The following is a 57671-nucleotide window of genomic DNA, read 5'->3' on the forward strand; positions in this document are numbered from 1 at the left end:
ACAGTGGCCTGGTAACAGGTGTTACCGCTGGTACGGCCACCATTACATATGAAGTAACAAATGCTAACGGCTGTAAAGCACAGCAAACAGCCCCTGTAACCGTGAATGCACTGCCGGTAGTATCTCCAATTACAGGTACAACCAGTATGTGTATCGGTTCCACTACTACTTTGAGCAGCACTACTGCCAATGGTATATGGAGCAGCAGCAATTCCGGTGTAGCAACAATAGATGCTAACAGCGGCCTGGTAACTGGTGTTTCTGCAGGTACTGTCACCATTACATATGAAGTAACAAATGCGAATGGTTGTAAAGCCAGTCAAACAGCTACTGTAACAGTGAATACACTGCCAGTAGTATCTCCAATTACTGGTACAACCAGTATGTGTATGGGTACTGTTACGACCTTAAGCAGTACAACAACTGGCGGTGTATGGAGCAGCAGCAATACTACTGTAGCCACCATAGACGTAAACGGCCTGGTAACAGGTGTTGCCGCTGGTACAACCACCATTACATATGAAGTAACGAGTGCTAACGGCTGTAAAGCAAAGCAAACAGCCACCGTTGCCGTGAATGCGCTGCCAGTAGTATCTCCAATTACTGGTACAACCAGTATGTGTCTGGGTGCTGCTACTACCTTAAGCAGTACAACAACTGGCGGTGTATGGAGCAGCAGCAACAACGCTGTCGCTACCATAGACGTAAACGGCCTGGTAACAGGTGTTTCCGCTGGTACTACTACAATTACTTATGAAGTAACGAATGCTAATGGCTGTAAAGCAAAGCAAATAGCCACCGTTACCGTGAATGCGCTGCCGGTAGTATCTCCAATTACAGGTACAACCAGTATGTGCATGGGTGCTGCAACTACCTTAAGCAATACAACAACAGGTGGTGTATGGAGCAGTAGCAATACCGCTATAGCAACAGTAGATGCTAACAGCGGCCTGGTAACAGGTGTTTCCGCTGGTACAGCTACAATCACATATGAAGTAACGAATGGTGGCTGTAAAGCACAGCAAACAACAACTATAACTGTAAAGGCACAGCCGGTAGTATCACCAATCACAGGTACAACCAGTATGTGTATGGGTGCTACTACTACCTTAAGCAGTACAACAACTGGCGGTGTATGGAGCAGCAGCAATACCGGTGTAGCAACAATAGATGCTAACACTGGCCTGGTAACAGGTGTTTCCGCTGGTACGGCCACCATTACATATGAAGTAACGAATGCTAATGGCTGTAAAGCAGAGCAAACAGTAACTGTAACTGTGAATGCACTGCCGGTAGTATCTCCAATTACAGGTACAACCAATATGTGTATAGGTGCTGCTACTACCTTAAGCAGTACAACAACTGGTGGTGTATGGAGCAGCAGCAATACCGGTGTAGCAACAATAGATGCTAACACTGGCCTGGTAACAGGTGTTTCCGCTGGCACAACCACAATTACATATGAAGTAACGAATGCTAATGGCTGTAAAGCAGAGCAAACAGCCACCGTTACCGTGAATGCGCTGCCGGTAGTATCACCAATTACAGGTACAACCAATATGTGCATGGGTGCTGCCACTACCTTAAGCAGTACAACAACTGGCGGTGTATGGAGCAGCAGCAACACCGCTGTTGCCACCATAGACGTAAACGGTCTGGTAACAGGTGTTACCGCTGGTACAACCACCATTACATATGAAGTAACGAATGCTAACGGCTGTAAAACCCAACAAACAGCCACTATCACTGTAAATGCGCTGCCGGTAGTATCACCAATTACAGGTACAACCAGTATGTGTATAGGTACTGCTACAACCTTAAGCAGTACAACTCCTGGCGGTGTATGGAGCAGCAGCAACACCGCTGTCGCTACGATAGACGTAAACGGTCTGGTAACAGGTGTTTCCGCTGGTTCAACCACTATTACATATGAAGTAACGAATGCTAATGGCTGTAAAGCACAGCAAATAGCCACTGTAACCGTGAATGCGCTGCCGGTAATATCACCAATTACAGGTACAACCAGCATGTGCATGGGTGGTGCCACTACCTTAACCAATACAACTCCTGGCGGTGTATGGAGCAACAGCAACACCGCTGTTGCCACCATAGACGTAAACGGTCTGGTAACAGGTGTTTCCGCTGGTACAACCACCATTACATATGAAGTAACGAATGCTAATGGCTGTAAAACACAGCAAACAGCCACTGTCACTGTGAATGCACTGCCGGTAGTCTCTCCAATTACAGGTACAACCAGTATGTGTATAGGTGCTGCTACAACCTTAAGCAGTACAACTCCTGGCGGTGTATGGAGCAGCAGCAACACCGCTGTCGCTACGATAGACGTAAACGGTCTGGTAACAGGTGTTTCCGCTGGTACAACCACCATTACATATGAAGTAACGAATGCTAATGGCTGTAAAGCACAGCAAATAGCCACTGTTACCGTGAATGCACTGCCGGTAGTCTCTCCAATTACAGGTACAACCAGTATGTGTATAGGTACTGCTACAACCTTAAGCAGTACAACTCCTGGCGGTGTATGGAGAAGCATCAATACTACTGTAGCCACCATAGACGTAAACGGCCTGGTTACAGGTGTTTCCGCTGGAACTACTACAATTACATATGAAGTAACGAATGCTAATGGCTGTAAAGCACAGCAAACAACAACTATCACCGTAAATGCGCTGCCGGTCGTATCTCCAATTACAGGTACAACCAGTATATGCATGGGTGCTGCCACTACCTTAAGCAATACAACAACAGGTGGGGTATGGAGCAGTAGCAACACCGCTGTAGCCACCATAGACGTAAACGGCCTGGTAACAGGTGTTTCCGCTGGTACAGCCACCATTACATATGAAGTAACGAATGCTAACGGCTGTAAAGCACAGCAAACAGCCACTATTACCGTAAATGCGCTGCCGGTAGTATCACCAATTACAGGTACAACCAATATGTGCGTAGGTGCTGCCACTACCTTAAGCAATACAACTCCTGGCGGTGTATGGAGCAGCAGTAACACCGCTGTTGCCACCATTGACGTAAACGGCCTGGTAACAGGTGTTTCCGCTGGAACTACCACAATCACATATGAAGTAACAAATGCTAATGGTTGTAAAGCACAGCAAATAGTAACTGTAACTGTAAATGCGCTGCCGGTAGTATCACCAATTACAGGTACAACCAATTTGTGCATGGGTGCTGCCACTACCTTAAGCAATACAACTCCTGGCGGTGTATGGAGCAGCAGTAAGACCTCTGTAGCTACCATAGACGTAAACGGTCTGGTAACGGGTGTTTCCGCTGGTACAGCCACCATTACATATGAAGTAACGAATGCTAATGGCTGTAAAGCACAACAAACAGCCACTGTCACCGTGAATGCACTGCCAGTAGTATCACCAATTACTGGTGCAAAAACTGTATGTGTTGGCGGAGCAACAACTTTAAGTAATAATACCCCAGGTGGGACCTGGATCAGTAATAACCCCAATTTGGCAAGCATAGAACAAGGTGGAATAGTAACCGGCCTCGTTGCCGGTACTATTACCATCACTTATCAAATGAACGCGACTGGCTGTTTAAACAGTGCCAGTATTACAATGATTGTCTCAGATTGTAACAACACTACAGCACCGGTTGCACACGACGATGCCGCTGAAACATATGTAGATACACCAATTACCATTAATGTACTGAATAATGATTCCCAACAAAATGGCACCATCGATCCGGCTTCCGTACACATTGTACGCCAGCCAACTCATGGAAGTGTAACAGTGTCCCCGGATGGACGAGTGGTCTACACACCAGCTATTGGATACAATGGCTCAGATAACTTTGTGTATACCGTAAAAAATACAGCCGGACTGGAATCTAATCAGGCTATTGTACAGATTACCATTTTTGAAGAACCTGTAGCTGTAGATGATGAGGCCACCACCAGTTCTGATAAACCGGTAACCATCCCCGTACTGGCAAATGACCGCGGTAAAATAAACCCTCAAACGGTTACTGTAACAATGCCACCCATTCATGGAAGTGTTACAGTGATTACAGATGGAACTATCACGTATACGCCCGCACGTAAATATGCTGGGAAGGATAATTTCCGCTATCAGTTTAAAGACATTAATGGGAAGATATCCAATGAAGGTAATGTCAATATAGATGTGGATGCAGAGGAATTGTATATCCCGAATGCGATCACACCTAACAATGATGGGAAGAATGACCGGTTTGTCATCCCTGGTATTTCAAAATATCCGGGTAGCACGCTCACTATCTTCAATCGCTGGGGTAACGAAGTTTACTATTCTCCCAATTATGATAACCGCTGGGATGGTAATGGCCTGAGTGGCGGAACATATTACTACATTCTTAAACTCAATACCGGACAGGACACCAAAGTTTATAAAGGATGGATTCAATTGTTACGTTAATCAAGCTCTGTACAATCATGCGCAAAACAATTAGCAACATGTATTCGAAAATATTGTTTTTCTCCCTCCTGTTGTGCTGTCTGGGGCAGATAGCTCTGGCACAGCAGGAGGTACAGTTTAGCCAGTATGTGTTTAACGGATTGGCGGTTAACCCGGCATACGCCGGATATCGGGGCGATACTTATCTAGGTGCAAGCTATCGTAAGCAATGGGCCAGCCTGCCCGGTGCACCGCAAACAGGGGCTGTCTCTATTGATGGAGCCCCTTCCTGGGCCAACAATGAATCTGTGGGGTTAGGTGCACAGGTCCTTTGGGACCAACAGGGACCACAGGAATATCTTTCCTTCACTGGTTCCTATGCCTACCGTATACGTCTCGACAAAGAAGGAGTAAGCCGACTTTGCCTGGGTATAGGGGCCAGCTTGTCTCAATATGCGGTAAAGGGAGATATGATATATGTATTGGATGAAAATGATCAAAATGTTCCTGTCGGTAAAGTGAGTGCGTTTCAACCTGATGCCAGCTTTGGTGTTTATTATTATAATCCTCATTTTTATGCCGGCGTTTCTGTAATTCAATTGTTTACCCAGGAACTGAATAATAGAATCATTATTGCAGGAGTAGACAAAGAGTTTCTAACCATCCGCAAAGCCAAACACATGTATTTTACGGCAGGTGGCTTGCTTAATCTCTCTGGCGATGTTAAACTGAAACCATCCATTATGATAAAGGATGATTTCAATGGGCCTACCAGCCTGGATTTTAACATCTTTGCCTTATTGTCAGAAAAACTATGGATAGGTGGTTCTTACCGTACTGCAGTGAATATCTGGGAACACAACAATCTGAAAGCTGGTCTTACCAAAACAAATGCGGTCAGTGCAATGATAGAGTATTTTGCTACCGACAGGCTGAGGATTGGATATGCTTATGACGTGATGACTAACAGGCTGAGTGGCTATCAGGGCGGATCACATGAAATTTCGATTGGCTTCCTGATTCCGAACAGGAAGATGAAAGAAAGAATCATCAGTCCGAGGTATTTCTAAAAATAAGCACCATGACAAAAAATATTTTCGTTGCAGGAAGCTTCCTGTTGTTGATGACAACAGGTATAAAAGCACAGGAACAAAAGTCGGTGCAAACGATGGCCGATGAATATTATACTCGCTATGAATACAAGGCTGCGGCTATTTTGTACAGCAGGGTGGCAACCAAAAAAAATGTTCATCCGGAAGTACTGAAAAAGCTGGCATTGTGTTATTCTAAACTTAATGCTTATCAGGATGCAGCCAACATCTACCAAAGGATCATAAATCTCCCGACAGCAAAAGCGGAAGATTTTCTACACTACGCAGATGCACTGAAAAGTCTGGAAAAATATGAAGAAGCCAAAGAACAATATTTCCATTACGCTAAATTAACACGACAAAATGTCAACCCTCAAATGGCAGGATGTGACTCCGCGCTGCTATGGAAAAACCTTTACACGAATTATACAATAGAGAACAGGTCCGAACTCAATACCGCCTCTTCGGATTGGGGAGCTGTTTGGTATGGCAATAAGTTGGTATTCATCTCCGACAGCCTGCGTTATACCATGCTCGATCCGGCTACCAAACCTGGGCATAAAAAGGCTCCGGCAACAGATCGTTCGTATCAGAAATTATATTTTGTGGATACCATCCAAAATCAGCCACCTGTGACACTGATCCGTGGTATCGAAAATTCAATTAATCAATATCGGTTTCATATCGGACCTGTTACCTTCTCTACAGGTCTGGATACTGCTTACCTGACAATCACCAACCCGAATCATATTACCCATAAGAAGGAAAAATCCAAAGTGTTGTATGGTACCCGCAGACTTCAGTTGCTCATCTGCATAAAAAAAGATGGCAAGTGGGAGGTCCTTGAACCATTTACATACAACAACCCTGAGGAATATTCGTTGGGGCACGCTGCACTGAGCCATGATGGCCGCTATCTGTATTATGCCAGCGATATGCCTGGAGGCATAGGTAAAACAGATATTTGGTACTCTGAAAAACAACAGGACGGTTCCTGGGGAACTCCGGTCAATTGTGGTCCCCTAATCAATACACCGGACGAAGAAGCGTTTCCAGTAGTAAATGGGGATCACGAATTACATTTCTCAAGTAAAGGTCATCCGGGCCTGGGAGGCTTTGATATCTTTTATGCAAAAGGTAATGCCAGCAACTGGACTGTTCCTGTCAACATGCGTCCTCCTGTTAATTCTGCCGGTGATGATTTCCTGCTGGTACAACAGGGTGCACAAGGATTCTTTGCTTCTAACCGGCAAGGAGGGAAAGGAGAGGATGATATTTATTCTTTTAAGCAGATGACAAGTCCAAATTCGCAGCAGTCGTCTGGGAAGCCGGTAAAAATATTACAGACACAGGTGATTGATTTGCAAACCAGACAACCAATTGGAGATGCGGTAGTAACATTGTATAATAAACGAAAAGAAGTGAGCTGGACGCAGTTGCTGGGCCCTGGAGGGAAAAATTATAATGTACTGGAAGATGCAGTCCCCTATTTAGTATTTGCGGCCAAAGACCAGTATGCCCCTTCAGAGATGCATATTTTCTCTTCAGATACTTTGTCAACAGATACACTCAGGATGACGCTTTATCTCACAAAAGCAACACCGGCACATAACGATATCATCACATTACAAAATATTTACTACGACCTTGATAAATACACGATCCGCCCTGAAGCTTACCCTGTGCTGGATTCACTGGTAGCCTTTATGAAGCGTTTTCCTGCTTTAAAAGTAGAAGTAGGAGCACATACTGATAGTCGTGCTACTGCAGCTTACAATCTGGAACTCTCGAACAACAGAGCTGCTGCGATTGTAAATTATCTTGTGAAAAAAGGGATCTCTCCGGAACGAATGGTGGCGAAGGGTTATGGAAAGTCGAAGCTGGTAAACCGCTGTGAGGATGGTGTGGAATGTTCGGAAGAAGAGCATCAGGCCAATAGAAGAACTGAAATCAAAATCTTGCACTAAATCGTAGCCATTTCTGCGGTAATTAGCTAAACAGCATTCCCTCTAACCCGAATGTTGTCTAATTTGGATTACCTTTATATAACGTATTTAAAATCAATACCAATTGGTTCGATAATGATCCACTAAGGGCACTAAAATAGGAAAGGTCGGAGAATTCTCCGACCTTTCCTATTTTAAGTACTTCCAAATCTTTTACTGGTAAGGCTATCAGCTCCAGTATAGGGTTCGGTTCCATGGTAATTCAATTTATCCTGCTAAATAATTACAGGTCAGCCTATGAACCATAGCAGTAGCCTTATATATTTTGCCAGCGCAGAAGATACCGAACATTGCCAAAAATTAATTGTTCTACTACAGAATAGCTTCATATTTATGCCGTACTATAGCATAAGAAATAGCCTTCCAGATGAAGTACCTTGTATTTTACCTGCTTCTACTGCTTCCGACGGTGACTGATGCCCAGGATCGTAACCTGGAGTATTACATCAGGCAAGCCGGGCAAAATAGTCCGCTGCTAAAGGATTATCAACAACAACTACAAGCTGGAAAAATAGATAGCGCTTTACTCCGTGCCACTTATAACCCCCAAGTAAATGGGATAAGCAGTAATAGCTATGCGCCCCTTATAAAAGGATATGGTTACGATAATGCCATTTCAAATGGCGGCCAAATTTCAGCCATTGTACAAGCCAATAAAACCTTTGTTGGTAAAAAGAACCTGGCAAGCCAACTAAGTACCATCCAGTTGCAAAATGCCGGCATAAGCACCACTGCCGCCATTGCCGAACAGGATCTAAAACGGACGATCACCACACAATATATCCTCACTTATGGCGATTTTGTTACACTGGATTTTAATAATGAGATACTTCATCTCTACCAAAACGAAGAAAAGATACTTAAAAAATTAACCGAAGCTAATATATACAAACAAGCGGATTACCTCCTGTTTTATGTATCACTTCAACAACAACAGTTGATTTGCAAACAAGCAGAGGTGCAATATAAGAGTGATTTCGCCACACTCAATTATCTGGCAGGTATAACAGATACGTCTGCATATAATATTCCTGATCCTGCATTACAAATAAGTACGTTGCCAGACATCTTTCAATCACCATTTTACCAACAATATGCCATAGATAGTTTGAAATACCTGAACCAGCGCATGGTGCTCAATTATAATTATAAACCAAAGTTAATTGCTTATGCAGATGCTGGATACCAATCCACATTAGCAATAGACCCTTATAAAAACTTCGGTACCAGCATTGGTATTGGTATTACAGTACCTATTTATGATGGCCATCAAAGAAAGTTAAAGACACAGAAAATTGCTATCAGCGAAAAAGTAAGACAAGGGTACAGGGATTTCTTCCTACTGCAATATAACCAACAGGTCATGCAATTATTACAACAGCTACATGCTACCCAGACCTTAATTCCTCAGATAGAAAACCAGGTGAAATATGCATATACCCTAATTGCTGTAAATGAGAAACTCCTCGGCACCGGCGATATCAGAATCACTGATTATATCCTGGCAATTAATACTTATCTGAACGCCAAACATCTGTTTACACAGAATTATATCAACAGACAGCAGATTACTAATCAACTTAATTACTGGAACAGATAATACAAACCATGAAGGTATGAAGCGACTCAATAACATATTATTCATCGCAGTCATTATGACCTCGGCATGCCATAATAAACAGGAACCCACTGAAACTGCAACAACTGAAGTACATACACCCGTTACCGTTACCACAATAGATACTGTTCCGTTGACAGACTATATAGAACTGAATGCAACTTCTTCCTTTTTGCAAAATAACTATATAAAGGCAAACACTACCGGCTATGTTAAGGACATACACGTACTTCCAGGTCAATATATAAAACAGGGCCAGCTTATGTTTACCTTACAAACCAAAGAATCAAGGGTAATAGGCAATACTGTAAGTGCATTGGACTCCTCGTTTAGGTTTACAGGTATCAATCGTATTGTTGCGAGTGGTCATGGTTACGTTACTCAACTGAACCACCAACCTGGCGACTACGTCCAGGATGGCGAACTGCTGGCAGTGATCAGTGATATGAATAGTTTTGTGTTTATACTCAATTTGCCGTATGAGTTACGCCCCTATGTACTTAACCAGAAAACCGTAAAATTATACCTGCCTGATAATACCACCCTAAATGGTACCATCAGCCAGGTAATGCCAACCGTGGATTCTCTTTCGCAAACTCAGAATATTATAATTAAAGTAAATTCACCTACCCCTATCCCACAGAACCTGGTCGCTAAAGTACATATTACCCGAACCAATATCAGTAATGCAGTTACACTTCCCAAAGCAGCAGTGCTATCTGATGAATCACAAACATCTTTCTGGGTAATGAAACTAATAGACAGCACAACTGCCGTAAGAGTGGATATTAAAAAAGGAGCAGAGATAAAAGGTCATATAGAGATACTAGCCCCCCGGTTTACCAATATAGATAGATTTCTACTTACAGGAAACTACGGCCTACCCGATACGGCTAAAGTGACTATCATGAAAGTGCAATAACATGAAAGAATTTTTTGTTTCACATAAGAATCCGCTGGCGGTAATGATCGCCATCATTATCCTGGGAGGTACTTATGCCTATTCAAAATTGCAAACATCCCTGTTTCCGGAGATCACTTTCCCAAAAATTAAGATCATCGCTGACGCTGGCTTACAGCCGGTGGATAAGATGATGATCACTGTTACCAAACCGTTGGAAAATGCCGTAAAACAGGTACCTGATCTAATCACTATTCGCAACACTACCAGCAGGGGCAGTTGTGAAATAGCTGCCTTCATGGATTGGAACACCAACATAGATTTAGCCCAACAACGTATTGAATCAAAGATTGCGCAGATTCGCAATACGCTGCCTCCCGAAACCAATATTACGGTAGAGAAAATGAATCCCTCCATCTTACCAGTGATGGGATACACGCTAACAGCCAGCAGTGGCCCTGCTACCGCTATTGATATGAAATACTTGGCAACGTACACGATAAAGCCCTTCCTCTCGCAGGTACCAGGCGTATCTGAAGTGCGCATTATTGGCGGCAAACAAAAAGAATATTGGCTTACGCTGGACCCTCAGAAAATGAGCACCCTCTCCGTAACCCCGGATATGCTAGCAACCGCATTTGCCAATACAAATTTCATACGATCCAATGGCTACCTGTCTGATTACCACAAGCTATACCTGACTGTTACGGATGCAACCGTCCACACCATTGATGAAATAAATGATATTATTATCAAAAATACAGGCAAACGAGTTGTTCAGGTGAAGGATATTGCAACAGTCAATATCAGCGAAGGAATAGAATATACGAAGATAAATGCCAACGGCCAGGAAGGCATTCTAGTTGCCATCATTAAACAACCCAATGCCAATCTGATAGACCTTTCCGTGGCAATGGAGAAAAAAGTAAGCGAACTTCAAAAACTGCTACCGCACAATATTTCCCTGAAACCATACTATATACAGGCCGATTTTGTAAACGATGCGGTAAAAAGCGTGACAGACAGTTTATGGATAGGTTTGCTACTAGCCATTATAGTGGCCATCCTATTTCTACGTTCATTTAAAGCCAGCGCCACTATACTGATTACCATTCCAGTTACCATATTATTTACCCTTATTATCATTTATGGTATCGGCTATACATTCAATATTATGACATTAGGCGCTATTGCCGCCTCTATCGGTTTGATCATAGATGATGCAATTGTGGTGATGGAGCAGATCCACCGCACGCATGAAGAAGATCCCATAGAAAGCTCCGATAAACTAGTAGGAAGGGCTATTCATTATCTGTTACCTGCCATGATTGGATCATCCATCAGTACGATCGTGATATTTATTCCGTTTGAACTGATGACTGGCGTAGCCGGTTCCTACTTCAAAGTATTGACCAATACTATGATTATCACCCTGGTTTGTTCCTTTTTTGTTACCTGGATTGCCCTACCTGTTATTTACCTGTTCCTCACAAGCAAACGGCCCCGTAAAAAAGTGGAAAATAAAGCCGGTCATGATGTGAAAAAACAGCGGTGGGTAGGCGTGTTGATCCATAAACCTTATATTAGTATAGCCATTATAGTGATACTGTTGATGGCTATCATTATCATACCTTCCCGGCTCGAAACCGGCTTCCTTCCAGAAATGGACGAAGGAAGTATCGTCCTGGATTATACGTCTCCGCCTGGCACCTCTCTCCAGGAAACAGACCGCATGCTGCAAGAGATAGAAAAGATAATTGTAAAAACGCCGGAAGTAACAGCCTACTCCAGACGGACAGGCACACAAATGGGATTTTTTATCACAGAACCCAATACAGGCGATTATCTCATCCAACTAAAAAAATCCCGCAAAAAAACTACAGATGAGGTAATAGCAGGGATACGCCAACAGATTGAAGCTTCTCAACCCGCACTACGTGTAGATTTCGGCCAAGTAATAGGGGATATGCTCGGTGATCTGATGACTTCGGTACAGCCAGTAGAAATAAAAGTTTTTGGAAATACCCCAGCCACTTTAAATCAATTATCCTCCCAAATAGCAACGGTGATAAAAGAGGTGAAAGGCACAGCCGACGTGTTTAATGGTGTTGTAATTGCCGGACCATCAGTGAGCATACAGCCCAATAATAATCGCATGGCCTTGTTCGGCATAACGCCTGCTAGTCTGCAATTTCAGTTGCAAAATGCATTAGAAGGGAATGTGATCAGCACTATCCTGGAAAAAGAACAACTATCAAATGTACGTATGGTCCTGCCAGGCAACAGACAACGCAGCGTAGCCGAAATATCACAATTACCTATCTTCCTGCCTTCCGGCCAGTTAAAACCACTCGACGCATTGGCTACCGTTTCGGTGAATACTGGCGACGCAGAAATTAAACGAGAGAATCTTCAGGCTATGGGAGTGATCACCTCCCGACTGGATAACCGTGATCTTGGCAGCGTAATGAAAGATATACAGGATAGCGTATCCGCCAGGATTGTATTGCCACAAGGTTATCATATTGAATATGGTGGCGCATATGCCGAACAACAACAATCCTTTCACGAATTGCTTACCATACTTATCGCTTCCAGTTTATTGGTCTTTGGTACAATTTTGTTCTTGTTCAATAATTTCCGTGTGGCCCTTCTAATTATATTCCTGGCTGTACTGGGTATTGGAGGAAGTTATATCGGACTGTATCTCACACATACACCTTTGAATGTAGGTAGCTATACTGGATTGATCATGATCGTTGGTATTATAGGAGAGAATGCCATCTTCACTTTTCTCCAGTTCCGGGAATCGGCCCACCACATGGGGGTGGATAATGCTATCGTATATGCTATCTCCACTCGTTTAAGACCCAAATTAATGACGGCTTTAGGCGCCATTATAGCCTTATCTCCACTGGCTTTAGGTATTGGTACGGGAGCGCAAATGCATCAACCGCTTGCCATTGCAGTAATAAGTGGTTTTGTGGTGGCATTACCCCTTCTATTGATAGTATTACCTTCCATGTTAAGAATCATTTTCTTGAAGAAATAACAGATGTTGACAGTAATATCTGGGTACTTAAAAAAGCCTGGAAGCTTAGCTTCCAGGCTTTTTATTTTCCTAAAATCATGGTGGCATTAAGAAAAACGCTCACTGTTTATTTGGGGACTCATAATTTTTTAAGCCCCTTTTGCAGGTCTTCAGCATTCATAACAGGACAAAAATCTACTTTGGCATTGACGGACTGAAAGAAAGGCTCAGCTATACTTGGTATTTCAGATGGGTCCTTTAGATCAAAGACGAACATCGCCGTTCTACAGCCATCCACCGAAAGGAAATAACTTGCTTCCGGACTCAATTTATCCATTGTTGATTGAATGACTTTTGGAAGTGTTCCATCCGCAACGGCTTTGTTGGATGCTTCTACCTGGAAGGTTGCTTTTAATAATGTACGCATTGTAATTGTTTTTAGGAGATTAATATGTACTTGGAAAATATTACTGGTCTGTCTGCTGACACCAAATACCTTGTACATATCCTTAACAGAAGAATACTGGCTAATGTTTAGTTATTGCCCACCTAGTACTGATATCTACAAAATAAAGAATATGGTTCCGGGTACAATAAAAAGCTTGTAAGCAAAACTTACAGGCTGTTAAATTTTGTGTGAGTGTCAAAAATTATTGAGGAAACCAAAACGGATAGTAAAACCCCAATTTTAGATCGTGTGTTTCCCTTCATCAAAAAATCGCGACCAATAATCATAACGGAGGTATCCAAAATACTCACAAGCGTAGGTATTGAAAACTTCCTTTAGCGCGGCATAATAGGCTGCTTATAGTACTTAGCTAATGCTCATTGTTTAACCTTTTAAATGCTATCTTATGACACTTTCAAAAGATGTCCCCTTCCAGAAAAATATGGACTTGGGAGTTGGATTTGATTACCTAACGGGTGAAACCCGCGGGTGTTTATTTGATCGTTCCTCTATTGTACCTACTCCTGGTTTAGGGGGTATTGGACAAAATGGAATGTTTTTCATGACAAGAGTAGATGATGTTGAATCATTAATGTCATTATTAAACATCTCCGTTGAAGTAAGTGGCCGATATGGGCTGTTTGGCGGGGATGCGCAAATGGATTTTATGGATAAATCCAGTTTCAATTCTCAATCAACTTTTCTTGTTGCAAAAGTGCAAATTCAAAAAAGTGAATCGCAATTCTATGATGCTAAAGTCAAAGATATTGCAAAGGATTTAGTCCGATCTGGTAATGAAAAGCGATTTAAAGAGTTATATGGCGACTTTTATGTGCAGTCGGTAACGGAGGGAGGAGAATTTAGTGCCATTGTGGAAATAATTAGCACGTGTAAGGAAGATGAAAAAACGATAGCTGGTGCTTTAGAAGCATCCTACGGAACGCCAATTGCGGGTGTTGACTTGAAAGTAGATGTAAATAATGAGAAATTAAGTAAGATTAGTAGAAAGGAAATAAATATATACATTAAGCAAGTTGGTGGAACAGGTGTAGACATGATTTTTCACGATGAGATTGATAAGCTAATAGAAAGCGCCAAGAATTTTTCGCTTGCTCTTGCAGGCAATCATGGTGTTAACTGCAGAGCACAACTAAAAAGCTATAAAACGTTGGATGATCTCCCAGAAAGTAACTATATGCTAATACAGGCAAAAGAAGATGCTTTGAATGATTGTGCAAGGAAAAGATTAAAGTATAAAACATTATTAAATGACATTGATTTCTACGATGTAAACCCAACCTTTTTTGAGCCTGATCCTGTTATTTCGGATGATCAATTGACCAATTGGAAAAGTCAGTTAACCCAGTTAGATAATTTAATCAGATCGCATGCAGTAAAGATTGCTGACGACGTGAATTTTAATGATGATTTTTTAGAAGTGATAAATGGGAATCCTGTTAATTTAAGTGAAATGAAACTGCCGAAACGTATTGCTGTTTCAAGCACTCAACAGGAAATAATCATTCCAAATCTGAAAACCTTAACGCTTGATGACGCAATTAAAGAAATTGCTCGTGAGAAACTGCCACTCAATGTTTCCTATGTTCAACATGATTCTCCAGACGCTAAACAAACTATGGTAACTAACACAGATCCCGCCCCCGGCCAGAAGGTGGAACCAGGCGCAAAACTAACTATTTACTATGATGGCCCACCATCACCACGATTTAGAGATAGTATGTTAACCGCCACGACGCCACTTTATGGAAGCCTATTGCATTGAAATTTTTTTCACCATATAAAATTCAAAATTATGAGCATAACATTGCCCGAGATCACTATCGTGGGGAGAGCAAATAGCACCCCCGAAACGCCCAGCGATTGGTTTTGCGATGGTTTTATGGCTGGATGGAATAATCCACAGCTTGTACCGGAGGCTCCTGCTCCACTAAATGAGGAATATCTTTCTGCCTACTTTTCTGGGGTGCAAGCCGGAAAGAACTGTAGAAATGGGGTAGAATGTATTTGCGACGACCCACAATATGATGGTCCTTCAGTCGTGAATGATTTAGGTGGTCAGCCTTATGAAGAACTAGAGAAGGCTTGGAAAGAATCCTGGTCGGAATTCTTAAATCATAGGGAAGATCCTCATATAGAAGCTCCTGAAATAGAGTTTTTGGCAGACTAATGCCCGATCTTAAGAAAAAAGAGAAAGACCTGATGATTATTGATTCTCTTTGAATCAGTCCGCGGATATATAAAAAATGATGATAAAACCCGCCTGCATAGCGGGTTTTATCATCATTTTATCATCCTTTTCGCCCCCGTTTTCTTCAGCCACATCCCAAACGTCATCAGGTCAGGAAGAATTCTCCGCAAGCTTTCCTGATCTGCTTTAGTGGTGAAGCCTGAGTTGAGCATCTCATAGCCTTTGGCAAATCTTGGATTTAACTGTCGGAGCATTTCCATTGGTAGTTGCTCATACTTTATATTCAGCCCTGTGGCCTTGTTCATGGCGACTACCATTTGCAACGGGGTTAAAGTATCGCCAGCCAGTTCAATGATGTTATGATTAAATGATTCGGGTTGTTTGAAAGCCATTGCAGCCAGTTTGCCGATATCTTCCAGTGCAATCAACTGTAGTTGCGTACTGGGGAATGCCGCTGAGGTACCATCTAGTTGAACGAAGTACGCAATATATGGTGATAATAGCGAGTGATGCGGTTTTGCAAACTGATAATGTAACATGATCGACTTTTTTTTATGAGGGCGATCTATCTATATTAAAGATAATAAAAGTATATATGGAAGCCTTGTCGAAAAATAGGAACATACCTCTAAACTGCTAGGAGTGGGGCTGTAGGGACTATTGAGGATTTTATATATGTTAAAAAAAGAGACTAAGAACTTCTTAAATATTCATAATCATTTGGACAGTAACTGTTTTGGCCGTACCTTTGCGCCCTCATTACCAACTTTAGAACAGAAATGTGGGATAGATTTTATCTTAGAGTCATCGGCCTTTTCATTTTATTGAATGGCGCATTATTTTTATTTAAGGACTGGTTGTTAGACAATGGTTTTCACCATAATGTCCTGCTTTTCGGAAACTTAGCATTAGCTTCACTTTCAGCGTTTACTTACAATATGAGTCGCAAAGGCGTGCAAGCCGAAAGCAATAGCGTATTTATGCTGCGGGTATATGGCGCTATGATCAGCAGAATGTTCTTTTGTCTGGCAGGTATTACCATCTATGCTGTAGTTAACAGAGGTAATACTAGCAGATATACCATATTCACGCTGATGTTCTTCTACGCAGTGTATGCCATTTGCGAGAATGTGAGTATACAGAAGTTTACCAGACAGCAAAAGACAGAACAATAGTTTTATAACTGATATTTTGAGTTATATCTAAAGTAGCTGTACTCGCGGCTATATTAGGTATTACTTTTCTATCTTCCGATATATTATTGGAGGTGGCCTTAATAGTATTGAGGCCACCTCGTTGTGTTGTTAGTATTAACCAACAGTATTTAATGCATCGGCAGGTATCAACTGTTGAATGGATGCGTCAGGAGATATGATGATATTGTTCAATAAAACAAAATACTTCCTGAATAATTGTTCGATCGTTTCCTGTCTGAAAATTTCAGTGTTGTACTCCACTGAAAATAGTAACCCATCTGGCTTTTCTCTTACAGATACATTCAGCTCGTACTGACTGGTTTCATGTACTTTTTTCACTTCTTTTAGTGATATATTATCCAGCCGCAATGGAGGTAATTCAGGTGTATTCTGCAATATGAGAATTGCCTGATAGAGATATTTATCGGAAATACCCGATTCTTCTTCCAGCGCTTCCATAATTTTTTCCAATGGCACTTCCTGCGCCTCATAAGCCTCAATGGAGGTTTGTCTTACCTGTTGCAGTAATTCAATAAAGGATGGATGACCACCGAGGTTACTGCGTAATGGTAACAGGTTGTTGGAGAAGAAGCCCATGAGACATTCCATTTCCTGCTTAGTACGACCAGCAACGGCGGTAGCCACACAGATATCATCTTTTCCACTGAAATCGTGCAGTAGGATTTTAAAGGCAGTAAGTAATGTCATGAAGAGGGTACTCTCATTGCGCTGCGATAACGCGCGCAGGGCTGCTGCCAGGTTATGATCGGCATGGAAGTGCAACATCCGTCCTTTATTACTTTCGTGTAAAGTACGCTCGTAATCTGAAGGGAGTAGCCAAGGTGTATATCCTTCCAGCTTGGTGGTCCAGTACCGCAGCTTTGCATCCAGGATTCCGGATGCTACCTGTCTACGCTGCCAACATGCATAGTCTGCAAACTGGTAGGGGAGTGGAGACAAGGCTAAAGCTTCACCGCTGCAATATGCATTGTAAAGCTGTGTAAATTCCTTCATGAAAATTGCCAGTGACCAGCCGTCAGCAGCTATATGGTGTAGCAGCATTACCAATAGGTGTTCATCGGTCCCTATCTTTATCAAATGGGCTTTCAGCATATAGTCTGCCGATAAATCAAATGTGGTAACCAACAATGAATGTATATAAGCCGAAACATTTAATTCCGTTTCTTGGAGTGAGCAATCGGTAAAATTCAATTGCCAGTTGTCCGCAGAAAGAAAATACTGATAGGCTTTTGCATCTACTGGGTGCCAGCGAATGACCGTTCGCAGCGACTCATGCCTATCCACCAGTGCCCTGAAAGCCGCTGTCAGGGCTGAGCGGTTAATGTCTCCCTTTAAATTAAAAACAAAAGGCATGTGATAATTGGCTGTTCCTCTCCGCTTATCCATCATCCACAATTCTTCCTGACCAAAAGATAAGGGGATACGGTCTGAGTGGCTACGATCGAACGGTATTATAACATCATCGTCGGAACTATGCTGCATTCCCTCAATATACGCTGAGAGCTTGGCCAATGTTCTGTACTGAAAAAGGCTACCAACGGGAATATTGACATGTAAGGCCATCTTAATATGTGCCCTTACTCTGATAACCAGTAGTGAATGCCCTCCCAACTGAAAGAAATCGTCATATTTACCAACAGCTTTTACATGCAATAGTTCCTGCCAGATGGTTGCTACCACCTTTTCGGTGGCTGTATCTGGTGCGGTAAATGTTGTATCTGAAATAGTATCGAGATCAGGAGCAGGTAAGGACTGTTTGTCTACTTTGCCGTTGGGTGTAAGCGGTAAGACATCCATTGGATGTATGACCGCAGGCACCATATAATCCGGTAGCTGCTCCACGAGGAATTGCTGTAATGCTTTTTTATCGAAAGTACCCATGGGGACTACATATGCCATCAGTTGCTTGTTGCCCGTCGTATCTTTTTTTACAACAATGATAGCTCTTTCCACCAACCCACTTTTCAGGATCATATTTTCAATTTCTCCTGGTTCTATGCGGTAGCCACGCACTTTTACTTGGTCATCTACTCTTCCCCAAAACTCAACCAAACCATCTTCACCGAAACGTGCCAGGTCGCCGGTTTTGTATAATCTTTCTCCTGCTACAAAAGGATGCGCAATAAAGCGCTCACTAGTGAGCTGGGGGTTATTGTAATATCCACGTGCGAGCCCAGCTCCGCCTACATATAACTCCCCAATTACACCAACTGGCAACAACTGTTGGTGTATATCCAGTACATATGCAGTTCGGTATATTAATGGAACTCCGATAGGAATATCGCCTGTAATCGTTTGTCCTATACGATAACTCAAGGATCCGGTGGTATTCTCCGTAGGGCCGTAACCGTTAATGATTTCTAGGTCTGGATAGGCTGCACGTAATTTCTTAATATGTGTGGGAGATAGCTTCTCACCGCCGGTAATGACGGTACGCAACTGTTTGAATATGCTGATATCTGTATCTACCAATTGATTTAACCACCCAGCAGTAAACCATATTTTATTTACATGATGTTGCTCGATTTCTTTTTTCAGGAGATCATTATCCAAGAGTTGTTCATCGCTGCAAAGCAGTAATTGTCCGCCATTGAGCAGCATGCCCCAGAAATCCACTGTAGTACCATCGAAGGAGAGGGAGCTAGTGGTCAGTAAAATATCATCCGCTGTGAGGGATGCAAACTCGCATTTTAAAGCAATACTCACCACATTGCTATGCGTGACCATCACGCCTTTGGGACGGCCGGTAGAGCCAGATGTAAACATCACATATGCCAGATTTTCCGGATGAATTGCATGCGCCAGATTGTCTGAAGGAAGCAGAGACAGCTTGTCCTTAAGTGTATCCAGACATATCACTTTTGCCGGGCTATCGAATAGGGAGGTATTACCGCTTGTAGTGATAGCTACTTCATAGGTTACGCCTTCCAGCATACTTGCAATGCGCTCTTTTGGATAGGCGGGGTCTAGTGGAAGATAGGCACCACCAGCCTTCAGGATACCTAAAATTGCGACTATTAGGTCTGTGGATCTATTTATGCAAACAGGTACAGGTGTATCCTTTGCTACGCCCAGTTCCCTTAAGTAATACGCCAGTTGATTGGCCTGTGCATTTAGTTCGGCATATGTCATCGTGGTACTGCCGATAAGCGCCTTGGCGCTGGGTGTTAGTGCTACCTGTTTTTCAAAGGTGGCAGGAATGGTCTGGAATGTAGGCTGTTCAACTGTCACTTTATTCATCGGGGTGAAACAAATATCCAATTCTTGCTGGGAGAGTATAGCCGTTCTATCTATCTGTTCATCATAATGATGTAGTATCTGTTGCAGAATTTGTTCCAGGTAACCTGAGAATATTTCCAACGTCTTGCCAGACTTCAGTTTGTAGGATTGGCAAAGGAGAATGGTGAGCACATCGCCGGTAGTGCTAATGGTGCAGTCGAAATGCGTATTAGCTACCGCAAAACTACCGAAGGTCATGGTGGTTGGGTCATTGACGGTGCCCTGCAAGAGACGTTCGTTCAGTTGATCGTACACATGGAAATTGATGTAGTTAAAGAGGACATCAAAAAACGGATTTTCATCCACACTATGATGCCTGTGTAACTTTGCTATTTCTGCAAGAGGCAGGCGATCGTAAGCTTTGATGGATAATTGTTTTTGCTCCAAGCCGACCATCAGATCGCGCCAGGTCGACTTGCTGGCAGCGCTGTATCTTATTGGAAGGGAGTTGAGGAAACAGCCCAGCATCTGGTCGCCATCTTCAATCATAGGCCTGTTGTTGGTAACCAGCCCCAATGTCAGTTCATCTTCATAAGTTAGCATACTGATTGCATAATAAAATGCGCCGAGGAAGAGGGTACTGACAGCGATGCCTTCTTTTTTTGCCTTTTGCTTTATCGCATCTAACAGACCGGGTTCATATTTTTTGAGGAAGCGTTGTTGATCTTTTTCCGTGGTGAAAATATCGAGACGTCGATAACCATTCATCTCCCGTGTCCAAAAATCCTTTGATTGGACATTGCTTTTTTGGATAATATTTTCAATAACATAATCTTTATAACTAGCTTTCAATATTGGCGGTACATCCAACGAAGCGGAGGTGTAGAGATTGTTTATTTCTGTATTGAGACTCGCAACACTCCATCCGTCAAGGATCGCATGATGCATCTGAAGAATGAACACATAGTGCGTTTTCAATTTTATGACAGCCGCACGCCAGAGTGGAGCTTGCGCGTAATCGAATGGGGTGCTCCGTTCTTTTCGTAGGTAATCATTCACCAGTTCCATACTTTCTTCCTGGTCACTCATATCCACAACGGCTAATGGCGTTTGTACGGATTTGTATACCACCTGCATGTTCTCTGCGTTGCCATCGAGGAGGAAGGCTGTTCTGAGTATACCGTGTCTGGCACTAATCAACGAAAGTACTTTTTCGAGTCTGCTGATATCTGTATCCAACGACATGCGGCTGGAAAACTGATCGTGATAAATAGCATCTTCAGGATGGCGAAGGGAAGCATAAATCATCCCAGATTGTATGTCGCTCATCGGGAAGATATCTTCAATAGCATCCGCATTCGGCAGCGTAGAGAGCAAGGCATTTTTTTGTTGCGTTATCGCTGCCAGGATATCTTTTCTGGCAGTATCATCAGCATCTATATGCAGTTCCCCGATTAGTTGTGATAAATCAGCGATGGTTGCGGCTCTGTATACATCGGCAGCCTGGAGTTCTTTAGCGAAGATCTTTTTGACGCGACTGACTACTTTGATTAGTCGGATGGAATCGCCTCCCAATTCGAAGAAATTATCATTTCTGCTGATGTCATTTATGCCTAGGACTTCCTCCCATATCGCGGCCAGTTGCCGTTCCTGATCGTTTTGCGGCGCTTCTCTTAACTTATTGTGCTGGATAACAGTATGTAATTCCGTTAAGGCAGGTTTATCAATTTTTCCGTTTTTTGTCAACGGCATTTCATCGATCGGAGTGAGCAGCAAGGGAATCATGTAATCAGGGAGCCATTCGCGCATATGGTTGATGATAGCCTCCCTGTTAAATTCGCCATTGGATACGATGTACGCTGCTAATTGTTTTTCTTCCGATGTATTGATGTGATCTGATTTCACCACTACTACCGCCTGCTTTACAATAGGGCAGCGGTGTAGCACGTTTTCAATCTCCCCTAATTCTATACGAAATCCACGTATTTTTACCTGATTGTCTATACGACCAAGATATTCCATGGTGCCGTCAGGGAGCCATCGGGCGAGGTCACCGGTTCTGTATAAACGTGGACTCACAGCGGAATGGAAAGGATTGGCAATAAATCGTTCTGCCGTCAGTTCAGCACGATTCAGGTATCCCCTTGCTAGGCCCGCACCGGATATATACAATTCTCCTGGTACGCCTACCGGCTGCAGTTGTTGGTTCGCATCAAGTATATAAGCCCCCAGCGAAGGAATAGGCCGGCCTATAATACTGCCGGTGCTGCTCAGGTGTTCATCGGTTATTTCCTGAAAGGTAACATGGACGGTGGTTTCAGTAATCCCATACATGTTAATTAGCTTACAATCAGGAAATGTCGTCTTCCAAGATTTCAGCTTGGCAGGATTCAGTGCTTCTCCGCCGAAAGTGACGTAGCGTATGGCAAGCGAGTGATAGGCATCATTTGCTGTTACTGCCTCCTGCAATACATAAAATGCAGCAGGGGTTTGATTCAACACGGTCACTTGTTCCTGTTGCAGTAACCCTGCAAAAGCAGCGGTATCCCTGGCGAAATGCTTTGGTACAATTACCAGTCGGCCGCCATAGAACAGGGCGCCATACATTTCCCATACAGAGAAATCAAAGCAATAGGAATGGAACATCGTCCATACGTCATTTTCATTGAAGTCGTAATACCCTACCACGGCTTCAAACAGACTGACCACATTACGATGTTCTATGATCACGCCTTTAGGTTTTCCTGTGGAGCCAGATGTATAAATTACATAGGCCGCATCATGGGGGTGCGCTGCAGGGAGAGGGGACGTGTCTGCGGTAGCTGAAAAATCAGCCGTATCGCTTAATACGACCGTTTCATTGTTGTATATCGCGGCTAATATGGGCAGGCATCCTGAAGAGGTCACTACGATATTGGCAGCGGTATCTTCCAAAATGAAACGAATACGCTCCTCCGGATATTCCGGATCAATCGGTACATAAGCTCCACCTGCGCTTAGAATGCCCAGGAGTGCCACGATCATCTCAGGAGATCGTTCGATACAAACGGGTACTAAAGTATCTTTTCCTACGCCTTTACTACGCAAATACTGCCCCAGTTGTTGGGCACGTGTGTAAAGCGTTTTGTAGGAAAGTGTACGATCATCGCAGGTGATGGCTATATTATCAGGTGTGCGGATAGCCTGCTGCTCAAAGATGGAATAGATCGTTTTGTTGGTATGGGAAGTATCGAGTGGATGGGCAGATTCCAAGAGTATTGCTTTCTCAGCAGGAGGTATGATGTCAATATCGCTGATAGGATGATGTAGTTTTTCTGCAAACTGAGAAATGATATGCAGGATACGCTTGGATAATAATACCGCTTCCTCTTTTTTGATATGCGCCAACTGGTGGATGATATTCAATTGTAATGGCTGATGTTTTCCATAATCCTGCCAGTATATACGGAGTGGTCGCTTTTCATATTCTGTCCATGTTTGGTGGAAGGAGGTGGAAATGTTTTCATCAAAATCAAGTTGGAGATCTAGCAGCACGTAATTGACCAGCACTTCAAATAGGGAGCTATCTGCATGATTGTCTTTCAGCATGCTACTCAATTCGTTGAGGGATGCTTGTTGATGAGGAAAATCTTCTTTTTGTGCGGTATCTATTTTATGCAGTAGATCTATCAATTGATCATCAGCATTGTATTGGCCAATAAATGGTACAATTCCGGAATAGACGCCTATGATACTACGTTGCAGTTGCGTCATACGTCTGTGGCGTACTATACCCAACAGTAGTTCGGTATGTCCTGTTATGCGTGCAAAGTAGATGATGGTAGCAGCTACCGTGAGTTTTTGCAAACTATATCCGCAGGTACGCGCCGTTTGTTCGAGTACTGCTCTTTGCATATCGGTAAGCTGTAAGGTAAAGAGTGCACTGGTTTTACCTTGCTCATCATTGTACGGATATTTATAATTGAAAAGTTTGGGCGGTTTATTTTCGAGTTTTCCTTGCCAGTAATTTAGCTGCTGCTGGTAGGATTGACTCTGATAAAAAGGAGCGTAGTCTGCTATTTCTTTCGCATAGGAGGGATAGGTGGTTGTTCCTTGTCCGTGCTTGTATTCCCGTGCAATGGCCTGCAGGAAAAGCTGATATGCGGCGCCATCAAATATGAGGTGATGGCATCTAAACACGTACCAGTATTCCTCTTCCGCAATTTTTATAAGATAATGTTCGAATAGGGGAATACCTTTTTGCAATCGGAGGGGAGTGTTGCATTGTTGCTGTATCCATTCCAGCGTATATGCTTCCGGATCATCTTGTTGACTGTAATCGATTTCCTGTAAAGGGATTTCAGGGGTGGCATCGCTTACATATCCGATGGGTTGCGGACTTTCAAGATCAAAGCTCATACGAAAGATATCATTCCCAGAGATCACTACCTTGACAGCTTTTGCGAATTTCGTTTTGTTTAGGTGTCCTTTTAATGTAAGATATCCTGTTAAGGTGTAATGAGGGCTTTCAGGATTCATCAATTGGTCTACATAAATATCCTTCTGTGTAGGATGTAGCGGGAAAACATTTGTTAACATACCTTATGGTTATAATAAAGAAAAAATATCCCAGGGGATTAGACAGATAGACTCGGGTTAATCACCGGATTAATTGAGGGTTTGCATTAAAGCTCAGCGGCACAGGTGCTCGGGTTATTTTGTTGTAACAAGTTATACAAACGAAGTAAATGCTTTTCAGGTGGTTGGATATAACACCTTAGTAGTATTTCCTGTTTGTGGATTTTTCTAAGTGGAAAATAGATTTTATTGTGGTTACGTCAACGCATAAACGGATTAATTTATTATTAAACTAACTCCTGTGGGTATACGCTAAGGGTATGCATAAATATGTAATATTATTTACATTTGTCATAGAGTGCATTGCTGAAAGAATGGAATAGCTGGTACCTAGCTTTTTAGCGGAGGGTATTTTTTCTTGCCTATATAAATATATTAGTTTAGCTTTATAGGATACGAAAATAACCTATATGTAAAGCGCCCCTCAAGCCTCAAATAATAAGTATGTATTCAAATATTGACTTGTCATGAGAACGTTATTCATCCTTATACGCTGGGTATTGGGCTGTTTCCTTTGTTTTGCTTCGATTGGTGGATTCCTATCAGGGGAAGGAGGAAGTGCCTTTTTTGTCCTTTTACTAGGACTTATATTAATTCCGCCTATTGCGAAACTAATTTTTCCCTCTAAGAAGCAATCTAAAATGAACGCTGTGGCAACAAAGCCAGGACAAGATAAGGTACAGGATGCACCCATTTCCTTACCCTCCCATACATTTGATCAAATGGCTCATGATAACTTTATTTTAGATGTTACAGGCGAAGAATCAATTATTCCTGCTTACGAACCCTCTACTGGAAAAGGGACAGCAGTTGTTCCCTGGAATCATTTATATATCAGTAGCATTGATGATCTGAATAAAGCGACAAAAGCCCAGCAAGACTACTATCACACTTTTAAAAAGAATTTCCTCGAAGGAGTATACTTAGATCTTCAGGGTTATTTCAATTACGCATTAATTCTACTCTATGATTTGTTAGCTCAATTTGATCAGACAAAAGATATAGAATGGCTGGAAAAACAGGTAGATAATTTAGGTCTCCATTATCCAAGGACTTATTCATATACAAGAACCTTGTTGCTAGCTAAAATGGGTAGCATCAATGATATTAATGGCATACGGCGTGTGAAGATGCAGATGGCGGAAGGTAATCCACATAACTCATATGAATATGAATGGGCCCTAGGTAAAGTGTTTAAAGACAAGCTCAAACTGGATAAGGACTCGGAGTTATTACTTAATAAAATTTGGTACCAAGGGAACAATTTCTATGGAATACCATTTTGCCAAGAACAAATACTTAAACTATTTGTCTGCGTTATCACAAACCTGAAATCGGATTTTACTCGAGAGGGAACATCTATTGAGCAGCAGTTCGATATCATTGGGGATATGGTGGCAAGGAAGCATTTTAAATATAGACTAAATAGTAATAACTATATCTATTCTTTGCAAGAGCTTCGTAAAGAGCTTTATATATTAATTCTTAAATATTGTGAGAATAAAGTTCGAGACCAATATGGACATAAAAGAAAACTATCAGTAGATAGTTACTCCGTCGCAAAGACCGAAATAGAGGTAGGGGTATTGCAGAAAGTAGAAGGTATCATTGCTGCTAACATAGGAATAATAGAGGAGCCTGACCAAGAAACCGAATTGGAACTAAATGTCCAGAATACTACACGCTGGAAATTAGCCCTAGAGAAGCTAGAGCAGATGATCCCAGTTAAGCCAGTGGATTGGTTCTTACAAGAAGTACTATTGTTGGGTGCGAGGAATAAAAAGAATCCTTCAGTTGAAAGTATCTTTTATGAAGCTAGTAAGATGATAGCAAAAAAGGATAAAGTAACTGCACTAATTCTATATCTACACTATATTGATCATGACCTCAAGTCCAAAGAATTTGATAACAAACCGATAGCTAAAACAATTCAAAAAAGTCTCTTTAATAATCTTGAACAAGTACATGATTTTGAAATAATCATTCAAAATTTAATTGAGACAAAAGACCTGGATAATGCCATTGTAAACGTACGTAAGTTCTATGAAACGAAACGAAGGAAAATCCAATTGGACCAGGAATTAATTGATGCGGCAGCATCTAAATACCAGGATACTGTTGAACTATTGAATAATTTATTAGATGAAGAGTCTGAAGAGAATGGTAATATGGCTCTTACAGAGAAGGGACAGGAAAAAGAGAGTCAAATTGTATTGAATATAAATAGTGTTGCAGATGTTGTTAATACTTCGAGCGCTAGTCGATATCGCTTCGGTTTGACACCAACACAAGCATCCTTGCTCCAATTATTTGCAAAAAATAATTTTGTATTACCTATTATCGATGCACAACAATTTGCAAAGTCCAATGGTTTATTCATCGGATCTTTAATCGAAAGTATAAATGAATTGCATTTTGAATATTTAGATGATGTGCTGATAGAAGAAGAGGAGGATGTATATATTATAAACGAAAACTACTATAAAAAAATTCTGACTGATGAGCATGATAATTAAACCTAAGGAGGCTACAGCCATCATTAATTCATTACTTGCAGGTGTAGTTCCTAAAATAGGTGTTCAACATATAAATGTTGGTAGATCCGATGAAACCAATGCTTTTGTGCAGGCGCTGGAGGATGTCAAGAATGGCCATAGTATGGTGAAATTCTGGATTGGAGATTTTGGATCTGGTAAATCTTTCATGCTGCACCTGATGAATACGGTCGCCTTGCGCCAGAAGTTTGTAGTGGCAACAGCAGACTTTACACCAGATAATCGTTTATATGCAAATGATGGAAAGGCGGTAGCCCTGTATACAGCACTTATTAATAATATATCGATCCAGACAAAACCAGAAGGAGGGGCCTTACCTACTTTGATGGAAAAATGGATTGAACAAACCATTACTAGGACGGCGGAATCCAACAATATTCCCTTGACAGATATCAGACAAGATCAGTATTTGCCGTTAATACAATCTAATATACTGAAAATAATTAGTGAACTTTCTGATGTTGGCGGTTATGATTTCGGTACTGTTGTAATGAAGTATTATGAAGGCTATGTGAAGAGTGATGATCTCCAAATGAAGAATGCCTTAAAGTGGCTTAAAGGGGAATACAAAACTAAAACAGAAGCTAGGCAGGATCTAGGAGTCAGAGAAATTATAAATGATCTGAATTATTATGATATGCTCAAAAACTTCTGTAAGTTCTTTGTGAGTATGGGGTATAGTGGATTTGTGGTTAATTTAGACGAGGTGATTAACCTGTATAAAATTTCCACCAGTGTCATGCGAGAAAAGAACTATGAGAAGATCCTGACTATCTATAATGATTGTTTTCAAGGTAAGGTGACGAACCTCTTTTTTAATTTTGCTGGAACGAAGGAGACATTAGAGAATGAAAGACGTGGACTTTTTAGCTACAGCGCTTTGAAGAGCCGCCTTGAATCTAATAAATTTGAGACGAATGAAATCCGAGATTTCTCCCAGCCAGTTATTAGATTATTGCCATTAAATCATAACGAGGTTTTTGTCCTGCTAAAAAAGCTTAAAGAAATTTTTGATCAGAATTATGGCATCACCGTCGATTTTAGTGATGAGGAAATCCAGACTTTCATGGAAGCAATGTTTAATAAACCTGGAGCCAGTGAGTTCCTTACCCCTCGTGAGATTATTAGAGACTTTTTGAATATTCTGAATATTTTAAGACAGAACCCTACACTAAATAAACAGCAACTATTTATTGATATAGAAGTAGTGGATGAAAGACCAGATATTCTAACACTTGATCAAATTGAAGAATTGTGAGTCCATTTGATTTACTATCTGAGCCAATTAAGCGATTTGTTCGGGATAAACGATGGGATAAATTTCGCCCCATTCAGAAAGCTGCCATTGAGAAAATTTTATCAACAGATGCGAATTATATTTTAGCTTCCAGAACAGCATCTGGAAAAACGGAAGCCGCTTTTTTACCCATTTTATCGAAGGTGAATTTTAGTGAAAATGGGGTCCAAGTGCTTTATGTGTCGCCACTGATCGCGTTAATAAATGATCAGTTTTTAAGGGTGGAAGAGTTATGTAAATACTTGGATGTTACGGTTGTTAAATGGCATGGAGAGGCAAACGTAAGTGCTAAAAATAACATTTTGAAGAACCCCAATGGCATAGTGCTGATTACTCCAGAGTCGCTAGAAGCCATGTTTGTCAATAGACCGTCTAATCTAAAGCACCTTTTCCAAAACTTAAAGTATTTAGTCATTGATGAAGTCCATGCATTTGTTGGTAGCGCTAGAGGGGTACAATTAAAGTCGCTTTTGTATAGATTGAAATTGGTTACTGGTAATCATTTCAGAATAGTAGGACTTTCAGCCACCATTGGCGATTTTGTGGAGGCAAAAAAGATTACTGGAGAAGAGGAGAATACGGTTGTTTTAATAGATCGTGCAAAGAAGGAAACCGAAATCCATTTTAAATACTTTTATACTCCAGGAGAAGACCTTACCGTTGATCTATTAAAGGATCTCTATCAGGAATGTTGTAATACGAAATCATTAATCTTTCCGAATAGTCGAGGTAGAGTAGAGGAGGTGGCGGTGAAGTTGTTGAAAATTGCCAAAATAGTTGGAGGCCATAATAATTATTTCTCCCACCATTCATCAGTGGATAAGGAGGTGAGAGAATATGTGGAGGAATTTGCCAATAATAGTAGAGGACAAAATTATTCCATTATTTGCACATCTACACTTGAATTGGGCATCGATATTGGCAGTATTGATCAGGTAATTCAGATAGACGCAGCGCATAGTATAGCCTCCTTAATACAAAGAGTAGGTAGAAGTGGGCGAGGAGAAGGTCGATCAGGGAGCTTGTACCTTTATGCTACCAATGAATGGAGTTTAATCCAGTCCATTGCATGTTGGGAGCTCTATAATGAAGGGTTTATTGAGCCTCCTGTGGCTATTGAATATGCATATGATACCTTTGTTCACCAAATCCTTTCTGTGCTGAAATCTTCATCAGGGAAGCCTTTGAATGACTTAGTATCGGAATTTAAAAATAATCCTGCATTTAGAAATGTAACGGAGGATGAGCTGAATACCATTGTACATCACCTCCTCAGCCAAAATATTATTGAAAGCATTGGTGGTGAACTAATAATTGGAGTTGATGGTGAAAAGCTTGTCAACAATAGAGAATTTTACAGCACTTTCATTACAGATATCTCTTTTAAAGTGGTGTATGAAGGTAAAAGAATTGGGGAAATTCCCTTATTGCCGCAAGTGACAGTTGATGAGAACATATTGCTAGCTGCAAAGGTTTGGAAAATAAAGTATGTAGATCTGGCGGCAAAAAGGATTGAAGTAGTCATGGCCAATGATGGACGAAAGCCAATTTTTATCGGAAAATCGCCCAATGTCCATCACATGATAAGACAGAAGATGTTCGAAATAATTTGTACCCATACTGAATATACTTATTTGAATGCGGAATGCAAGGTCGAAGTTGCTAATCTAAGAAGAGAGTTTAGTATTTTTAAAATCCAGGATTGCCATACCGAAAGACCTCTTTTAATCTCCGACAAATACATTTTGCTGTATGCATTTACTGGTAGTCGCATTACTAACAGTCTGGCCTTTCTACTGCAAATGGTAGGTCTCGATGTTCGGATAGATGGTAAAAATGGTGCAATTCAGATAGAGGCCGCTATCGATGCGTTCTACGAAGCATGGGGTAGATTATCACAGACGAAAAATTCGGTAGATACAAGTTTGGAGGCGTATATTGATTCGAACCCGGGAAGTCTTGATTTTTCGAAGTGGGCTAAGTATTTGCCCTTGAAATATCAGGTGATGGTATTAAAGAACCAGATGCACGATTTTGAAGGGGCATTCGATTTTATTGCTAAAATGACACTCACTTTATCTAATTAAAAGATTAAACGAGCATAGTCTCATTGGTCCAACTTTTATTCCGTAAAATCCAAGCCTCTGGCTACCGGATTCACCCGTGATTTTTTCTGCAGCACCATATAATTTCCTATTTTGTCCTCTCAATAAAAAAATACCCTTGAAGCGATTCCTAAAAATCATTGGTTATACCCTATTAACACTATTCCTACTAATAGGGAGTTACCTCCTCGCAGCGTTTATCCTTTCCCGTATGAGCACTCCAAAAGAACAGGTGGCTGATGCGGATATCGCTATTTACATCCTCACCAATGGTGTACATACAGATATAGTGGTACCTGTGCATACACCAGAGATCGACTGGAGCACCCGCATTCCTTATCGTAATACCATCGGCAATGATACGAGTGCACAGTTGCTGGCTTTCGGCTGGGGGGATAAAGGCTTCTACCTGGAAACGCCTACCTGGGCTGATCTCAAGGCTAGTACTGCTTTTAAAGCAGCTTTCAACTTAAGTACTGCGGCTATTCATGCTACCTATTACCGAGGATTACAGGAAAATGAAAGTTGCAAGCGTATCATGATAAGCAAATCGCAGTATGCGCGACTCATAAAATATATCAATGATAGCTTCAAAACAGGCCCGGATGGCTTGCCTATCTGGATCAAGACAAACGCCAATTATGATAGCAACGACGCTTTCTATGAAGCCAAAGGAAGCTATAATGTCTTCCATACCTGCAATACCTGGGCAAACAATGGGTTGAAGAGCTGCGGACAAAAAGCTTGCCGCTGGACGATATTTGACACGGGTATATTTTATCAATATAGAAAGTAGCCGTTTGGCCATAGTGAATCCTTCCTAAAGAAAAGTGTTAAATTTGCGCAGACAATTCGCCCTTGTTGTTTCATAAATTTATCGTGAGATGTTACGCCATATAGGAAGGAAAAGGAACTACAAACATAATGTACGCTTGGCAGCCCTCTTGTGCTTTGTGGCGGGTATTGTAAATGCGGCCGGCTTTTTTGGATTCGCGGTACTGACCACCAACGTAACAGGCCATGCGGCACTGTTGGCGCAGAAGCTGGCCGTTGGAGACCTACGGGCGGTAAGAATGGTGAGCCTCTGGTTGTTGCTGTTCCTGGCCGGGGCCTTTTTCTCCAGCTTCTGCACAGGGAAAATAGGTAGAACCCGAAGATTCTCCTATACCATACCCATTGTCCTAGAAATGATGATACTGACGGCAGTGGCTTATTTGGGACCATTATACGATCATTCTGTTGTCAGAACGGAACTATTTGCAGGAAGCCTCCTCTTCGCCATGGGCATGCAAAATGCATTAGTCTCTAATATTTCCGGAAATGTAGTAAGAACCACACACCTCACCGGGATGTTTACAGACCTAGGAATCGACCTATATACTTTAACAGATAAGGAGGCTATTAACAGGGTAGGGGTGAGACGAAGAATCGCACTCCGACTCGTTATCATCTCTTTCTTCCTGGGAGGGGCCATCGCTGGCGGTTACATGTTCATCCATTACCATTACGATACTTTTTACCTACCGGTTGCACTGCTACTTATTGCATTGTTTTATGACGCCTTCCGGATCAGACTAGCCAAGGCTATGCACCGTTTTAAACAGCCGACAACAAACAATGAAACCTTTCACCACTGATACCAGATGTATCATTTAGGGAGACACGTTACTCTATCTTCTTCCACTGGCTCTTCCGTTCCTGGCTCCAATACAGCGATGTCGGTGTGCCATTAGTCATTTCAAATGCTATAGTGGTATGAATACGGGTAACATCAGGTAACACGAAAAATGTGTCGGTCTGCGGTTGCAGGAGCATATTTACGCCCGACTTATTCGACAACGTTGCATATAGGTGATTGTTTTTCTTACTAATGATAATCCTTTCCCCTGTATTGACTTTCGTCTTCCTAATACCATCTTTCTCATACAGACTATCTACCAGGTAGGTCCCGATATACTTATCCATCAATGTTTCACTGAGGGCGATATTGGCTTGCACCGTTTTTCCCAACGCCATGCGGAATATATCATCGAATAATCTGAACCGGGTATCACTGAAGCCTGTCATATCTTCTCCAGATTTGAGATTGGTAAGTAACACTGCATAGATGTCTTCTGCTGGGAAGTATTTCTCTTCTGCAATAAAACCACTTACCTGTCCCTCATGATGAATACATCTGCTACCCTCCAAACTATCAATAAACCAGCCATATCCATAGCTAGAAACACCCTGTTTCAGTGGGTAAGGAGTGAACGCCTGCTGCAAGGTTTCCTTCTTAATTAGTTGATTCGCCAGCAGTGCATTGTTCCATTTATAGAGATCCTCCAGCGTTGACATCAAATCTCCGCAGGCATAACCCATAGAAATAGACTGATAGGGGCTGTTCTCATAATAGCCCTTGTCCCTCGTATAACCTGTCACTCGCTTAGGAATAATATCCCTTTCATGCGTGTAATAAGTGCTGTGTAACCCTGCCGGTTCCAGGATATTTTGCTTCATATACTCGTGGTACCCCTTTCCTGTCAATTGTTCTATCAAGTATCCCAACAGAAAATAATTGGAATTAGAATATGCAAACTTAGTACCTGGCTGAAACTGCAGGGGCTCATTCTTGAAGAAATCGAATATATACTTCGGCGTGAAGTCCCGCCGTTCCACATAGGGATCGGGGTGGTTCATGGAGGAATAGTCAATAATGCCGGATGTATGGGTCAACAGATTTTCTATGGTAATCGTATATCCCTTTGACGGGAAATCCTTCAGATATCGCTGTATGCTGTCTTTTAAACCTATTTTCCCCTGTTCCACCAATTGCAATATAGCGATGGCCGTAAACTGCTTAGTGACGGAACCAATCCTGAAAACCATATCCGGATCTAGCGGCACACCTAGTTCCATATTAGCACTGCCAAAAGCTTTCTTATAGATGATTTTCTTACCTTTGGCAACCAGGATCGCACAGCCAGGTTCCGTCAACTTTATCTGAGAAGATACCAGGCTATCCATAGATGTTGGCAAGAAGTCCTGCGCATAGGTCGTATAAGAAGCAAAGACACTGATCAAAAGAAGGGTTAGTTTCTTAGGCATATTGTAAATATTGGAAGTGTTAGTTCCAATATAATTAATATTTAAATGCCATCACTTTGCGATCCTGAACTTGATAATTTATATCCTCGCTGCGCTAATATAATTTTACCATACTTTCTCGAAAGGCCATAAGCCAATACGGACCTACGTTTACCCCAATTATCCAGATAACTTCGTGTCTCCCTAAAATATATTATTTACTCACTTCCCTATTTCTTGATGGGCGCTACGAGGATCCTTTCGCAAACCAGTTGACTTAATATTTCATGTTTCCGTTTGTTGTATTCAATGGTCATAGTCCCATCAAAGGCTTCTATGGATAGTATTTTTATAGTTGTTCCCAACAAAAGTTCCCTACTATTGAGAAATTTAAGGAAGTCATCTGAAGAGTGCGTAACCGCTTTAAAATTAACAATATCACCCGCTTTGCATTCATTCAGCTTGTGATACTCAACCCATTCCATTTTACCATTTTTGTCTGGAATAGGGGACCCATGCGGGTCTATTTTCGGATAGCCTAACAATTGATCCATTTTAGCGAAGAAATCGGGAGACTGCACATGCTCAATTTGCTCTGCTATGTTGTGAACTTCATCCCAGCCAAAGCCCATTTTCTCTACCAGAAACATTTCTGTCAGACGATGTTTGCGGATGATTAATGCTGCTTCCTTTTCCCCTTTACTGGTTAGTCGTACAGGCTTGTAGCTTTCATGAATAATAAACCCCTTCTCCGCCAGTTTTTTCATCATACTGTTTACAGTCGGCATTTTTATATCCAGTTGCTTGCTTAATTCGTTCACATTAGCCTCGCCCTTTACGCGGGACAGGTTATAAATAGCTTTCAGGTAATTTTCTTCAGTATGCGTATTCATACTACAATATTACAACATTGACTTAGTTTCTCCTTACATGAATAATTAATCTGTAAAATATTTTGTTAGAATGTTCTAACTTTATACTTTTGCGATGTGAAACAAAAAAATTCGTACTGTAGAAAATGAAAAGAACGACCCAATTGAAGAAAACCATTCTAACAATATGTTTAGCCCTTTCCAGCCTGATCGTCCTGGCGCAAAAAGGACAACTTTCCGGTATTGTGCGGGATACTGATGGAGGGGCTGTCAAATCAGCAACGATTTCCATTCCTAAACTGAATATTGGTATCACCACAGACAGCAGCGGACAATATCAAATCAATAATATCCCAGTAGGCACCCATAAAGTAATTGTTTATGCCATTGGATATGATAAACGCGGAGAGTCAATCGTCATTAAAGAAAATGAGAAGATGGTGATGGATTTCAGTTTAACGTCACTCTCCTCCGCTTTGAACGAGGTGGTGGTAACAGGTACCAAAACTTTTAAGCGTAAAACAGAGAGCCCAGTCATAGTAAATATTCTCGACAGTAAAACGCTGGGCAACTTACAGGTATGTAACCTTTCGGAGGGACTGAAGTTCCAGCCTGGTCTACGTGTTGAAACAGATTGCCAAACCTGTAATTACACGCAGTTAAGAATGAATGGATTGCAGGGTGGCTATTCCCAGATTCTAATTAACGGTCGGCCGATATTTAGTCCATTGATGGGACTTTACGGCATGGAGCAGTTGCCGGTAAATATGATTGAAAAGATTGAAGTAGTACGTGGAGGCGGTTCTTCCCTTTATGGTTCTAGCGCCATTGGAGGTACCGTAAATGTGATCACCAAACTGCCGAAGAAAAGTGGCTATGAAATCAATTCATTTTATCAAAACATTGGCGGTAAGACCAACGATTTCAATTTTGGAGGAAATGCAACACTGGTAAATGAAGAAGGAAATGCGGGTACATCTTTTTTTATCAATAAAAGAGACCGTGGTTATTATGACGCCAGTGGAGATAATTTTTCTGAAATACCCAAGATAGAAAATACATCGATGGGGGTTAATTCATTCTATAAATTCACGGATAACCAGAAATTGGAAGTGTCACTGAGTAACCTGAACGAGTACCGTTTTGGTGGTGAAATGGTAAACAAACCAGCCTACCTTACCCAGCAATCAGAAGAAAGGACACATAAAATATGGATGGGAAGCGCTGATTACCAGATCAACTTTAACCAAAACAAATCTTCATTTATAATTTACTCGGCTTTCCAGAATACAAACCGAAAACACTATACGGGCGTGTTTCCAGACGATCCTGAAGATATTCAGCAGCACTTGGAAAATCCACCCTATGGCACTTCCAAAACAACCACCCTGCAAGGAGGCCTTCAACTCAACCATGAGATTAGTAATTTCTTGAACCACAGAAATGTACTCACCATCGGTTCGGAGTATGTATCTGACAAAGTATTTGATAATATCCCAAGCTATAATTACCTGGTAGATCAGCATACTAAGGACTGGGGAACTTTCTTCCAGAGCGATTGGGATTTTGCAGACAAGTTCAATTTACTGTCTGGTCTCAGGATGGATAAGCATAACCTACTGGATAAAGTAATCCTCAGCCCAAGAGTGGCATTGCTCTATAAGTATAATTCCAATGCTCAATTCAGAGTAAGTTATGGGACTGGTTTCAGAGCACCACAAGCTTTTGATACCGACCTACACATTGCATTTGCTGGCGGTGGCGTTTCCAGGGTACAACTTTCACCAGACCTAAAAGAAGAAAGATCTCAAAGCGTTAGCACTTCCTTTAATTATGATAAAGCCGCCGAAAAATGGATAGCAGGTTTTACGCTGGAGGGCTTCTATACGCATTTGAAAAATGCATTTGTACTAGAACGTGTAGGTCAGGACGATTTTGGAGCGGTGTTTGAAAAACGAAATGGTCGTAGCGCAACAGTAAAAGGATTCACCTTGGAACTGAGAGCCAATTATAATAAAAAGATGCAATTAGAAACAGGCTTTACGCTGCAGAATAGTGAGTATGGGAACCCAATAGCATACATAAAGGGAATTGAACCTACGAAGGCTTTCTTAAAAACACCCAACGATTATGGCTTTGCTAACCTGAGCATTACCCCAAATCAAAAATGGGCTATTAACCTGAATTATGTCTATACCGGTAAAATGCATATGACACATTGGGGTGGGGCGGATAATTTTCCTGATGACCAGATGGTGACAACCCCTGCGTTTTCTGAAGTCAACAGTAAAGTTTCCCATACTTTTCACCTACCGAAATTTAAACATGACCTGGAAATCTACACTGGGGTGAAAAATATTTTCAACGCTTATCAAAGTGACTTCGACCAAGGAAAAAACAGAGATAGTAATTACATCTATGGACCTGGTATTCCTCGAACTTTCTTCGTCGGGATTAAAATTAAAACAGATTGAAATAGTAAATCATAGGAGTACCGTCTACAATAAATTTTGAATGTAAATACCTAAACAACTCATTAAACTTTAAATGATGAAGATCGATCTAGCTTTACCAGCATTGCCTTACATAAAAAGTGCCTTAACTCCCATTATTACAGAAGAAACATTTGACTACCACTATGGGAAACACCATGCAGCATATGTTAATAACCTGGCAGCATTGGTAAAGGACTCTCCTTTGGCTACTGCAAGCGTGGAGGATATCATCCAGGTAGGATTTAAGGAAAACAATGCAGCGCTTTTCAACAATGCTGCCCAACACTGGAATCATAGCTTCTTCTGGAACTGCCTGTCACCCAATGGCGGTAAAATGCCTAATGGAAAAATTGCGGAACTCATTCATCGCGATTTTGGCAGTTTCGAAAAATTTAAAGAACAGTTTTCTACAACAGCAGTAAAATTGTTTGGAAGTGGATGGGCCTGGCTAGCACAGACTGATTCCGGTAACCTGGAAATCTTGCCAATGAAGGATGCACACACACCACTGACAGAAGGGAAAACACCTATTCTCACATTAGATGTCTGGGAACATGCTTACTACATTGATTACCGAAATGCCAGACTAAAATTTGTGGAAGGCTTCTGGGAAATAGTAAACTGGGATTTTGCAAACAGAAATTTGAAATAAAATGAGCGATACCTGCATAAGCCACATAGAAAACTATTGGAAAACGTTGACGATGACTGCCAATGATAGCTTCCATAACGGAGATTATGATAAAGCGCTAACAGGTTATCAAGATGCGTTATTCCGGGCAGAACTACTAAACAATTACCAGGAAGATTGCACGAGGTTAACTATACCGTTTATGCAGGTCTACATCATTTCGTGCAATAATCTCGCAAATACATACTCGGAATTGGGACAATGTGAGATGGAAGAAAAAATGCGGACACGTGTAGTATACTACCTCTTACATCTCTCTAGGCATGGGCATTTTGATTTGAATGAATTGCAACAGGAGTTTAGAAGAGCAAGTATTTCCCTCCTGGATTTTGTAGGCAAAAAAGGCGGGAGGAAAGGACAGGAAGAACTGCTGCAAAACCTAAAAGATCAGTTGGCCGAAAATCATCTAATTCATATCAGTGAGTGAAAAATAGCTTCAGTATCTATTCAAGAAAAAAGAAAAAGAATGGATTAAGTGTGTCCGAACAGGAGTACCTTAAACAGATATTGTTGGCGGGGGATCCTCAATGCCACACTTTACGGCATAACCTAGATATTTCCAAGCGTTTGGATAAGCGTCCTGCCACTGTTACAGAAATGATTCGAAAGCTAGCACTGAAACAAATGGTGTCCTATACAAAAGGAAAGGGCTTTTCGTTGACGGAAATGGGTAAAAAAGAAGCATTATCTATCCTGAGAAGATGCCAACTATGGGAATTATTTCTTGTAAAGGAATTGCACATGGGTAGGGAGGAAGTAAGAGGATCATTAGAAAGACTACAAGCCATTGTTTGTGATAAACTGATGGACCGATTATTCGAATACCTGAACTACCCAGTTTTTGACCTGTATGGAGAAAAAATTCCCGATAATACTTATTAACTGCCAGCTTTATCAGAAAAATTTATACGGTTAATGAAGAATATAGTGAACAAGCAGGGCCATTCATTAGGATGGCGCAGAAATAAAACAACAGATTCATTGCCAGAGGCTTTTGCTTCGGTGAAAGTCCCTGCAAATGCTGGTTTTTGGAAAAACATGCTTGCCTTTGCAGGTCCAGGACTAATGGTGGCAGTTGGCTATATGGATCCAGGTAACTGGGCAACTGATCTTGCCGGTGGAGCCCAGTTTGGTTATACCCTCTTATCCGTCATTTTTATCTCGAATATCTTTGCGATGGTATTACAATACCTAGCACTTAAATTAGGGATTGTGGCGGAACGAGACCTGGCGCAGGCTTGCCGGGACCACTACCATCCTGCTGTAAACTACGGACTTTGGATTTTATGCGAAATTGCTATTGCTGCCTGCGATCTGGCCGAAGTGATAGGTTCCGCACTTGCCCTCAACCTGCTCTTTGGACTCCCATTAACATGGGGTGTTGTAGTGACAGTGGTAGATGTTTTGTTGATACTTTTTTTTCAATATAAAGGATTTCGCCTAATTGAAAGTATCGTTGCGGCTTTAATCTTAGTAATTTTCGGTTGCTTTCTTTTTGAAATTATCGCATCAAAACCGGAAGTCTTTCCAATGTTGGATGGATTAATCCCTCGTTTGGAAATAGTTACCAATCCGTCTAAGCTATATATCGCCATAGGTATCCTGGGGGCTACCGTTATGCCGCATAATCTTTATCTACATTCAAGTATCGTACAAACACGAGATTATCCAAGAACTCCGGAAGGTAAAAAGAAAGCTATAAAATTTGGAACCATTGATAGTAGTGTTGCACTTTTTTTTGCCTTCTTTATCAATGCGGCAATTCTGATCATGTCTGCTGCTACTTTTCACACCACCGGTCACCAGGATGTAGCAGATATCACAGACGCCTTTAGCTTACTTTCCCCAGTATTGGGTTCTACCATAGCTAGTACTTTATTCGCAGTGGCATTGCTCGCTTCCGGACAAAACTCTACACTCACAGGAACACTTGCCGGACAAATAGTAATGGAAGGGTTCTTACATATTCGGATGAAACCCTGGCTCCGCAGACTCATTACCCGGTTACTTGCCATTGTTCCGGCATTTGTAGTAACACTGATCTATGGTGAAAAAGGTACTGCCCAATTATTGGTATTAAGCCAAGTTATTCTCTCTATGCAATTAGGGTTCGCTATTGTACCATTGGTGCAGTTTACCAATAGCAAAGAAAAAATGGGCGCATTCAGAAACGGAAAATTATTAAGATTTACTGCTATCGGTATTGCAGCTATCATCATTTTGCTCAATGTCTATTTACTCTATACGGAGTTTTTTTAAAATAGGTTCGCACTCAACTGGAAAATGAGACAAAAAGGGTAGAGGTATTAACCTTTACCCTTCCTCATTTTGAAAAAAGCCTAGCCATCTATCTGCTAAATGTTTGGGCCAAAATTCAATACGGAACTGCGTTTACCCCAATTATCCCGACTACTTCGTGTCTCCCTAAAAATAAATTATTTGCCCATATAGTCTATAAGACTTGTAGATTAAAAAAATCCATATTACATTTGTCCTCGATATTGAAAAACAATCGTAGCTATAATTAATTACCAAAATCAACAGGGGACAAATCTGAAAAGCCATGCCACAGCCATCGAGGATTTAGGCCCGCACAAAACAAACACTTAGCATGAAATATCTTAAAAGGCTGCTATGCCTACTGCCAGGGCTACTCTGGTTGCAGCAAAGTATTGCCCAGGAAATCCGGGTAAGTGGGGTAGTGACCTCCCGTACAGATGCACAGCGTATACCCGGCGCCGTTATTCGCGTGAAAGGCGCCGCTACCGGCGCTCAAACCGATGCCGATGGCAGATTTGCTATCAATGTACACGAGAAAGATACACTGCAGGTCTACTTCATGGGTTTTGAACCAGTCTCCGTAATGGTAGGCAGCAATCGCGTTATCAACATTTCCCTGGAAAGCTCCAACAGGAAACTCGATGAGGTGGTCGTAACAGCCTTGGGCATTTCGCGAGAAAAGAAATCATTGGGATATGCGGTCCAAGAACTCAAATCCAAAGACATTTCTGAGGCTAAAGAAACCAACCTGGTCAATGCGCTCTCCGGTAAAATCGCGGGCGTTCAAGTGACCAATAGCCAAGGAAATATGGGCTCTTCCCGTATCGTGATCCGTGGCGAAACTTCTATCGCAGGAAATAACCAACCACTATTTGTACTCGATGGGGTACCGGTAGACAATAGCCAACTGGGCGTCGGCACTGGCCGCGATTTTGCCAACGCTATCTCCGATATCAACCCGGATGATATCGCGGCGATCAGTGTGTTGAAAGGCCCTAACGCGGCTGCACTCTACGGCTCCCGCGCTTCTGGTGGGGTAATCGTCATCAAAACTAAAACAGGCAAAGATACCCAAGGCGGTTTAGGCGTTACCGTTAACTCCGGTGCCACCTTTGAAAAAGTATTGATCCTCCCGGATTTCCAAAACTCCTACGGCCAGGGTACTGGCGGCCAGTTCTCCTATAAGGATGGTAAAGGCGGCGGATTAAACGATGGAGTGGACGAGAGCTGGGGCCCAAAAATGGATGGCCGACTCATCCCACAGTTTTTCTCTAACGGTACGCCTGTCCCTTTTGTGGCGCACCCCAATAATGTGAAGGATTTCTACGTGACCGGCTATACGTTAAATAATGGCTTGTCTGTAGGTGGTAGCTCCGAAAAAATTGATTATCGCTTTTCCTATAATAATACAAAACAAACAGGGATCCTCCCCAATACAGGCATCTCCAGGAATACTTTTGTGGCCAGCAATACTTTCCGACTCACCCCTAAACTGACCCTCAGTACCTATGCGAATTACATTCGCAGTGCTGCGGATAACCTGCCAGGTGTAGACGGTCGCCGCGGCAACAGTGTAACCTTGCAGTTCATTTGGTTCGGCCGACAAGTAGATATCGAAAAGCTGAAGAACTACAAAAATCCAGATGGCACTGATTTCAACTGGAATCATAGTTACTATAGCAACCCTTACTGGATTCAAAATGAAAACACAGTGGGTATGCAAAGAAACCGCTTCTTAGGAAATGCCCGTCTTTCCTATGAGATACAACCCTGGCTGACAGCCGCTTTCCGCATCGGTACGGATTATTACCAAGATCGTCGGAAATATCGGGTGGCTTATTATACCAATGGTACGCCTTTCGGGTCTTATACAGAAGATGCTTATGCAGTGAGCGAAACCAATGGAGAATTTACGTTGAATGCGAAGAAGAAACTCGGCAGCAATTTCGATATCGATGTACTGGCAGGTGGAAACCTTCGTACCAATCAATATGAACAAAACTATCAGCAGGCACCACGACTCGCAGTGAAAGGTGTATATACGCTAAATAACTCTCGCGATCCGCTTGTGTCTACCAATTATCTGAGTCGTCAAAAAGTCTACAGTGCTTTCGCTTCTGCACAAGTAGGCTATCATAACTATGCTTTCGTAAACCTTACCGCTAGAAATGATTGGTCTTCTACACTGCCAGTGGCTTACTTCTATCCATCAATAAACGCTAGCTTGGTGTTGTCGGAAGCTTTCCATATTCAAAGTGATGTACTGTCGCTGTTGAAACTGCGCGGCGGTTGGGCGCAGGTAGGTAAAGATACCGATCCATATTTGCAAGTAAATACTTATCCTTTCAATACGCCTTTCGGATCTCAGCCACTGTTAACGGTTTCAGATAAATACTTGAGCAGAAATATCAAGCCAGAGATCACCACTTCTACAGAATTAGGGGTAGAAGCAGGTTTCTTTAAGAACAGGGCAAAAGTAGATGTGACTTACTATAATACAACCAGTCGTAATCAGATTTTGTTGGCAGACGTGAGTGGCTCCACCGGCTACCTGAAAAAATTGCTGAATAGCGGGGAGCTTAAGAATCATGGGGTAGAAGTGCAGTTAGGCGGTTCGCCAATCATTACCCGTTCTGGTTTTCGTTGGGACGTCAACGTTAACTATGCACGCAATGTGAGCGAGGTAGTTTCCCTCGATAGCGACGGCTTCCTCAATAGCTTCGTACTAGGCAGTTCTGGCAATATCCAGGTGATCGCCACAAAAGGACAACGCTATGGCGCCTTGTTCGGTTCAGGCTTTGCACGTGATGCACAAGGGCATATCCTGGTGAATGCTGACGGTCGCCCGCAGACAGATCCGACGCAAAAAGTACTCGGCTATTTCACACCGAAATGGACAGGAAGCATTAACAATGCGTTTTCATTCAAAGGATTTAATCTCAGTTTCCTCATTGATACGAAACAAGGTGGTTCTATCTGGTCCGGTACCAATGGCACTGGTATGCGCACAGGCGTATTGGCGGCAACAATGCCAGGCAGAGATCAGGAACACGGCGGCCTTCCTTACTATAACGACGGTACGAAAAATGTACAACTACCTAGTCATGATGCCACCGCGCCAAATGGAGAAGTGGTAAAGCATGACGGTATCATTTTCGATGGTTACACTGCAGATGGTAAAAAGAATACAGCGATACTTTCGGCCATGGATTACTACAAGTCTGCATACAGTAGCAGTCTTAGCGAACCTTCTATCTTCGATGCTTCCTTTATCAAGCTCAGAGAGGTGCGCATTGGTTATACCTTACCACAAACCATCGTAAAAAGATGGGGCATGCAGGCGGTGAATATCGCGCTGGTAGGAAGGAATCTTGGCTACCTCAGTAAGAAAGCGCCAAATATTGATCCGGAAACGGCCTTCAATACAGGAAACGGGCAGGGATTGGAAACACTGCAAATCCCTACTACCCGCAGCTTTGGTTTTAACCTGAATGTTTCATTTTAATTCTCCATCAACATGAAAAAGTGGCTGATACCCATCTATATATTAGCGGTTGCACTGATCTTCAGCGGTTGCCGTAAAGAACTGGATCGCATTAATATTAACCCGAACGAACCTACGGTGCCAGATCCAGAGTACTTGTTCGCCAATGGTATCAAATCCAATGTGGATACCTATTGGGGCACCGATGCAACCATGGAAACAACCCTCCTGTATGTGCAATACTGGGCTAAAATCCAATATCCAGACCCGGATAGATATATTCCTGCCAGTACGAGTATTCAAGCGGTTTGGAATAACTTTTATGCGCAAGGAATTACAGATTTTACAACTTTGATTCAATTAGGAGATAGTCTGAAACTCCCTGGATATAAGGCTTCCAGCATTATCATGCGATCCTGGATTTTCCAAGTACTCACAGATCTTTACGGAGATGTGCCATACACACAAGCAGGGCAAATTGATAAATTCCTTACTCCGAAATACGATCGGCAGCAGGATGTTTATAATGGCTTGCTCGCTGAGTTAAAACAGGCCGTAACCATCATCGACGCTAATCCCAATGCGGCCCTGGCAGGAGACTCTCTGCTATTGGGTAAGCTACAAAACTGGAAGAAGTTTGCCAACGGCTTACGTTCCCGCATTGCGCTGCGTATAGCAGACCGTGATCCGGAAGGCGCCCGCAAAGTATTTACAGATCTAGCCACCGAAGGGAACGTATTCTTTGCAGATGGCGATAGAGAAGCGAAGCTGAATTATCTCGCATCTCCGAGCCAGAATCCTGTGGGCAGAAACAGGGAAACCCGCAATGATTATCGTATAAGCAAAACAGTGATTGATCGTTTGCAAGCACTGAATGATCCGAGATTACCAGTATATGCTGCCAAACCCGCTGATGGCGGGCCTTATCTGGGAGTGACCAATGGCCTGCCGGCAGACTCGGCCTCCCGACTCGGCTTTTCCAAAACATCGGATGTGGGAGCGGCTTTCACGGCTTCTCAGGCGCCGGCCTTCCTCTTCACTTATGCGGAACAGTTGTTTATCCTGGCAGAAGCGGCGCAAAGAGGCCTCTATAACGGCAATGCTGCGGATCTGTACCAACAGGCCATCAGGGCTTCTTTCAAGCAATATGGTATTACCGGTGCCCCTGTAGATGCATACCTGGCGCAGCCAGCAGTGCAATACGATGCTACTAACTTTAAAAAATCTATCGGCGATCAGAAATGGCTGGCCCTTTTCAGTGAAAGTTTGGAAGCCTTTGCAGAATGGAGAAGACTGGATTATCCACAACTGAAACCGGCGTATACAGGCATACTCTTAGGCAATATGCCTGTGCGCATGACGTATCCTTCCAGTGAACAAGCATTGAATGGTACCAACTACAAAGCAGCAGTAGCGCGTCAAGGCGCGGATCTGCTGACTACGAAAGTTTGGTTTGATATGTATTAAGTTAAAACGTTCCTGTATGTCGTCCCTACCCAGCAAATGAAGAGGGCGAAAGAATGAAGGTAATCGTTCCTGTATGTCGTCCCTGCCCAGCGGGCAGGGACGACGAAAAAAATAAATAAGCGGAATTGACGTCGCAGACGTCAATTCCGCTTATTTATTTTTTATTGTATAGGGAGACACGTATCGCCATCACAAGACCACCCCTTTTAAAAAAGGGAAATATTTACAACTATTCGGGTAATGTACCAACCATCCACCCCTGGTTTTCATCTCATCTTTGTATTGTTAAAACAATCCAAAACATTAAAATCTACGAAAATGAAAAATCAGGCAAACTCCCCAGTAAAAAACATTGTATTGGTTCATGGTGCATTCGCTGATGGTTCCGGCTACAAAGGTGTTTATGAAAATTTGATCCGTCTAGGTTATAATGTATCCGTAGTGCAGAATCCACTGACTTCTTTGAAAGATGATGTAGCCGCTACCCACCTGGTACTGGATGCCCAGGACGGCCCCACTATCCTCGCTGGTCACTCTTGGGGCGGCGCTGTGATCACACAAGCCGGCAATCACCCCAATGTAGCAGGACTGGTATATATCGCAGCTTTCCAACCTGATAATAATGAAACGGCTCTCCAATGGTTCCTGACAGCTCCTCCTGCAGCAGAAAACGGTGTGCTGCCTGCAGATGAAAAAGGAATTGTGTATTACGATAAAGCAAAATACCATGCAGGCTTCTGTGGAGATCTAACAGCAGAGGAAGCGGGCTTTATGTATGCTTCCCAGGGCGCATTCTATGGAGAATGTTTCGTAACGCCTATCACTGCTGCCGCCTGGAGAAATAAACCTACTTATGGCGTGGTAGCTACAGAAGATAAAAGCATTAACCCCGACATCCAACGTACCATGTATAAACGCTCCGATACGAAAGTCACTGAAATAAAAGGCAGTCATGCGGTCTATATCTCCCAACCAGAAAAGGTGGCTGCTGTTATTGCAACTGCGGCAAACGAAATTTCCGCCATGTAAGCACCTGTTTTTCGATTTCCCACCGGGCCCTGTTTGTAATTGCTGAAAACAGGGCCTGTGGCTAATAGCAGGTACTAACTTAAATTTTGGGCTTCCAATGAACTTTCGTATTTTAAATGATTGCATTTTTTTACACTCATGAGGCTCAAATTAACGGAAAATAATACCGGTGGGGAATTACTCCTTTTCAAAGAGGAAGCGGGTTTCGACAGATTGGTTTTCTCAAAGGACCGATTCAATAAGTATTTTACCATCGCCTGGAATCCAGGTGACAGCCAGATCGTTACTATTGATGGTAGTGAGCACACCTTTCCTGCCAATTCTCTCTTGACACTTTTATTCAACCAGTCTTTCCACTTCGAAAATGCTGAAAGCATCGTTGCCTGGCAATTCAACCGGGAATTTTATTGCATTATTGATCATGACAGTGAGGTAAGCTGTGTGGGATTCCTCTTCAGCAGTACGGATCATATGTTCGTACACCTGGATGAAACTGCCCAACAGAAATTACAATTGCTGGCAGCCGTATTTGTAGAGGAATTCAGAACTTCCGATCATATCCAAAACGAAATGCTATTGGTATTGCTCAAACGGCTGATCATTTATGTTACCTGTCTTGCAAAAGTGGGATATGTACCCATGAAGAAGCTTCAGGATGAAAGGTTTCATGTCATTCGGAAATTCAATCTACTGGTAGAAGCGAATTTTAAATCCGAACATTCCGTTAGTTTTTATGCGGAACAATTGCATAAATCCCCCAAGACTTTATCCAATATGTTCGCTATCTATAACCAGAAGAGCCCTTCCCAGGTGATCCAGGAGCGTATAACGGTGGAGGCTAAACGACTTTTATGTTACACAGATAAATCCATTAAGCAGATTACCTATGAGCTTGGATTTGAAGATGTAGCTTACTTCTCAAACTTCTTTAAAAAGAATACTGGCACTTCTCCTTCGGATTTTAGAGTAGTTGGGGTAGGAGCGAAGGTTGGAAAATGATAGACATAAAAAAATCGGGATACCACATCCCGATTCTTTTATACGATAGAAAAGTTAATCTCTACGACCTCGTCCACCGCCATGTCCGCCCATGCCCATAGAGCGACCTCTCTGGTCGAAACGTTCTCCGCCTGGCATGTTCATACTATGTACTGCGGGCGCGCGATTAGGCGCATGAAACTGACCTCTTTCATTCATGAAATTTTGTTCATGCTGCATTTGTAACTGATGGGGTGGTGTCCGGTCTTGGTGTATCACTTGCCGTTCTCCATCTGTTGGGCGATAGTTTACACCGCCGCGACCGTTATAGCTAACGTGATTGGTGTTAGTGATGTTAACACGGTTGACATAAGTATTATGAATTCCTCCGCCTACACGCCATACAGCGGTGTTGTAATGGAAGTGTCGTCCTTCCCATCTACCGCCATAAAAGCCGGTACCGAAGTAACCAAACCCATAGTTAATGCCGCCATAATAGCCAACAGTTGTTCCCCAATACCCTGGATGCCAACCATAGTAACCACCATAGAAAGCCCAGTAACCAGGAGTCCATAACAAACCAGGAGAGGGTGGCAATACCCATACGCCAGGTACCCAGTAATAACCGTTAGAGGACCAGGCCCAATATCCTGGAATCCAGTAATAGCCGTCGCCTGGACAAGGAGGTTGCACATAGTCCGGAATAGGTGGAGGCGCTGTCTGCGTCTGGATAGTAACGACAGCCTGATCACCTGTATAATACGTATCATCTTGTCCCCTTGTGGTGGTGCAAGAAAGAGCAAATAAGGAAAAGAGTAGCAGTAAAGTTCTTCCTGAAAATAGGTGGTAGCTTACCGACCTGAGGGATTGGGTCTTCCTAAAAAGAAATGATTGTTTATTCATCTGAATTAAGTTTAGTTGTTCGTTGGAATGTATGTGAGCGTTGGCTGGTAGGAGTTACATCTATCTTTTTACAAAACAAATAAAGCGTTGAAAGGGTTTTGAGGTTAATGGGAACTATGATTGTGTTTGCTATGATAATAAGAAAATGTTTTTGTCGGAATGATTAAAATGGATTAATTTAAATCCTCCGTCCGTTTTAAGTAAGGAATGCAAACTATATATTTTTAGATACGCATTTATTTACCTCAAAAACAAAAACTACACATGAAAACCGAATCAGCTACCCTCGAGGCGGTAGAAGTCGTAACGCTCCATTCCATCCATGCGTTACACAATCTGCCGGTATCCCACAAAAACAAAATTGTAAATCCGCATCACCTGTTATGGACAAACAGGAAGTCTGCGCATGGGAAGGCTACTCCAGTTGTTTTTGACATCAACAAAAAGGAGGAAAATGCACTGGAAGTGAAGATCTCCTTCAGTAAAGCAACGTCTGGCAATTACACACTGGAAGCGCTGTCAGACACGCACGAAGTATTATTCTCTGGTAAGGTAACCAGCGAAACTGTTATTTGCAAAGCCACGCAAACACCAGAAGAATTCGCCACCTTACGTAATCACATCCTGCATTGGCAACTGGTAGAAGCTAAGAAGGAAATTATTCCAGTGGGTACTACCTGGATTCCTATTTACTGGACCAACACAAAGGAAATGGCGCCTTCCCTTTATCGTAAAGGGATAAACCTGGAAGCATTGGAAGCGATTGCCACTGCCACTAAAGCAATCAACGTATTTCCATATGATGAAAATACGAAGCTGTTAAGAGCAAACGCACAACCCGTTTCCTACTATGTGGATACCGTGTTTAATTACATTCCACCAAGATATGATGTATGGCATGGAGCTACTTTTTTCACCAATCTGGGATCAGGTGGTAATCCGAATAATATTACACTGTACTACAATTCTTACGTTGCTGCACATAATAACCAGAATTCAATCCTGAATTGTTATGATACTGCCTCTGTTTTGCAATACTATCTGAACAATGCTGGCTATTCTACCCAATGGTTATATATGAACCCCTTTGGTTATCTGAAACTAACCCCACTAATTGGTCGTGGAATGTGTAATAATCCATTCTATGCCTCTTACACTGGCGGTCAGCCTCAGGTGAATGTTTTCGATAAAAACCGTACTGCTTTTGGTAATCACGCATTTGTAAAAGTAGTGAGCTCTAATACAGTAGCAGACGCCTGCGCCGGACCACACAGAGGGAATGAAACTGCTGCACAATATGTTGCTGCTGCAGTAGACACACAATATCCTAACCCTCCACGTGTACCACAGGGCACTGTAAACAACATCACCCCTTACATTGGTGTTACACATGTAAATACCATCAATGCCGTGAAAGATACTACCAGCTTACCTCATTTAGAGGCCATCAAAAAAATCCTGAAGTATAAAGAAGTGAAAACACTGAAGGAAGATAAAAGCGGTATCGCATTCAAATGGCCTGAACCAGCCGATTGCCCTGTACTCCATGGCAAATGGAAAACAGACTATGAAGAAATCGTACCTGGTGCGGAAGAAGTAGTGAAAATATTCATGCTGAACAATGGTGAGCATACCATGAATATCAAACTGCATGTAGTTTCTGCTACTAAGGATCTGGCGCATAACCGATTCCTGACCATTACTTCATTCACTGAACGTGCAGAACCTTCATTTGAAGCAGGTCCGGAAGATCTGGGTGAATATTGTGCAGTGAGCACTAGTAAACATTATCCTATAGTTGTTTTCATCCTGGATAATGTGGTAATGCAATTCTCCTGCAGTGATCCAACCACTGATCTTATCGGTCTGGCTAAATGGTTCCACCAGGCAGCGCAAAAGCATGAAGTAAAAGATCTTCATACGCATTTGCCAGCCGCACATGTACACCATTCTAGCCTGCAACCTAAATTAGGAGATCGCTTCTACCTGTCGCTCTCTACTGGTGAAAATGCCATGCTGGAATTTGATGAGGAAGGTCAACATGGTCTGCAACTCATCTCTGAAGAAGACAGCGTATTGGTATTTGATACTGTCAAAGCCGGTAAACTGCCGCTGAAAGTGCTGGTAGTGGATAAAGACACCCTGCTGGTAAATACACACACTATCCATCTGGATATTCAGAAATAAGTCTTCTCACGTTTAACTACTACTCCTGCAAAGCAATTGCCTTGCAGGAGTTTTTATTGGTATTTTAGAGAGACACGCGCGCTCCAGCCTACTGCTGTAAATACATACCAGGTCTGAATATTTCCATAATACTCCCCGGCACAGCAGGTTCCGTAAACTGAAATTGACGATACAACTCATGCGCATCACGCGTAGTCAGCATCTTTCTTCTCAATCCTTTTGACCATGGCTGTTCCAGTATATGCGACAATATTTTCTTTGCCACCCCATTTCCCTGAAACGCCGGTAATACCAAGAAATCTGCAAGCCATCCAAAAGTGCTATAATCCGTAATAACACGCCCAAACCCAACTTGCTGACCATTTACAAATGCTCCTACACAATAGGAATGGGTCAACGATTGATCTACTAATGCATAGGATATTCCCTTGGCCCAATAAGACTCCCCGCTTAAATATTGATGGACCATTGCAATGTCCATATTTTCTTTGCCCGTTTTAATAATTACGTCCAACATGTTACTAATATTATCCTACAAAACTACCTTTGTAGCATAAATGGATACAGTCTCAGTTTTGTGTATTTTTATGGACACAGTTATTTTATAACATGAAACGCGAATTCCGCTATTTGGAGATATCTGGCAAAATAGCCGCCCTGATTAGAAAAGGGACCCTTAAGGCGGGAGACAAACTCCCTTCTGTAAGAATGCTTTGCCAGGAATACGGCATCGGTATGAATACGGCCAAACGGGTATTCCTGGAACTGGAAGCCCAATCGCTCATCCTATCGAAGCCGCAATCCGGTTACTTTGTAAACCAGTTGTCGTATCAAAGGTTGGCGCTTCCCGAAGTGAGTAAACCTGCTGCTAGCACGCATAATAAAGAACCAGAAGGATTGATTCGAAAAGTCTTCAGCACCATGGGGCGCACGGACCTTACGCTGTTGTCCATGGGTGTCCCTTCCGGAGAAATGCTCCCATTGGCGAAACTCAACAAAGAAATCGTCAACGCTACCCGTCACCTGAAATCAGCCGGTACGGCCTATGAACCATTCCAGGGCAATGAAAACCTACGTCGCATGATTGCAGCCCGCGCATTGACCTGGGGCGGACAGCTCCACGCAGATGACCTAGTGACCACTGCTGGCGGAATGAATGCCTTATCCTTTTGCATGATGGCCATCAGTAAGCCCGGCGATACCATTGCAATGGAAAGCCCATGTTATCCGGGTAGCCTGCAACTGGCCAGGAGCCTAGGTTTAAAAGTCTTGGAATTGCCCACGCATCCAGTAACGGGCGTTGAAATCGATGCATTGAAGAAGGTGATACATAAAATTGACTTATGTCTCCTGGTACCCAATTTCAATACACCATTGGGCAGTTGTATGCCCACTGAAAACAAGAAGGCTATCGTGAAGCTATTGGCCAAGCACAATATCCCACTTATTGAAGATGATATCTACGGCGATTTGTATTTCCAAGGTCAACGACCTGCCTGTTGCAAATCTTTTGATACAACAGGTAATGTACTGTGGTGCAGCGCGGTGTCTAAAACCCTGGCCCCTGGCTATAGAGTAGGGTGGGTGGCCCCAGGGAAATACAAAGATGATATCCTGAAATTGAAATTAGTACACGCTATCTCTGCTACTACTATCACTCAGGAAGCGGTCGCTAATTTCCTGCGAAGTGGTAAATATGAAAGCCATCTTCGGAAACTACGTAGCACCTTGCAGGCTAACTGTGAGCACTATACGTCGGCGGTGGCGGAATATTTCCCGGAAGATACCAGGGTAAGCAGGCCACAAGGAGGACTAGCCCTTTGGGTGCAATTGAATGAAGCCATGAATACCACCGAACTATTTGACATCGCGATGAAACATAAAATCAGTATTGCACCCGGTAGAATGTTTACGCTCCAGCATCAGTTTGAAAATTGTATGCGCATTTCCATTGGATTGTTTTGGTCGGAAGAGGTACGCCAACAGATGAAACGCCTCGGTAGATTGGTACATATGTTAAGTTGAAGAATAGGGTAGGATTGTAGGTCGGAAGACACGTGTCTCCCGATAACTAAAATATACGCTGATATGCGATCTACGTATTACACACTACCGCTGCGTCCGTCCCAAAAAATTAACGTACTTTCGGCCAAATGTTTCGGGTGATGAAAGTGCTGCACACTGCCGACTGGCATATCGGTCAGTTATTCCACGAATACGATCGTACTTATGAGCATCAGCAGTTCCTAGACTGGCTGTTGCAAACACTTATAAACGAAAAAATTGATGTATTGCTGATCAGTGGCGATGTATTCGATGTGTCGAATCCTGCTGCTAGTGCGGTCAGAATGCTATATACCTTCCTGGCCAATGCTGCCAGGAATAATCCTGCGCTGCAAATCATCATGACGGCCGGCAACCACGACTCTGCTGCGCGACTCGAATCGCCAAAACCATTACTGGAATCTTCCAATATCCATATCATCGGGGTGGTAGAAAGAGATGCTTTCGGCAATATCGATTATGATAAACTGACGATCCCCATCAAGGATACAACTGGAAACCCAGTAGCCTGGTGTTTGGCGGTACCTTTCCTGCGCATGGGTGATTATCCGGAAGTAGCCAGCAGCGATAATCCTTATACAGCGGGTGTTGCCGCGATGTATGAGCAGGTATATCAACATGTGCTGCAATACAGAAAAGCAGGTCAACCTATTATCGCTATGGGCCATATGCATACACAACAGGCCGAAATTACAGAACTAGATAAAACAGAAAGACTCATCATGGGTGGCGTGGAATGCGTTTCCACAGATGCATTTCATGAAGATATCAAATATGTAGCCCTTGGGCATATTCATAAATCACAGCGCATTGGCGGCAAGGAACATATCCGTTATAGCGGAAGTCCACTACCGATGTCGTTTTCGGAGTTTAACTATCGTCACCAGGTAATTCTATTTAACCTGGAAGGAGAGGGCATTTCGGCGCCCACTACCTTGGAAGTGCCGGTGTCTGTTGGGTTACAGCGTATCCCAAGTGTGCATAGTAATTTGTCTGAAGTCCTAATGGCATTGGAGAAATTACCCGCAAATGGAGCGGAAACGGACATTCCCGCTCCCTACCTGGAAGTTCGGGTATTATTGGAAGGGCCTGAACCTGCACTGCGACATAAAATCGAATCTACCCTTCAAGGTAAACATATCCGGCTGGCAAAAATTGATGTGAAATATACAAATGGCCATTCCTCAGTGGATGCACCGGAAACCATTGCTGGTAGCAACTTACAAGAGTTGCAACCACAGGATATTTTCGCAAAAGCTTACCAGGTGAAATACAATAACCCCGTTCCTGCGGAACTGTTGCAACTGTTCCATGAAGTAGCACAGGAAGTTAACCATACTGACAACTAGCATGAAGATTCGCGCCATACGCATAAAAAACCTGGCTTCGCTGGAAGGTACTGTGGAAATAGATTTTACGCAGGGGCCTTTGCAGAATGCCGGTATTTTCGCTATTACCGGGCCTACAGGCGCCGGCAAATCCACCATCCTGGATGCGCTTTGCCTCGCATTGTACGCCAAAACGCCCCGCTATAAACAAGCGGAGAGTGGGGTAGAAGTACAAGATGTACAAGGAGCCACCATCAGTCAAAGTGATATCCGTGGCATTCTCCGCGACGGTACTGCCGATGGCTACGCAGAAGTGGATTTCGTAGGCGTGGATACCCAACCTTATCGCGCTACTTGGAGTGTTAGGAGAGCGCGCAATAAGGCAGATGGAGCATTGCAAGCGTATGATGTCTCCCTAAAAAATATCAATACGAATACAACCGTTCCTGGTAAAAAGACAGAGCTGCAAGAGGAAATAGCCCGATTGGTAGGTCTGAACTTTGAACAGTTTACCCGCTCCGTACTCTTGGCGCAGGGCGATTTTACAGCATTTCTCAAAGCAGGAAAAGACGAAAAAGCTTCCCTGCTGGAGAAACTGACAGGAACGACTATTTACTCGGAAATATCTCAACGGATATATCGGAAGTCGGCCGACCAACAACAGGTGGTAAAAGAGCTGAATGCTAAGAAGGAAGGCATTCATACCTTGACCACTGAGGAATTGGCGGCACTGCAGCAAGAGAAGGAAACGCTCGATGCTGCCATCAAAGCCACTGGAAAGCGTATAGACTCACTGGATAAGGAAATTACTTGGCATGAACGCTTAGCTGAATTAATAGAAAGCCAAGAAGCAGCGCAGCAGGCCTACGATGCTACTACGGTTGCTGTAGAACGCGCAGTACCAAGGGAACAGCAACTGGAGCAGGTGGCAAAAGTACAACCACTCCGCTCTACGGTGGATGCCTTGCAAACCATACAATCACAATTAAAAGATAAAACCCTCGAGGCAAAAACGCTGATTACGCAGTTGGATACGCTGTTGCAGCAGAAAGTCAAGCAGCAAACCAATTTGCTGCAACTCCAAGAGAAATTAGGAAAAGTAGAACAGGAGCAGGAAAACGCGCAGCCAATGCTGAATCGCGCCAGAGCCCTGGATGTGCAACTGAATGAAAGACAAGAGCAGATTAGGCAAGCAACGGAACAATTAACGGAAGCTCAAAACCGTCTCCAGGAGCAAGAAAAAGAACTATTACAAAAAAACACGGAAGCGGAAACGCTGGCGGATGCTATAGCAGAGCTGACCAAATGGAAAACCGATAATGCCGCTCGCCAACCCATTGCGGAACAGCAAGAACTGATTATCTCTGTGCTCCATAACGCAGGCATTAAACTCGCAGCGCTGGAGAATTATGCCGTAGAAATAGCCACCATAAAGGATCTAGTCGAGACTAGCAAAACGAAATTGGCAGATCTGAAAATTCAGCAAGCCACTATACAGGCTGCATGGCAACAGGATCAGCAGGCATATCAGCAGGATTTAAAACAACTGCAAACGAGTACTATAGCGAGTTTGGAGGAGGAAAAAAATCAGGCCGACCTGCTGGTAGAAGATATGTTGGCTGCGGAAGTGCATTGGAAATTGTTGTACAATTTCATGGAGGAAGCAACTACCCTGCGCGCTCAATTATTCGCTCATCGATTGGAGCTGAGCAATAAGCAGGAGCAATTGGCTACAACTGCCACGGAGCTGGCGGTTGCAAAAGCCAAACGGGATATGGCTCTTACTGCGATGGAGAAAGCTAGCCTGGCCGCCGCCGCCGACGTGGAAAAGCTACGGCAGCAACTGACGCCTGATGAGCCTTGCCCTGTATGTGGAAGTACCAGTCACCCTTATGCCACCCATGATCCACGTTTGGATAACTTGCTATCAGCGTTGCAGTCCGATTATAATAGCGCGGAAGCAGCGTATACTGCTAGTCTTACTAAGCATAGCAATCTCCAAAAAACAACAGATTTCCTGGGGGCCACTATTACGGACAAGGAAAAAGATTTACAGGGTAAAGAAGCCGCTATAGGCGGACATCTCCCGGCATGGGAAGCGTTTAAGATACAACCCGCCTGCATGCAGGAACCCGCGTCGGAAAGAGCTGCTTGGCTGCGTGCACGCCTGGAAGAAGCGAAAGCAAAACAAGGCGCGTTAAAGGATAAAATACAGGCATATCAAACCAGTAAAGCAAACCTGGATAAAAGGAAAGAGCAATTGGACCGCCAGGAAAAAGAACTCTCAGATAAAACCAATGCTATCAAGGATGAGGAGCGGCAACTGAGTTCCCAGGAAGAAAAGTTGACCCGCCTACAGCAGGATAAATCCGCCGCAGAAGCGGAGTTGGACCAGGTGCAGCAACAGTTGTCTGTCCATTTTGCATCTCCGCAATGGTTCCAGGGATGGAAGAAAAACCCGGCATCTTTTGTTAAACAGATACAGGATTTCGCAGACCGTTGGAAAAGCCAGGTAAAACAGTTGGATGAAAATATCCGTAAGCAGGATATATTACTGGAAACTATTACAGGTATTAAAAAGCAAACGGCTTATTATACGGGAGACACGAGCCAAAAGCAACAGCAGCTTACCAATCTGCAAGCCGAAGCAGCAACGTTGCAATCGCAGCGTAAAGGGATTTTCGAAGGTAAGCCTGTAACCGCTATAGAGGCGGATTTGAAGTCGGCCGTAGAGCGTGCACGTAAAACACAGGAGGAGCAAAAAGCAGCCTTGGATGTAATACTAGACGCGGAAACCCGTGCCACCACAAAGAAAGAGCAATTAGAGAAAGATCAAGAAAACCTACAAAAACAGGAACTTGATCTCCAACATAAAATCACGGGCTGGCTGGAGCAATATCATCAGCAACAACAGGTAAGCCTCTCTGAGCCTGAACTCCACCGATTACTATCTTTCCCGCCAGAGTGGATGGAAGCCGAACGGCTGGAACTGCGTAAAATCGCAGATGCCCAAACACAAGCCAAATCAGTACTGGAGGAAAGAACAACGGCATGGAGTAATCACCGCCAGCAAAATTTCTCGGAGAACGGGCTGGAAGACCTGAAAGAGCGCAGACAGGCAGAAACAGATATACTACGTCATACCGGTAAGGAGTTTAATAACATCGAATTCAAACTGAAACAAGACGAAGAAAATAAAGGGCGCATAGGTTCCTTGCAGGAAGAAATAACTGCCCAGACGCAAGTCTTGGAGAACTGGCAGAAACTGAATGAAATCATTGGCTCCGCCGATGGTAAGAAATTCCGGCAAATAGCCCAGGAATACACGCTGGACGCTTTACTCAGTCATGCAAACGTACACCTGGAGTTTTTGAATCAGCGTTATGTATTGGAACGTATCCCGAATTCCCTAGGATTACAAGTATTGGATAAAGACATGGGTAATGAAATCAGAACGGTCTACTCGCTTTCTGGTGGGGAATCCTTCTTGGTATCATTGGCCTTGGCATTAGGTCTAGCCTCTTTATCCTCCAGCAGGATGAAAGTGGAATCCCTTTTCATCGATGAAGGCTTCGGTTCCCTCGATCCAACTACCTTAAATATCGCTATGGATGCGTTGGAACGCCTCCATAATCAGGGCCGGAAGGTGGGTGTGATTTCGCATGTGCAGGAGATGACAGAACGTATTCCTGTACAGATTAAAGTAAGCAAGATGCAGAGTGGTAGAAGTAAAGTAGCTATCATCGGCGTATAAATTCTTTATGCTACATCATCCATGAAAAATATTGATTATAAAGAGCTGGAAACCCCTATCGGTACTATGTTTGCCTGTGCGGTTCCGGAGGGTATATGTCTGCTTGAATTTGCAGAACGCGAAATTTTGCAACAACAATATGCCTATCTAACTAAGACTCCAATCGCATCGCCATTATCATTCCTTGTCATCGCCTGGTGGCATCGGATGGCGCTTTAACGGGCTATGGTGCGGTATTTGGAGGAAGCAATGGTTGCTGGACTTTGAAGAAAAACATAAATAAGATTACAAAGAAATTAAAATTTGCACCTGCAAGCGAACTGGCATTA

Annotated in this window: 37 protein-coding genes (1 of these 37 running past the window's edge); 29 read left to right on the forward strand and 8 right to left on the reverse strand. The window is 42.8% G+C overall.

The annotated features are described in order from the left end of the window. The 3 genes from JO154_RS13615 to JO154_RS13625 all read left to right on the forward strand — a co-directional run. A partial coding sequence (locus JO154_RS13615) for an Ig-like domain-containing protein (RefSeq protein ID WP_291946346.1) occupies window positions 1-4451 on the forward strand: 4451 nt, incomplete at its 5' end. Between the two features lie 38 nt (window positions 4452-4489). Then, window positions 4490-5500, forward strand: a complete 1011-nt coding sequence (locus JO154_RS13620) for a type IX secretion system membrane protein PorP/SprF (protein WP_291946348.1) — start codon at window positions 4490-4492, stop codon at window positions 5498-5500. Window positions 5501-5511: 11 nt separating this feature from the next. Next, window positions 5512-7488 (forward strand): OmpA family protein, encoded by a 1977-nt coding sequence (locus tag JO154_RS13625; RefSeq protein ID WP_291946350.1) that lies wholly within the window; start codon window positions 5512-5514, stop codon window positions 7486-7488. A gap of 58 nt (window positions 7489-7546) precedes the next feature. On the opposite strand, the gene JO154_RS13630 is transcribed toward JO154_RS13625, so the two are convergent. Next, window positions 7547-7723 carry a hypothetical protein gene (locus tag JO154_RS13630; protein ID WP_291946352.1) on the reverse strand — a complete coding sequence of 59 codons (177 nt, stop codon included), beginning with the start codon at window positions 7721-7723 and terminating at the stop codon, window positions 7547-7549. Window positions 7724-7894: 171 nt separating this feature from the next. On the opposite strand from JO154_RS13630, the gene JO154_RS13635 reads away from it, so the two are divergent. Genes JO154_RS13635 through JO154_RS13645 form a run of 3 tightly spaced genes read left to right on the forward strand, consistent with a single transcriptional unit; the run spans window position 7895 to window position 13098 of the window. Continuing rightward, window positions 7895-9127 (forward strand): TolC family protein, encoded by a 1233-nt coding sequence (locus JO154_RS13635; RefSeq protein WP_291946354.1) that lies wholly within the window; start codon window positions 7895-7897, stop codon window positions 9125-9127. A gap of 16 nt (window positions 9128-9143) precedes the next feature. Further along, window positions 9144-10067, forward strand: a complete 924-nt coding sequence (locus JO154_RS13640; protein WP_291946356.1) for an efflux RND transporter periplasmic adaptor subunit — start codon at window positions 9144-9146, stop codon at window positions 10065-10067. Window position 10068: 1 nt separating this feature from the next. Beyond that, window positions 10069-13098 carry an efflux RND transporter permease subunit gene (locus JO154_RS13645; protein ID WP_291946358.1) on the forward strand — a complete coding sequence of 1010 codons (3030 nt, stop codon included), beginning with the start codon at window positions 10069-10071 and terminating at the stop codon, window positions 13096-13098. 118 nt (window positions 13099-13216) lie between these two features. On the opposite strand, the gene JO154_RS13650 is transcribed toward JO154_RS13645, so the two are convergent. After that, window positions 13217-13504, reverse strand: a complete 288-nt coding sequence (locus JO154_RS13650) for a hypothetical protein (protein WP_291946360.1) — start codon at window positions 13502-13504, stop codon at window positions 13217-13219. Between the two features lie 427 nt (window positions 13505-13931). Between JO154_RS13650 and JO154_RS13655 the strand changes: the two genes are divergently transcribed. Both JO154_RS13655 and JO154_RS13660 read left to right on the forward strand, forming a co-directional pair. Then, window positions 13932-15308, forward strand: a complete 1377-nt coding sequence (locus JO154_RS13655; protein WP_291946362.1) for a PASTA domain-containing protein — start codon at window positions 13932-13934, stop codon at window positions 15306-15308. 30 nt (window positions 15309-15338) lie between these two features. Continuing rightward, window positions 15339-15713 carry a hypothetical protein gene (locus JO154_RS13660; protein WP_291946364.1) on the forward strand — a complete coding sequence of 125 codons (375 nt, stop codon included), beginning with the start codon at window positions 15339-15341 and terminating at the stop codon, window positions 15711-15713. A gap of 113 nt (window positions 15714-15826) precedes the next feature. On the opposite strand, the gene JO154_RS13665 is transcribed toward JO154_RS13660, so the two are convergent. Further along, window positions 15827-16273, reverse strand: coding sequence for an NmrA family NAD(P)-binding protein (locus JO154_RS13665; RefSeq protein WP_291946366.1), 447 nt, complete (start codon window positions 16271-16273; stop codon window positions 15827-15829). 240 nt (window positions 16274-16513) lie between these two features. Between JO154_RS13665 and JO154_RS13670 the strand changes: the two genes are divergently transcribed. Further along, window positions 16514-16909: a hypothetical protein gene (locus JO154_RS13670; protein WP_291946368.1), complete on the forward strand. Its 396-nt coding sequence runs from the start codon at window positions 16514-16516 to the stop codon at window positions 16907-16909. A 135-nt stretch (window positions 16910-17044) separates the two neighbouring features. On the opposite strand, the gene JO154_RS13675 is transcribed toward JO154_RS13670, so the two are convergent. Next, window positions 17045-24748 (reverse strand): non-ribosomal peptide synthetase, encoded by a 7704-nt coding sequence (locus JO154_RS13675; protein WP_291946370.1) that lies wholly within the window; start codon window positions 24746-24748, stop codon window positions 17045-17047. 506 nt (window positions 24749-25254) lie between these two features. On the opposite strand from JO154_RS13675, the gene JO154_RS13680 reads away from it, so the two are divergent. From JO154_RS13680 to JO154_RS13700, 5 genes are all read left to right on the forward strand, one after another. Next, the gene (locus JO154_RS13680; RefSeq protein ID WP_291946372.1) at window positions 25255-27303 is read left to right on the forward strand and encodes a tellurite resistance TerB C-terminal domain-containing protein; all 2049 of its coding nucleotides are present in this window, start codon (window positions 25255-25257) and stop codon (window positions 27301-27303) included. Next, window positions 27287-28600: an ATP-binding protein gene (locus tag JO154_RS13685; RefSeq protein WP_291946374.1), complete on the forward strand. Its 1314-nt coding sequence runs from the start codon at window positions 27287-27289 to the stop codon at window positions 28598-28600. Before JO154_RS13680 ends, JO154_RS13685 begins: the two co-directional genes overlap by 17 nt. Beyond that, window positions 28597-30726, forward strand: a complete 2130-nt coding sequence (locus tag JO154_RS13690) for a DEAD/DEAH box helicase (RefSeq protein WP_291946376.1) — start codon at window positions 28597-28599, stop codon at window positions 30724-30726. Before JO154_RS13685 ends, JO154_RS13690 begins: the two co-directional genes overlap by 4 nt. A 136-nt stretch (window positions 30727-30862) precedes the next feature. Beyond that, the gene (locus tag JO154_RS13695; RefSeq protein ID WP_291946378.1) at window positions 30863-31540 is read left to right on the forward strand and encodes a TIGR02117 family protein; all 678 of its coding nucleotides are present in this window, start codon (window positions 30863-30865) and stop codon (window positions 31538-31540) included. Between the two features lie 88 nt (window positions 31541-31628). Then, complete coding sequence (locus JO154_RS13700; protein WP_291946380.1) at window positions 31629-32381, forward strand: YoaK family protein; 753 nt, start codon at window positions 31629-31631, stop codon at window positions 32379-32381. 28 nt (window positions 32382-32409) lie between these two features. Here the strand turns inward: JO154_RS13700 and JO154_RS13705 are convergent, their stop codons facing one another. Together JO154_RS13705 and JO154_RS13710 are read right to left on the reverse strand one after the other, a co-directional pair. Continuing rightward, window positions 32410-33831: a serine hydrolase gene (locus JO154_RS13705; protein ID WP_291946382.1), complete on the reverse strand. Its 1422-nt coding sequence runs from the start codon at window positions 33829-33831 to the stop codon at window positions 32410-32412. A 209-nt stretch (window positions 33832-34040) separates the two neighbouring features. Further along, on the reverse strand, window positions 34041-34703 hold the full coding sequence (locus JO154_RS13710; RefSeq protein ID WP_291946384.1) for a metal-dependent transcriptional regulator: 663 nt from the start codon (window positions 34701-34703) through the stop codon (window positions 34041-34043). Between the two features lie 125 nt (window positions 34704-34828). Here JO154_RS13710 and JO154_RS13715 point away from each other — a divergent pair, with 125 nt between their 5' ends. The 9 genes from JO154_RS13715 (at window position 34829) to JO154_RS13755 (ending at window position 47127) form a co-directional block, all read left to right on the forward strand. Further along, a complete protein-coding gene (locus JO154_RS13715) occupies window positions 34829-37156 on the forward strand; it encodes a TonB-dependent receptor (RefSeq protein ID WP_291946386.1) in 2328 nt (775 codons plus the stop codon). A 76-nt stretch (window positions 37157-37232) separates the two neighbouring features. Further along, window positions 37233-37829 carry a superoxide dismutase gene (locus JO154_RS13720; protein ID WP_291946388.1) on the forward strand — a complete coding sequence of 199 codons (597 nt, stop codon included), beginning with the start codon at window positions 37233-37235 and terminating at the stop codon, window positions 37827-37829. 1 nt (window position 37830) lies between these two features. Further along, on the forward strand, window positions 37831-38295 hold the full coding sequence (locus JO154_RS13725) for a hypothetical protein (protein WP_291946390.1): 465 nt from the start codon (window positions 37831-37833) through the stop codon (window positions 38293-38295). Continuing rightward, window positions 38292-38750 carry a metal-dependent transcriptional regulator gene (locus JO154_RS13730; RefSeq protein ID WP_291946392.1) on the forward strand — a complete coding sequence of 153 codons (459 nt, stop codon included), beginning with the start codon at window positions 38292-38294 and terminating at the stop codon, window positions 38748-38750. Before JO154_RS13725 ends, JO154_RS13730 begins: the two co-directional genes overlap by 4 nt. A gap of 33 nt (window positions 38751-38783) precedes the next feature. Then, window positions 38784-40127, forward strand: a complete 1344-nt coding sequence (locus tag JO154_RS13735; protein ID WP_291946394.1) for an Nramp family divalent metal transporter — start codon at window positions 38784-38786, stop codon at window positions 40125-40127. Between the two features lie 352 nt (window positions 40128-40479). Further along, the gene (locus JO154_RS13740) at window positions 40480-43653 is read left to right on the forward strand and encodes a SusC/RagA family TonB-linked outer membrane protein (protein ID WP_291946396.1); all 3174 of its coding nucleotides are present in this window, start codon (window positions 40480-40482) and stop codon (window positions 43651-43653) included. Between the two features lie 12 nt (window positions 43654-43665). Then, window positions 43666-45099, forward strand: coding sequence for a SusD/RagB family nutrient-binding outer membrane lipoprotein (locus JO154_RS13745; RefSeq protein ID WP_291946398.1), 1434 nt, complete (start codon window positions 43666-43668; stop codon window positions 45097-45099). A gap of 318 nt (window positions 45100-45417) precedes the next feature. Further along, window positions 45418-46128, forward strand: a complete 711-nt coding sequence (locus tag JO154_RS13750) for an alpha/beta hydrolase (protein ID WP_291946400.1) — start codon at window positions 45418-45420, stop codon at window positions 46126-46128. Window positions 46129-46266: 138 nt separating this feature from the next. Further along, window positions 46267-47127 (forward strand): helix-turn-helix domain-containing protein, encoded by an 861-nt coding sequence (locus JO154_RS13755; protein WP_291946402.1) that lies wholly within the window; start codon window positions 46267-46269, stop codon window positions 47125-47127. 54 nt (window positions 47128-47181) lie between these two features. On the opposite strand, the gene JO154_RS13760 is transcribed toward JO154_RS13755, so the two are convergent. Further along, window positions 47182-48009, reverse strand: a complete 828-nt coding sequence (locus tag JO154_RS13760) for a YXWGXW repeat-containing protein (RefSeq protein ID WP_291946404.1) — start codon at window positions 48007-48009, stop codon at window positions 47182-47184. 264 nt (window positions 48010-48273) lie between these two features. On the opposite strand from JO154_RS13760, the gene JO154_RS13765 reads away from it, so the two are divergent. Further along, the gene (locus JO154_RS13765; protein WP_291946406.1) at window positions 48274-50196 is read left to right on the forward strand and encodes a hypothetical protein; all 1923 of its coding nucleotides are present in this window, start codon (window positions 48274-48276) and stop codon (window positions 50194-50196) included. An 88-nt stretch (window positions 50197-50284) separates the two neighbouring features. On the opposite strand, the gene JO154_RS13770 is transcribed toward JO154_RS13765, so the two are convergent. Continuing rightward, on the reverse strand, window positions 50285-50713 hold the full coding sequence (locus JO154_RS13770; protein ID WP_291946408.1) for a GNAT family N-acetyltransferase: 429 nt from the start codon (window positions 50711-50713) through the stop codon (window positions 50285-50287). Window positions 50714-50805: 92 nt separating this feature from the next. Between JO154_RS13770 and JO154_RS13775 the strand changes: the two genes are divergently transcribed. From JO154_RS13775 to JO154_RS26520, 5 genes are all read left to right on the forward strand, one after another. Beyond that, entirely contained in the window at window positions 50806-52221 is a 1416-nt protein-coding gene (locus JO154_RS13775; RefSeq protein WP_291946410.1) for a PLP-dependent aminotransferase family protein, read from the forward strand. Window positions 52222-52361: 140 nt separating this feature from the next. Then, window positions 52362-53609, forward strand: a complete 1248-nt coding sequence (locus JO154_RS13780) for an exonuclease SbcCD subunit D C-terminal domain-containing protein (RefSeq protein WP_291946412.1) — start codon at window positions 52362-52364, stop codon at window positions 53607-53609. A gap of 1 nt (window position 53610) precedes the next feature. Next, entirely contained in the window at window positions 53611-57342 is a 3732-nt protein-coding gene (locus JO154_RS13785; RefSeq protein ID WP_291946414.1) for an AAA family ATPase, read from the forward strand. 21 nt (window positions 57343-57363) lie between these two features. Beyond that, on the forward strand, window positions 57364-57561 hold the full coding sequence (locus tag JO154_RS13790) for a hypothetical protein (protein WP_291946417.1): 198 nt from the start codon (window positions 57364-57366) through the stop codon (window positions 57559-57561). Further along, window positions 57522-57671: the 5' portion of an MGMT family protein gene (locus JO154_RS26520; RefSeq protein WP_366935587.1), read on the forward strand. 12 nt of this gene lie beyond the right edge of the window; only the first 150 of its 162 coding nucleotides appear in the window; its start codon is at window positions 57522-57524; the stop codon falls past the right edge of the window. Before JO154_RS13790 ends, JO154_RS26520 begins: the two co-directional genes overlap by 40 nt.

This window comes from Chitinophaga sp., assembly GCF_019236475.1.
GTDB lineage: Bacteria > Bacteroidota > Bacteroidia > Chitinophagales > Chitinophagaceae > Chitinophaga.

What these genes read in the sequence shown, in the direction of transcription:
- JO154_RS13645 (WP_291946358.1), top strand. Translation starts at nt 10,069, where the DNA reads ATGAAAGAATTTTTTGTTTCACATAAGAATCCGCTGGCGGTAATGATC.
- JO154_RS13775 (WP_291946410.1), top strand. Translation starts at nt 50,806, where the DNA reads ATGAAACGCGAATTCCGCTATTTGGAGATATCTGGCAAAATAGCCGCC.
- JO154_RS13705 (WP_291946382.1), bottom strand. Translation starts at nt 33,831, where the DNA reads ATGCCTAAGAAACTAACCCTTCTTTTGATCAGTGTCTTTGCTTCTTAT.
- JO154_RS13770 (WP_291946408.1), bottom strand. Translation starts at nt 50,713, where the DNA reads ATGTTGGACGTAATTATTAAAACGGGCAAAGAAAATATGGACATTGCA.
- JO154_RS13785 (WP_291946414.1), top strand. Translation starts at nt 53,611, where the DNA reads ATGAAGATTCGCGCCATACGCATAAAAAACCTGGCTTCGCTGGAAGGT.
- JO154_RS13700 (WP_291946380.1), top strand. Translation starts at nt 31,629, where the DNA reads ATGTTACGCCATATAGGAAGGAAAAGGAACTACAAACATAATGTACGC.
- JO154_RS13715 (WP_291946386.1), top strand. Translation starts at nt 34,829, where the DNA reads ATGAAAAGAACGACCCAATTGAAGAAAACCATTCTAACAATATGTTTA.
- JO154_RS13675 (WP_291946370.1), bottom strand. Translation starts at nt 24,748, where the DNA reads ATGTTAACAAATGTTTTCCCGCTACATCCTACACAGAAGGATATTTAT.
- JO154_RS13745 (WP_291946398.1), top strand. Translation starts at nt 43,666, where the DNA reads ATGAAAAAGTGGCTGATACCCATCTATATATTAGCGGTTGCACTGATC.
- JO154_RS13670 (WP_291946368.1), top strand. Translation starts at nt 16,514, where the DNA reads ATGTGGGATAGATTTTATCTTAGAGTCATCGGCCTTTTCATTTTATTG.
- JO154_RS13765 (WP_291946406.1), top strand. Translation starts at nt 48,274, where the DNA reads ATGAAAACCGAATCAGCTACCCTCGAGGCGGTAGAAGTCGTAACGCTC.
- JO154_RS13655 (WP_291946362.1), top strand. Translation starts at nt 13,932, where the DNA reads ATGACACTTTCAAAAGATGTCCCCTTCCAGAAAAATATGGACTTGGGA.
- JO154_RS13740 (WP_291946396.1), top strand. Translation starts at nt 40,480, where the DNA reads ATGAAATATCTTAAAAGGCTGCTATGCCTACTGCCAGGGCTACTCTGG.
- JO154_RS13640 (WP_291946356.1), top strand. Translation starts at nt 9,144, where the DNA reads ATGAAGCGACTCAATAACATATTATTCATCGCAGTCATTATGACCTCG.
- JO154_RS13760 (WP_291946404.1), bottom strand. Translation starts at nt 48,009, where the DNA reads ATGAATAAACAATCATTTCTTTTTAGGAAGACCCAATCCCTCAGGTCG.
- JO154_RS13625 (WP_291946350.1), top strand. Translation starts at nt 5,512, where the DNA reads ATGACAAAAAATATTTTCGTTGCAGGAAGCTTCCTGTTGTTGATGACA.
- JO154_RS13650 (WP_291946360.1), bottom strand. Translation starts at nt 13,504, where the DNA reads ATGCGTACATTATTAAAAGCAACCTTCCAGGTAGAAGCATCCAACAAA.
- JO154_RS13780 (WP_291946412.1), top strand. Translation starts at nt 52,362, where the DNA reads ATGAAAGTGCTGCACACTGCCGACTGGCATATCGGTCAGTTATTCCAC.
- JO154_RS13635 (WP_291946354.1), top strand. Translation starts at nt 7,895, where the DNA reads ATGAAGTACCTTGTATTTTACCTGCTTCTACTGCTTCCGACGGTGACT.
- JO154_RS13735 (WP_291946394.1), top strand. Translation starts at nt 38,784, where the DNA reads ATGAAGAATATAGTGAACAAGCAGGGCCATTCATTAGGATGGCGCAGA.
- JO154_RS13720 (WP_291946388.1), top strand. Translation starts at nt 37,233, where the DNA reads ATGAAGATCGATCTAGCTTTACCAGCATTGCCTTACATAAAAAGTGCC.
- JO154_RS13620 (WP_291946348.1), top strand. Translation starts at nt 4,490, where the DNA reads ATGTATTCGAAAATATTGTTTTTCTCCCTCCTGTTGTGCTGTCTGGGG.
- JO154_RS13680 (WP_291946372.1), top strand. Translation starts at nt 25,255, where the DNA reads ATGAGAACGTTATTCATCCTTATACGCTGGGTATTGGGCTGTTTCCTT.
- JO154_RS13725 (WP_291946390.1), top strand. Translation starts at nt 37,831, where the DNA reads ATGAGCGATACCTGCATAAGCCACATAGAAAACTATTGGAAAACGTTG.
- JO154_RS13630 (WP_291946352.1), bottom strand. Translation starts at nt 7,723, where the DNA reads ATGGAACCGAACCCTATACTGGAGCTGATAGCCTTACCAGTAAAAGAT.
- JO154_RS13755 (WP_291946402.1), top strand. Translation starts at nt 46,267, where the DNA reads ATGAGGCTCAAATTAACGGAAAATAATACCGGTGGGGAATTACTCCTT.
- JO154_RS13685 (WP_291946374.1), top strand. Translation starts at nt 27,287, where the DNA reads ATGAGCATGATAATTAAACCTAAGGAGGCTACAGCCATCATTAATTCA.
- JO154_RS13660 (WP_291946364.1), top strand. Translation starts at nt 15,339, where the DNA reads ATGAGCATAACATTGCCCGAGATCACTATCGTGGGGAGAGCAAATAGC.
- JO154_RS13710 (WP_291946384.1), bottom strand. Translation starts at nt 34,703, where the DNA reads ATGAATACGCATACTGAAGAAAATTACCTGAAAGCTATTTATAACCTG.
- JO154_RS13750 (WP_291946400.1), top strand. Translation starts at nt 45,418, where the DNA reads ATGAAAAATCAGGCAAACTCCCCAGTAAAAAACATTGTATTGGTTCAT.
- JO154_RS13790 (WP_291946417.1), top strand. Translation starts at nt 57,364, where the DNA reads ATGAAAAATATTGATTATAAAGAGCTGGAAACCCCTATCGGTACTATG.
- JO154_RS13665 (WP_291946366.1), bottom strand. Translation starts at nt 16,273, where the DNA reads ATGTTACATTATCAGTTTGCAAAACCGCATCACTCGCTATTATCACCA.